General features: G+C 48.4%; 48 protein-coding genes (2 of these 48 cut by a window edge). 23 read left to right on the top strand and 25 right to left on the bottom strand.

Features of this window, described 5'->3' with window-relative positions:
* Both ACFOET_RS04205 and ACFOET_RS04200 read right to left on the bottom strand, forming a co-directional pair.
* A protein-coding gene (locus tag ACFOET_RS04205; RefSeq protein WP_379019892.1) for a TonB-dependent receptor plug domain-containing protein crosses the window boundary here: on the bottom strand, positions 1–172 show its 5' portion. 1,439 nt of this gene lie to the left of the window's left edge; 172 of the gene's 1,611 nt are visible here — the first part of the coding sequence; its start codon is at positions 170–172; its stop codon lies off the left edge, out of view.
* 2 nt (positions 173–174) lie between these two features.
* Positions 175–540, bottom strand: a complete 366-nt coding sequence (locus ACFOET_RS04200; RefSeq protein ID WP_379019890.1) for a BlaI/MecI/CopY family transcriptional regulator — start codon at positions 538–540, stop codon at positions 175–177.
* A 212-nt stretch (positions 541–752) separates the two neighbouring features.
* On the opposite strand from ACFOET_RS04200, the gene ACFOET_RS04195 reads away from it, so the two are divergent.
* The gene (locus ACFOET_RS04195) at positions 753–2,039 is read left to right on the top strand and encodes a citrate synthase (protein ID WP_379019888.1); all 1,287 of its coding nucleotides are present in this window, start codon (positions 753–755) and stop codon (positions 2,037–2,039) included.
* A gap of 206 nt (positions 2,040–2,245) precedes the next feature.
* On the opposite strand, the gene ACFOET_RS04190 is transcribed toward ACFOET_RS04195, so the two are convergent.
* The 13 genes from ACFOET_RS04190 to ACFOET_RS04130 all read right to left on the bottom strand — a co-directional run bounded on the left by ACFOET_RS04190 (position 2,246) and on the right by ACFOET_RS04130 (position 20,139).
* Positions 2,246–3,697, bottom strand: coding sequence for a sodium:solute symporter family transporter (locus ACFOET_RS04190; RefSeq protein ID WP_379019886.1), 1,452 nt, complete (start codon positions 3,695–3,697; stop codon positions 2,246–2,248).
* An 18-nt stretch (positions 3,698–3,715) separates the two neighbouring features.
* Positions 3,716–5,416 carry a GMC oxidoreductase gene (locus ACFOET_RS04185; RefSeq protein WP_379019884.1) on the bottom strand — a complete coding sequence of 567 codons (1,701 nt, stop codon included), beginning with the start codon at positions 5,414–5,416 and terminating at the stop codon, positions 3,716–3,718.
* 12 nt (positions 5,417–5,428) lie between these two features.
* Positions 5,429–5,998 carry a gluconate 2-dehydrogenase subunit 3 family protein gene (locus ACFOET_RS04180; protein ID WP_379019882.1) on the bottom strand — a complete coding sequence of 190 codons (570 nt, stop codon included), beginning with the start codon at positions 5,996–5,998 and terminating at the stop codon, positions 5,429–5,431.
* Between the two features lie 43 nt (positions 5,999–6,041).
* Positions 6,042–6,377, bottom strand: coding sequence for a hypothetical protein (locus ACFOET_RS04175; protein ID WP_379019880.1), 336 nt, complete (start codon positions 6,375–6,377; stop codon positions 6,042–6,044).
* A gap of 9 nt (positions 6,378–6,386) precedes the next feature.
* Positions 6,387–7,319, bottom strand: a complete 933-nt coding sequence (locus ACFOET_RS04170) for a DUF6772 family protein (RefSeq protein ID WP_379019878.1) — start codon at positions 7,317–7,319, stop codon at positions 6,387–6,389.
* A 313-nt stretch (positions 7,320–7,632) separates the two neighbouring features.
* Entirely contained in the window at positions 7,633–8,766 is a 1,134-nt protein-coding gene (locus ACFOET_RS04165) for a sialidase family protein (RefSeq protein WP_379019877.1), read from the bottom strand.
* 27 nt (positions 8,767–8,793) lie between these two features.
* Complete coding sequence (locus ACFOET_RS04160; RefSeq protein ID WP_379019875.1) at positions 8,794–10,308, bottom strand: RagB/SusD family nutrient uptake outer membrane protein; 1,515 nt, start codon at positions 10,306–10,308, stop codon at positions 8,794–8,796.
* Between the two features lie 18 nt (positions 10,309–10,326).
* Positions 10,327–13,308, bottom strand: coding sequence for a SusC/RagA family TonB-linked outer membrane protein (locus tag ACFOET_RS04155; RefSeq protein WP_379019873.1), 2,982 nt, complete (start codon positions 13,306–13,308; stop codon positions 10,327–10,329).
* A 52-nt stretch (positions 13,309–13,360) separates the two neighbouring features.
* On the bottom strand, positions 13,361–14,500 hold the full coding sequence (locus ACFOET_RS04150) for a sialidase family protein (RefSeq protein WP_379019871.1): 1,140 nt from the start codon (positions 14,498–14,500) through the stop codon (positions 13,361–13,363).
* Between the two features lie 195 nt (positions 14,501–14,695).
* Positions 14,696–15,385 (bottom strand): FadR/GntR family transcriptional regulator, encoded by a 690-nt coding sequence (locus ACFOET_RS04145; protein ID WP_379019869.1) that lies wholly within the window; start codon positions 15,383–15,385, stop codon positions 14,696–14,698.
* Positions 15,386–15,436: 51 nt separating this feature from the next.
* Positions 15,437–16,405, bottom strand: a complete 969-nt coding sequence (locus tag ACFOET_RS04140; protein ID WP_379019867.1) for a sialidase family protein — start codon at positions 16,403–16,405, stop codon at positions 15,437–15,439.
* A 220-nt stretch (positions 16,406–16,625) separates the two neighbouring features.
* Positions 16,626–19,190, bottom strand: coding sequence for a sodium:solute symporter family transporter (locus ACFOET_RS04135; protein ID WP_379019865.1), 2,565 nt, complete (start codon positions 19,188–19,190; stop codon positions 16,626–16,628).
* Positions 19,191–19,209: 19 nt separating this feature from the next.
* Positions 19,210–20,139 carry a dihydrodipicolinate synthase family protein gene (locus ACFOET_RS04130; protein ID WP_379019863.1) on the bottom strand — a complete coding sequence of 310 codons (930 nt, stop codon included), beginning with the start codon at positions 20,137–20,139 and terminating at the stop codon, positions 19,210–19,212.
* A 363-nt stretch (positions 20,140–20,502) separates the two neighbouring features.
* On the opposite strand from ACFOET_RS04130, the gene nuoH reads away from it, so the two are divergent.
* The 7 genes from nuoH to ACFOET_RS04095 all read left to right on the top strand — a co-directional run bounded on the left by nuoH (position 20,503) and on the right by ACFOET_RS04095 (position 28,208).
* Entirely contained in the window at positions 20,503–21,582 is a 1,080-nt protein-coding gene (gene nuoH / locus ACFOET_RS04125; RefSeq protein ID WP_379019861.1) for an NADH-quinone oxidoreductase subunit NuoH, read from the top strand.
* 71 nt (positions 21,583–21,653) lie between these two features.
* Positions 21,654–22,220: a 4Fe-4S binding protein gene (locus tag ACFOET_RS04120; protein ID WP_379019859.1), complete on the top strand. Its 567-nt coding sequence runs from the start codon at positions 21,654–21,656 to the stop codon at positions 22,218–22,220.
* Positions 22,220–22,753 (top strand): NADH-quinone oxidoreductase subunit J family protein, encoded by a 534-nt coding sequence (locus tag ACFOET_RS04115; protein WP_379019857.1) that lies wholly within the window; start codon positions 22,220–22,222, stop codon positions 22,751–22,753. Before ACFOET_RS04120 ends, ACFOET_RS04115 begins: the two co-directional genes overlap by 1 nt.
* Positions 22,750–23,055: an NADH-quinone oxidoreductase subunit NuoK gene (gene nuoK / locus ACFOET_RS04110; RefSeq protein ID WP_379019855.1), complete on the top strand. Its 306-nt coding sequence runs from the start codon at positions 22,750–22,752 to the stop codon at positions 23,053–23,055. The genes ACFOET_RS04115 and nuoK overlap by 4 nt, the downstream gene beginning before the upstream one ends.
* A 24-nt stretch (positions 23,056–23,079) precedes the next feature.
* Complete coding sequence (gene nuoL, locus ACFOET_RS04105; protein ID WP_379019853.1) at positions 23,080–25,104, top strand: NADH-quinone oxidoreductase subunit L; 2,025 nt, start codon at positions 23,080–23,082, stop codon at positions 25,102–25,104.
* Complete coding sequence (locus tag ACFOET_RS04100) at positions 25,101–26,705, top strand: complex I subunit 4 family protein (protein ID WP_379019851.1); 1,605 nt, start codon at positions 25,101–25,103, stop codon at positions 26,703–26,705. The genes nuoL and ACFOET_RS04100 overlap by 4 nt, the downstream gene beginning before the upstream one ends.
* A gap of 12 nt (positions 26,706–26,717) precedes the next feature.
* A complete protein-coding gene (locus tag ACFOET_RS04095; RefSeq protein WP_379019849.1) occupies positions 26,718–28,208 on the top strand; it encodes an NADH-quinone oxidoreductase subunit N in 1,491 nt (496 codons plus the stop codon).
* A 53-nt stretch (positions 28,209–28,261) separates the two neighbouring features.
* On the opposite strand, the gene ACFOET_RS04090 is transcribed toward ACFOET_RS04095, so the two are convergent.
* The 3 genes from ACFOET_RS04090 to ACFOET_RS04080 form a co-directional block, all read right to left on the bottom strand.
* Complete coding sequence (locus ACFOET_RS04090; RefSeq protein WP_379019847.1) at positions 28,262–29,506, bottom strand: PQQ-dependent sugar dehydrogenase; 1,245 nt, start codon at positions 29,504–29,506, stop codon at positions 28,262–28,264.
* 136 nt (positions 29,507–29,642) lie between these two features.
* Positions 29,643–30,428 carry a GLPGLI family protein gene (locus ACFOET_RS04085; RefSeq protein ID WP_379019845.1) on the bottom strand — a complete coding sequence of 262 codons (786 nt, stop codon included), beginning with the start codon at positions 30,426–30,428 and terminating at the stop codon, positions 29,643–29,645.
* A gap of 9 nt (positions 30,429–30,437) precedes the next feature.
* Complete coding sequence (locus tag ACFOET_RS04080; RefSeq protein WP_379019843.1) at positions 30,438–33,239, bottom strand: outer membrane beta-barrel protein; 2,802 nt, start codon at positions 33,237–33,239, stop codon at positions 30,438–30,440.
* A 590-nt stretch (positions 33,240–33,829) separates the two neighbouring features.
* Here ACFOET_RS04080 and ACFOET_RS04075 point away from each other — a divergent pair.
* The 4 genes from ACFOET_RS04075 to ACFOET_RS04060 all read left to right on the top strand — a co-directional run bounded on the left by ACFOET_RS04075 (position 33,830) and on the right by ACFOET_RS04060 (position 37,200).
* Entirely contained in the window at positions 33,830–35,197 is a 1,368-nt protein-coding gene (locus ACFOET_RS04075; protein ID WP_379019842.1) for a dipeptidase, read from the top strand.
* A gap of 59 nt (positions 35,198–35,256) precedes the next feature.
* Complete coding sequence (locus tag ACFOET_RS04070) at positions 35,257–35,961, top strand: lysophospholipid acyltransferase family protein (RefSeq protein WP_379019840.1); 705 nt, start codon at positions 35,257–35,259, stop codon at positions 35,959–35,961.
* Positions 35,962–36,000: 39 nt separating this feature from the next.
* Positions 36,001–36,759 (top strand): ABC transporter ATP-binding protein, encoded by a 759-nt coding sequence (locus ACFOET_RS04065; RefSeq protein WP_379019838.1) that lies wholly within the window; start codon positions 36,001–36,003, stop codon positions 36,757–36,759.
* A 219-nt stretch (positions 36,760–36,978) separates the two neighbouring features.
* Positions 36,979–37,200, top strand: a complete 222-nt coding sequence (locus ACFOET_RS04060; protein ID WP_002996718.1) for a DUF2795 domain-containing protein — start codon at positions 36,979–36,981, stop codon at positions 37,198–37,200.
* Between the two features lie 41 nt (positions 37,201–37,241).
* On the opposite strand, the gene ACFOET_RS04055 is transcribed toward ACFOET_RS04060, so the two are convergent.
* Complete coding sequence (locus ACFOET_RS04055) at positions 37,242–38,048, bottom strand: tRNA threonylcarbamoyladenosine dehydratase (RefSeq protein ID WP_379019836.1); 807 nt, start codon at positions 38,046–38,048, stop codon at positions 37,242–37,244.
* Positions 38,049–38,639 (bottom strand): TatD family hydrolase, encoded by a 591-nt coding sequence (locus tag ACFOET_RS04050; protein WP_379019834.1) that lies wholly within the window; start codon positions 38,637–38,639, stop codon positions 38,049–38,051.
* 322 nt (positions 38,640–38,961) lie between these two features.
* On the opposite strand from ACFOET_RS04050, the gene trpD reads away from it, so the two are divergent.
* The 4 genes from trpD to trpA are packed head-to-tail and all read left to right on the top strand — an operon-like array spanning position 38,962 to position 42,570.
* Positions 38,962–39,951 (top strand): anthranilate phosphoribosyltransferase, encoded by a 990-nt coding sequence (gene trpD, locus ACFOET_RS04045; RefSeq protein ID WP_379019832.1) that lies wholly within the window; start codon positions 38,962–38,964, stop codon positions 39,949–39,951.
* A gap of 39 nt (positions 39,952–39,990) precedes the next feature.
* Positions 39,991–40,629, top strand: coding sequence for a phosphoribosylanthranilate isomerase (locus ACFOET_RS04040; protein WP_379019830.1), 639 nt, complete (start codon positions 39,991–39,993; stop codon positions 40,627–40,629).
* Positions 40,610–41,794: a tryptophan synthase subunit beta gene (trpB, locus tag ACFOET_RS04035; RefSeq protein WP_379019828.1), complete on the top strand. Its 1,185-nt coding sequence runs from the start codon at positions 40,610–40,612 to the stop codon at positions 41,792–41,794. The genes ACFOET_RS04040 and trpB overlap by 20 nt, the downstream gene beginning before the upstream one ends.
* Positions 41,795–41,796: 2 nt before the next feature.
* The gene (gene trpA, locus ACFOET_RS04030) at positions 41,797–42,570 is read left to right on the top strand and encodes a tryptophan synthase subunit alpha (RefSeq protein ID WP_379019826.1); all 774 of its coding nucleotides are present in this window, start codon (positions 41,797–41,799) and stop codon (positions 42,568–42,570) included.
* A gap of 11 nt (positions 42,571–42,581) precedes the next feature.
* Here the strand turns inward: trpA and ACFOET_RS04025 are convergent, their stop codons facing one another.
* Entirely contained in the window at positions 42,582–42,989 is a 408-nt protein-coding gene (locus ACFOET_RS04025; RefSeq protein WP_379019824.1) for a PepSY-like domain-containing protein, read from the bottom strand.
* Between the two features lie 195 nt (positions 42,990–43,184).
* On the opposite strand from ACFOET_RS04025, the gene ACFOET_RS04020 reads away from it, so the two are divergent.
* Both ACFOET_RS04020 and ACFOET_RS04015 read left to right on the top strand, forming a co-directional pair.
* Positions 43,185–43,640 (top strand): hypothetical protein, encoded by a 456-nt coding sequence (locus ACFOET_RS04020; protein WP_379019822.1) that lies wholly within the window; start codon positions 43,185–43,187, stop codon positions 43,638–43,640.
* A gap of 109 nt (positions 43,641–43,749) precedes the next feature.
* On the top strand, positions 43,750–46,614 hold the full coding sequence (locus ACFOET_RS04015; protein WP_379019820.1) for a TonB-dependent receptor domain-containing protein: 2,865 nt from the start codon (positions 43,750–43,752) through the stop codon (positions 46,612–46,614).
* 40 nt (positions 46,615–46,654) lie between these two features.
* Here ACFOET_RS04015 and ACFOET_RS04010 read toward each other — a convergent pair whose 3' ends face one another.
* From ACFOET_RS04010 to ACFOET_RS03995, 4 genes are all read right to left on the bottom strand, one after another.
* Complete coding sequence (locus ACFOET_RS04010) at positions 46,655–47,230, bottom strand: Maf family protein (RefSeq protein ID WP_379019818.1); 576 nt, start codon at positions 47,228–47,230, stop codon at positions 46,655–46,657.
* 12 nt (positions 47,231–47,242) lie between these two features.
* A complete protein-coding gene (locus ACFOET_RS04005) occupies positions 47,243–47,746 on the bottom strand; it encodes a KdsC family phosphatase (RefSeq protein ID WP_379019816.1) in 504 nt (167 codons plus the stop codon).
* 428 nt (positions 47,747–48,174) lie between these two features.
* Complete coding sequence (floA, locus tag ACFOET_RS04000) at positions 48,175–49,167, bottom strand: flotillin-like protein FloA (RefSeq protein WP_379019814.1); 993 nt, start codon at positions 49,165–49,167, stop codon at positions 48,175–48,177.
* A 137-nt stretch (positions 49,168–49,304) separates the two neighbouring features.
* Complete coding sequence (locus ACFOET_RS03995) at positions 49,305–50,024, bottom strand: head GIN domain-containing protein (RefSeq protein WP_379019812.1); 720 nt, start codon at positions 50,022–50,024, stop codon at positions 49,305–49,307.
* Between the two features lie 123 nt (positions 50,025–50,147).
* Here ACFOET_RS03995 and ACFOET_RS03990 point away from each other — a divergent pair, with 123 nt between their 5' ends.
* The 5 genes from ACFOET_RS03990 to ACFOET_RS03970 all read left to right on the top strand — a co-directional run.
* Positions 50,148–51,314 (top strand): hypothetical protein, encoded by a 1,167-nt coding sequence (locus ACFOET_RS03990; protein ID WP_379019810.1) that lies wholly within the window; start codon positions 50,148–50,150, stop codon positions 51,312–51,314.
* An 82-nt stretch (positions 51,315–51,396) separates the two neighbouring features.
* Positions 51,397–54,891: a response regulator gene (locus ACFOET_RS03985; protein WP_379019808.1), complete on the top strand. Its 3,495-nt coding sequence runs from the start codon at positions 51,397–51,399 to the stop codon at positions 54,889–54,891.
* A 10-nt stretch (positions 54,892–54,901) separates the two neighbouring features.
* Complete coding sequence (locus ACFOET_RS03980) at positions 54,902–55,714, top strand: CheR family methyltransferase (protein WP_379019806.1); 813 nt, start codon at positions 54,902–54,904, stop codon at positions 55,712–55,714.
* Positions 55,707–56,339, top strand: a complete 633-nt coding sequence (locus ACFOET_RS03975; protein WP_379019804.1) for a chemotaxis protein CheB — start codon at positions 55,707–55,709, stop codon at positions 56,337–56,339. The genes ACFOET_RS03980 and ACFOET_RS03975 overlap by 8 nt, the downstream gene beginning before the upstream one ends.
* Positions 56,327–57,671, top strand: partial view of a response regulator gene (locus ACFOET_RS03970; protein WP_379019802.1) — the 5' portion only. 269 nt of this gene lie beyond the right edge of the window; only the first 1,345 of its 1,614 coding nucleotides appear in the window; the start codon lies at positions 56,327–56,329; its stop codon lies beyond the right edge, outside the window. Before ACFOET_RS03975 ends, ACFOET_RS03970 begins: the two co-directional genes overlap by 13 nt.

The raw sequence follows: 57,671 nt of genomic DNA, 5'->3' as shown, positions 1-57,671 counted from the left end.
ACCAGCCTTTTACATTTATTATCGGATAACTTATGGAAAAAACCAGCGCAAACAGCAGATAGAAGCGATTGAGGTTGTAAAATGTCAGTTTGCGCAGCAGGCAGCGGTACCCAAAATAAAACAACACGATAGATAGATTCGCCTTGAGCAAGTATAGAATAATATCGGGCATAGCTATTCACTTTTTTCTTCCTTGATCATTCTGATAATTTCATCCAAGTCCTCCGCACTGATTTTTTCCTCTTTGGCAAAAAAGCTTACTAGCTCCTTGTAGGAGTTTCTAAAATAATCGCTTACGAAACCGTTCATAAACACCTTCTTATAGTCCTCTTCAGCGACTATCGGCTCATATCGATAAGCGTTCGCATATTTCACGGCTTTGACATAACCTTTGCGTTGCAAATTTTTGATGGTCGACGCCAGCGTTGTATATGGCGTTTTTTCTCCCGGCATTCTATCCAGCAGTTCTTTAACAAACCCACCCTGGTTGCGCCATATGAGTTGCATTGCCTCTTCTTCTTGAATCGTCAATTTTTCCATGCCATCGCGTTATTACGTATAAAGCGTAAAGTTACGGAAATTACGTAGAAAACCTAACAAAAGCTATATGCTTTTTCTAAAAGACTCGATCTGACGGCTAATCAGCAACGTTAATTTAGATATTAAATTAACATTAAAATCGCAATATAATCGGTTTAACGCTTTAATATTTTGCCAATTTCATTACATTTGCAATTCATCCAGTTACAATTATGTCAGAAATAGCTTCTATATCAATAAACGGTAATACGCATGAACTACCGGTAGTTACGGGCACGGAAAACGAGCAAGGTATCGATATTTCAAAGCTTCGCGACCTGTCTGGAGCGATCACCATCGATCCCGGGTTCAAAAACACCGGCGCGACGAAAAGTGCCGTTACGTTTTTGGATGGCGAGAAAGGCGTGTTGCGTTACAGGGGATATCCTATTGAGCAGTTGGCTGAACAGTCGACTTTCTTGGAAGTCGCATATTTGCTGATATATGGTGACCTTCCTTCGGCCGACACATTGTCCGATTTCCGGAAAAAGATCAGCCGACACACCTTGATCCATGAAGACATGAAGAAGTTTTTCGATGGGTTCCCATCGAAATCGCATCCTATGGGCCAGTTGTCTTGTTTAGTCGGCGCATTGTCTGCATTTTATCCGGAATCGCTCAACCCTAATCCCAGCGAAGAAGAGGAAAACCTGACCATCATTAAGCTCTTGGCTAAAATGCCGACTATTGTGTCTTGGATATACAAAAAATCCCTTGGCCACCCCGTCATTTATCCTCGAAACGAGCTTAATTACGTGCACAACTTCCTAAATATGACGTTTGGCCAAATCACGGAAGATATAACTATAGACAAGGTTGTCGTAGACGCGATGCATAAATTACTCATCTTGCACGCCGACCATGAGCAAAACTGCTCTACGTCTACCGTTCGCATCGTAGGATCCTCCAACGCCAACATGTATGCGTCCATATCCGCGGGCATCTCCGCGCTTTGGGGCCCGCTGCACGGCGGTGCAAACCAAGCGGTCATCGAAATGCTTGAAAACATCCGCAATGATGGCGGTGACAGCGCAAAATGGCTAGCGAAAGCGAAGGATAAGAACGATCCATTCCGCTTAATGGGATTCGGACACCGGGTATATAAAAATTTCGATCCGCGTGCTAAAATCATCAAAAAGGCTTGTGACGACGTGCTGGACAAGCTCGGCATCAACGATCCGGTGTTGGATATTGCAAAGGAGCTGGAAGAGGCGGCATTGAAAGACCAGTATTTCGTAGACCGGAAGCTTTACCCAAATGTGGATTTTTACTCCGGCATCATTTATCGGGCGCTGGGTTTCCCCACCGACATGTTCACAGTGTTGTTTGCTCTTGGAAGACTGCCGGGCTGGATTGCCCAATGGAAAGAAATGAAAGGAAACAAAGAACCCATTGGTCGCCCAAGGCAGGTATATATCGGTAGTATCAAACGCGACTACATACCGCTGGACCAACGCTAGGAAGATAGACCGGTCAATGTAGTCCCATCAAATGAAATGAGGGCATCTGAGGGGATGTCTGTAGCATTAATGTTCATTTTTTAGGTTCCGCGTCCCATTCTTCCGTATTCTATGGGCTTACCTTTTCCTGTGAAACACGGAAGCTGCTGTGAAAGCAACTATCGCCGTCAGTACCAATCGTTTTGTACGGTTTTCACCCTTATTCGTTACCGTCGACGCCCAAACACCAACAGCTGTTGGTCTTCACGCAGCGACTCACGAAGCACCACCCCAACCAAAGCGCCGCTGGCAATCGTGACGACACCACCAATAGCGCTGTACCACATATAGGAAACATCCGTAAAACTTGCCACGGCCACCACGGTAAGAAAACCAGTGGTAAAGCCAATCAGTGCGCCGGTCGGCCCAGCACGCCGGCTCAGCATGCCCAGCAGAAATAGGCCGACCAATGCTCCACCAAAAAAATTAATCACGGTCATCGATGCCTCTAGAATATTACCCAGGTATCCGCCAAAACACGCCAACAATGTCGAAAATAACCCGATGCCGAGCGTGAGTTTCCTCGCGAAACTAACCGTTGCCTCCTCTTTCCTAAACCTGTTGTAAAAATCGGAAAGGACAACGGTCGTCAGCGAATTAAGGACTGAACTGATTGTTGACATGGAGGCAGCGAACAATGCGGCAACCAAGAATCCCCGAAATCCGGTAGGCAGTTCGTCAATCACGAAACGAATAAATACCTGGTTGGTATCAATATCAGTTCGGCCTTGTTGCTTATAAAACGCAAATAATACAGCGCCTTCGAAAAAAATCAAAAACCCGATCAGGGATGCAACCAAAACCGATGTAATGAATGCATAGTTCGATTTTTTAAGCGAATCCACTGTTAAGAAACGCTGCATTTCCGCCTGATCCGTACCAAATTGTGAAATGATCAAAAAGCTCCCGCCAATAATTCCTCCCAGCAAAGTATAGGTATCGGTAACATCGGTGGAAAAGTTAAAAAATTGAAATTTATCATTGGCTGCCCCCATCGTTAGCACCTCGGAAAAACCACCGTCTATTTTCGAAACCGCTACAGCGATAATAACGAAGATACCGCCCAACATGATAAACAGCTGCGGCACATCGGTCCAGATAACCGCTTTCATGCCACCAACCATCGTATACAGCGTGGTAAGCACACCGGTAACGAGAATAACCCAAAGCATGTCGATACCGCTAAGCACACTGATAATGATGGCTGGTGCAAAGATGCCAATAGCCAAGAAGCAACTTTTGAATAAGACGAACAGGCCGCTACCAACCAACCTAACGGTAAGGTTGAAACGCCTCTCCAGGTATTCGTAAATTGAATAGAGCCTGAGGTTAAAAAAGAAGGGAAGGACAACAACACAGATAACCAGAATGGCTATCGGAAGTGCTAAACGGTACTGTAAAAATGTAAAATCTGAACTGAATCCCAACCCCACGGCACCGATATAAGAAATCGCACTCGTAACGGTGGCAATCCCTGCAAAAGCGGCTGCCCACCAAGGAATCGTTCCGCCCCCCATGAGAAAATCCTTCAGCGATTTCTGGGATTTACTGAAAACGGTGGCCAAAACCACGATCCCTGTAAAATAGCAAAATAATATGATATAGTCGATAACGTGCATATCGATGTTTTGACAACGTTAAAGATTGTTTTTTTTCATTTCCTTGACCGCATAATCACATGCGCGTGCAGTAAGGGCCATGTAGGTCAGCGACGGGTTCTGGCACGCGCTTGAGGTCATACAGGAACCGTCGGTCACAAACACGTTCCGCACTTCGTGCAGTTGATTCCATTCGTTCAATATCGATGTTTTAGGATCCTTGCCCATCCTGGCTGTTCCCATTTCATGTATGGCCGCCCCCGGATAGGCTTTTTCATCGTAGGTTTTAACGTTTTTGATCCCTGCTACCTCCAGCATCTCGGCAGCATCATTCATCATGTCCTCGCGCATCTTCAGCTCATTGGCCTTGTATTCGCAGTCTATGGCCAATACCGGTTGTCCCCATTTGTCTTGCTTTGTCTTATCAATATAAGCTCGGTTTTCATAATAGGGAAGCGTTTCGCCGAATCCATTGAGCCCGATGGTCCATTTTCCCGGCTTGGCCAACGCTCCTTTCAACTCCCTGCCAAATGCTAGTTCTGCAACCGTATTTTGCCAACCTGATCGGTTGGCTCCCCCTTGGTATCCGAACCCCCTCACGTAATCTCGTTTCTCGCCATGGATATTCCTGAACCTAGGGATATAAATACCCGTTGGACGGCGCCCATAGATAGTCCGATCTTCGAAGCCCTCCGGCTCGCCATTGGCACCACACCTAAAGTGGTGATCCATCAGGTTATGCCCCAAATGACCACTCCCGTTTCCCAAACCATTCGGGTGCGCTTCCGAAATCGAGTTTAGCAGGATAAAAGTGGTAGCCAAGGTTGAGGCATTAAAAAAAAGCACGTTCGCATAATACTCCGTGGTTTCGTGTGTCTCAGCATCGATGACCAACACCCCCTTGGCCCTTTTGGTATCCTTGTCGTACAATACGCTGTTGACGATAGCATATGGCCGCAGCGTGAGTTTACCGGTTGCCATAGCCGCCGGTAACGTGGCAGACTGTGTACTGAAATAAGCACCAAACGGACAACCCCGATTGCAGAGGTAGCGGTACATACATTGCGCCCTGCCGTTGTGTGGAACAGTCAGGTTAGCCACCCTGCCAATCGTTAGGATACGCTTACGGTCATAGTGCTTTTCAATTCTCTCCTTCACGGATTGTTCCACACAGTTTAGTGCCATGGGTGGAAGGAATTCGCCATCTGGCAGAAAAGGCCATCCCTCCTGCTGTCCACTCACCCCCGCGAAACGTTCAACATAGTCGTACCAAGGTGCCATGTCGCGATAGCGAATTGGCCAATCTACCCCATGGCCATCCCGGAGATTCGCTTCGAAGTCCAGGTCGCTGAATCGGTAACACTGCCTACCCCACATCAATGATCTACCCCCCACGTGGTAGCCCCTGAACCAATCGAAGCGTTTTACTTCCGTATAAGGGCACTCTTCGTCGTTGACCCAAAAATGTTCGTTAAATTCATTATACCCCCTCGCACGGCGCTGTACGTAATGCGTTTTTTTCTTTTCTTCCGTAAGCTTTCCCCGGTAGGTAAACTGCCAAGGTGCTTTTAACGCTGTATCATAGTCCTTGATATGTTCAACATTACGTCCACGTTCCAGTAGCAGCACACGTAGCCCCTTTTCGGTAAGTTCCTTAACAGCCCATCCTCCGCTGATACCGGATCCTACAACAATTGCATCGTACGTATTTGATTTATCTGCTTTGACATTCAAATTCATCTGTTCCTACAATTAAGTGATATACCGTTTATCTCCCTGTTTATAAGTCATGCATCCATCGTATCTTCCAGGAACTGGTACATATTCGCACAATTGTGTACATACCACTTCCGCTGTAGTGAAACACAAAATGGTCATATCTCTCACAATGGTAAAGAAAAGGGAGTCCGATTTACCGGCTTTTTTCGTGATAACCCGGTCGCGCCATTCTTCGATCCATTGCTCGCGCTGCGATGCATCCAAATCGACGAAATTCCGCTGAAATCGCTCGTTTACAGCCTGTTCAAAATTCAGGAGTCCCTCTATGAAATTCGCGCGTGTTTTTTCGGGATAACATTCACTGATAATCTTAACCATAACCGGCCCAACGCCTGCCGCCCGCGCACCGGGGATATGCGTTTGTGGTATGATAACTTCTGCTATTTCCGTCAACATATCAACCCGGGCGGCCGTAAAAGGCCCATCCCTAGCCTCACCCGGTACCTGAGTACATCCACTCAACAGCGAACCCGCACCGGAGGAAACCACCACCCCACCGATTAGCGATGTGGCAGCTTTAAGCGCATCTCTCCTATTCATCATTGTTATTTTTAAATCTTATATATCTTACCCGTTCTATTCCGGTTCATTCCTTTAAATGTAAGTGTACAGACAACTTAGCAGAAGCCTTCTTTCCCGACACCATACCGCGCACTCTCAACCAATTGCCGAAATGCGAAACCCGAACGAAATGGCTGCCGGGTGCTGTGATTCTGGGAAACACGGTTCCTTCCGGAATCCAGTTAATCCCATCGGCAGAAATTTCAACTACTGCGTCCAGTGCTATATCCTCGCCTTGCAATTCTTCAACGATTAAAAAAAATATCGCCTCCGATGCCCATCCTGCTTCCATCGGATGCGCCTCAAACTTTTCCTCGACCGTGATACGGCGTTCGACTACTGATGCATGAAAATGTCTCATTTTGATCGGCTACTCTCCTGATATAACAATGGAATCTACATAAAAAAACACCCGTCTGTCCGTGTCGTTCTCTACCCAAATACTCGGATTGAACAATCCCTTGATCCGCGCATACGGTGCTGTCAGCGTGGGTTTCATGCCTTTCAAATCGAAGACCTTATCACCCGACTGCAGCTCGACGTATTCCCTTTTTTCCGTGTCAATCAATAGCCGGAAATAACTCCAGTTAATCTTGTCATCGCTTTCGTTATAACACAGGTCCTGATAGCCGTCGGGCACCCATTCAAATCCGTCTGTTGCACCATCGGGATACCGCTCCCCATACCACATGGCATCTATTCCGTGCTTACACCAATCGTTCTCAACCCCATAGGCCCATTCCAAATCGGAGACATCCTTAGCTTGGAATACCTGCCACCTCCTCACCATTTCACCATCCACCGCATTGAGGTAACGCGCACCGATGAAATATCGGTATTCATCGTCCTGAATGTCAAAGAAAGCCCCAAATGCCCGCATTGCCTGTTCGCTGAGCCCCTGCCGATCCTGCTCCGGCGTATAAGCATACCACATTTCAAATTGCCGAAGTCCCTTAGTCAGGTGAGTGGTAAGCCGCTTGATGCCGTGAGATAGGCTTCCCGGGGCGGGGGCTGCGGTATACGGATTTGCAACGGGGCGGGTGGATAACTTCATGGAGTACGTGCCGTTCATCGATCCATGTGTCCCCACAAATCGAAAACTTGCCGAGCTCAACATGATCGGCCCCCACTGTGTTTTGTCAACATGGCTATATCGGAGTGTATTGAAATTTTTGCCTACGTAATTCGGATGGAGGTCCACCCATCCACGCAGGCCTTTATCGAAATCGTCATAACAAATAATTTTACGAAGCGGCTGATAGTTCGTTAACCCGCTCTCTAAAGCAATCACATAGTCTTTCATATTGTATCCTTTTCACTTGATTTCATGTTCTATTCCTTCTTCCCATTTGGTTATACTGGTGACCTGCACCGTATTCGTTCGGACTCACGGTCTTGCCCGCCGCCGATCACAACTACTTCTTCTCCCCGGCGGTCGATACCGGGCACCCGCCACTCCCAACAGCAGCTTGCCCATTTCTATCCAGCGATCTTAAGTTGTCAGGTCAAAAATCTATATCCTTTGGCATGATAGTCAGCCCCCTGCTCAACCGCTGTGACTTATGACTGTTGCCAACGTCAAGCAAATACCGAGTTCACCTACTACTTCCATATTTCTAATGCGCCTTGGATTCCTCGGTGAGCCAAGCCGTATTGAACCGCGCCAATGATACGGCTGCCGGCATATTTTTCAAATCACCTTGCCCATGCCCGTATAAACACAGCACGGTACCGTCAGGCAACACCGCTAAATCCGAGTAGGTGGAGGGGCCGGTCTGAAGAATTCGTTGAATTGGCCATGAACGGCCATCATCCGCGCTCATCCTAATAATCAGCTCCGCACGTCTTTTGACATCCGACGGCTGAGATACCAGGATAACGTTAGGCTGAAAACTCTTGCGGATCAAGCCAATGTCGCATACTCTTCCGGTCAACCCATGGTCGTATTCCAATTCACTACTCCAAGTTTCCCCGCCGTCTGTACTATATACTTTTGCCTGCCAGGAACTATTTTCCATGGAGTACGTTCGTCCGATTAAAAGCAGCGAGCCATCTTCCCGCTCCACAAGCTGCGATTCATTCAATTCCCCAACCGGGGTGTCTCCACCCACCTTCCACGTTATTCCGCCGTCGTCGCTGAAAATACAGTTTACGCCATACGCCCTTGCTAGCGGCGCATGCGATATACGCTTACGGTGCCATATGGGAACGAGGAGCCTACCGCCGGTGGTTTGGATGCCATGGCCTGGACCAGGGAGGTGAAACGTCCAACCATGTGGGTTATCCGCAAAGAGCTCAGTAACCTCCGTGGGCGGCAACCATGAGGCGCCATCATCATCGCTGCGGATAAAAAACACCCTGGAATGGCTATTATTCGAATTTAACGCATAGAATAAAAAGACGGCGCCTGTATTACGGTCCTGCATTAAGGTAGGATTCGCCCATGATTGTCCCGCCACGCTTTCGACAACGATCTCGGAGTCAGAAAAGCTTTTGGCCATGTCCGTACTCCGCCTGACAACGATATGATGTGCCCCATCGTCGGTTCCGTCGTGGATACGACCTTCCGACGCAACCAAAACGTTTCCCTTTTCGGTGACTAACAATCCGTAAACGAAATAGGCAGCTATGCCATTCTCACCATTTTCCCACAACACCTGTTTCTGCAATATGGGAGCGCTGATATCGCGTTTTTGCGGCATGTCCATTAAGATATGCAGCAACAGCATACTGATACTTATTATTAACATCTTATCGTATATCATAGGGAATAGCGGTTACCAGTCGGGGTTTTGCGTGATCAATTCGTTCAATAATAGTTCATCGGGTGGGATGGGAAACAGCAAGTGCTTTTCGGAAACCGGAAGCGTGGAATCAATTGCCTTTAGCGTCGCCACTAGTCGCTTAGTCCGCACTAGATCGAACCATCGATGCCCTTCAAAACCCAGTTCAACAGCCCGTTCGAGCAATACCGCATCTCTGAACCCATCCTTATCAAGCCCTTCTAGATTCTGCGGAAAATCGGTTGGATTTCCATTTCTGTTCCGTGCACGCTCCCTGATCGTATTAATCATGGAATACGCTTCATCCGTAGGCCCCTCCAATTCGTTCAGCGCTTCGGCGCGCATCAGGTAAACATCAGCCAACCGCAGCACAATGAAATTGCCGCAGAACGCAAAATCGTTCCGGGAGGTCGCTGTACGGTCTACATATTTCCAACAAGGGGCTGGATATGGGGTAGGGAACTGTTCCCAGCTCAGCCACTGTCCGTTGAAGCTTTCGCCCTCGTAGACAAAAGTGGACTCCCGACGGTAATCACGTTCGTCGTACAGATTAAAGTATGCGACTGTACTTACGGTACTACCGCCATCAGATGCGGTTTGTTCAGGAAAAATACGGATCCCTCTTGGCAAGGAAAAGGACCCCAAAATACTGTGCTCGCCCAGAGGGGATAGCTTCCGATCTCCCTGCCATTCAAACAACGATTCACGATTGAACTCGTTTGGGGGACCGAAAATCAATTGATAATCCGGCATTAAACCATGTTCTGGCATATCGAGTACTTGGTTGCAGAGTGTTGCACACAATTGATAATCATCCGGCCCTCCAGCAGCTGAAGAAGCACGGGTGAGGTATACCTTGGCTAATAGCGCTTTTATTGCTCCAAGCGTAGCACGCCCCTCCTGATTTGTTGGCGGCACGGTTTGGATGCCAAATTCAAGATCGGCTATAATTTGTTCGTAAACGGCCTTCAGACTACTCCGCCCGACGTTTACGTCACCTAAGGAGGTTACCTCATTAACAATCAGTGGCAGTTCGCCCCAAAGCCTGAGACCGTAAAAATAAAAAAGTGCCCTGAGAAAACAAGCCTCACCAATATATTGTTGTTTGAGCCCCTCATTCATCGGAACGGATGCGCCCCGATGGATTACACTGTTAGCCCTAACGATGCCGGCGTACATACTGCTCCATACCCTGTTGATATCAGCATGATCATTGGTAAATGTATAATTGGCCAGCAGCCGTTGGTCAGATAGTGTTGGTGTATAAGTTTCTCCGGCCGGAAGCGACGTCAGGTAATGGAGCCTCCTGGCCAAAAATGTTTCGCTATTCGTGCCCAACGCATCGTAAACTCCAACCAACGCAGTAAACAAGTCACGTTCGTTTTCATAAAAATTTTCAGGAGCCAGAAAACCGCGCGGTTCTTCCTCAAGAAACTTTTCGCACGACACGAACCCTACGCTAACCAGCAACATGATTAAGCCGATGAAAGTCTTATTGATGTATTTCATGATTACATTATTATATGGCTACAGGCCAAGGTTAACACCAAAGATAATCGTACGCGCTGTGGGGTAATGCCGTCCACCGTCCGGGTCATACCCCGGATAGTCTCTCGTGAAGGTGAACAGATTTTGTCCGGATGCGTACACATGAAGTTTTCTCGACTGACCGATGAACCGTCCGGGGATATCATACCCCAACTGGATATTTCTTATTTTCACGTAAGAACCATCGACCAGGTTGTATGTGGAAGATCCCATCCAATTCGAAACATTTGCTCTCGGTATGTCGCTATCAGGGTTCTGAGGGGTCCATCTATTCATGAGCGAACGGAGCTTATTACTTCCTCCGGTAGCCGGATTGGTTATCGACATTCCATGCATTTCCTTCCTGCCGATTTCACCTTGCAAAAACACACCCAACGATACGCCTTTGTAGGTAAACCGATTGTTAAAGCCGAAAATGTAGTCGGGAATGGGGCTTCCCAATATAACCAGATCATCGGCATCCAGTTGGCCATCGCCGTTGGTGTCCCGGTACCGCGCATCGCCCGGCTTTACTCCTTGTTGTACGGATTGGGCATCTATTTCTTGTTGAGTATTGAAAACGCCGTCATAGATGTAACCACGGATTACACCCGGTGGATAACCGATAAAAAGAGAGGTGGACGCTGAGCGCCCCAAGGAAACCATCTCACTGTTATTGCGGGAGTAATTGACATTGAGATTCCAACCGAGCGCTCCGAAATTCAGGTCGCCGCCCACGCCGACTTCAAACCCTTTGTTGTTCAGGTTGCCGGTGTTGTACAAGGCGGTACTGTATCCCGAATAGGCAGGTAAATTCACTTCAAACAACAGGTCATTCGTCCGTTTGTTATAATAGTCAAACACCACGTTCAATGCATTGTCAAACAGGGAAACATCCAAACCGAGGTCCCATTGTGCTGCCCGCTCCCACCTAAGTTCGCGGTTAGCTAGACTTGTTTGGCTAGCGCCCGATACCAGCTGACCGTCGATGATGTAGATGTTACTGGTTATCAATCTGGCGAGCGACTGATAGTTGCCGATCTCCTGATTCCCGGTGACACCGTAACTAGCCCTGATTTTCAGGTCGCTAACTATGTTCTGTGCTTTCATAAACTGTTCCTCTGAGATCCTATAGGCTAATGCCATCGATGGGAAATACCCCCACTTGTTACCTCTTCCAAATTTGGTCGACCCATCGGCCCTTAGGGTCACTGTGGCGAGTATCTTATTTCTATAGGCATAATTAGCCCTTCCAATAAAAGACGCCAGCCCCCATTCGTTGACGGAAGAAGAGACGTCCGGTACCCCTGATGCACTGCCAATATTATCAACGCCAAAACGGTCATGCGGGAATCCCGAAGGCTGTGTAGTAGTAGACTTTATTTCCTCCGTTTGCCATGTAAAGCCTCCGAGGACATCCAATTGATGTACATCGCTGAAGTCTGTGCTATAGTGCAAGGTGTTTTCGTTCAGCACATTGGTGAATCTCCGCTCCGATAGAACACCCAATCCACCCAATATACCTCCGATATAGGTTGTTTCCCTGGGATAATATTCCTCATTGCTCCTGCTGATGAGATTGACACCCCACAGGGTCTTGAAGGTAAGGCCTTCGAGAATTTTGTAGCTAAGCGAAAGATTTCCCAATAAGTTATCTCCGGTCAACCGGTTTTTGATCGTGAGCAAGGACGCTATTGGGCTTTCTGTTTTTCCGCCGCCATACCAATCGGTCACATATTCACCGTTTTCGTCAAATACGGGAATTGTTGGAGACGTAGCGAATACCTTATCTGCCACTGACCGGATATTGTCTGACCCCGCGCTATTCGTTGGTACAGCTTGGTTAATAGTTCTATTGTATGCGATTGACTGGCTGAATGTAATTTTTTCGTTGATTTGGTTATCCGCGTTGATCCGAAAGGAATACCGATCCAGTGATGAGTTCAACGCAATTCCATCTTGCGAAAGATAATTACCTGACACAAAATACCTTGTCTTTCCTCCACCGCTCGAAAGCGATAGTTGGTGGTTTTGCATCGGGGCTACCCGGAATACTTCGTCCTGCCAATCCGTACCTTCTCCGATTGCATCCGGATCAGGGAAAGGTATCGGCATGTTTCCTTCTGCCGCCCAGTCGTTCAAAAAGGTGGCATGTTCCCTCCCGTTCATCAGATCCAGCTTTCTGATCAGGCGTTGCGATCCATAGTAGCCACTGTAATCCACCTGCACTTGTTCGCCGCGTCCCCTTTTTGTGGTGATCAGTACAACGCCGTTATTACCCCTCGATCCATAAATAGCCGTAGCAGACGCATCCTTGAGTATCGCCACCGATTCGATGTCTTCAGGGTTAAGGGAGGCCATTGCATTGGTTGGCGTAAAAGTACCATATGAAGTCCCCCCGGGATCCTTGCTATCGTTGTACACAGGTATACCATCGATGACAAACAACGGCTCATTTCCGGCATTTACGGAACTGGCACCCCGTATCCGGATGTTTACCCGGCCACCGGGGGCACCCGACGAGTTGGATATCTGTACACCCGCAGCTTTACCTTGCAATAACTGGTCGATGCTGACCAGCGGTTGGTTTTGGAGCTCCTCGCTGGATACTTCGGCAATCGAACCCGTGATGTCCCGCCGCCTTTGCGTGCCATACCCAACTACAACCACCTGGTCCAAGGCTTCGCTGGTAGACTCAAGCCTGAAGTTGATTTGGGCCCTGCCTCCGAGGGCAATGCGCTCGGTTTTAAATCCAACAAATGAAGCGATCAGCCAACCGTCCAATCGGGAAACACCAAGCGTGTATTTCCCCTCCGCATCGGTCACCGTCCCAACGTCAGAACCTTCCAATTTGATGCTTACGCCCGCCAACGGTTCATCCGAATCCGCAGTTGTCACCCGGCCAGACACCCTGGACTGTTGCGCATGCGCTTCCTGGATCTGCAAAGCCGCTGTGCAAAACAGGAATGATAAAATAACCATTCGAATATTCATAATTTGGCTTTATTGGTTACTAATAAAAATCCACCTCTTGTTACCGATTGAATTCGTCCAATCTAAACCTTGTGCTAATGACGGAATTGCGTTCAGGTCCGGGCCGGTATTTGATATATGTGGTTGCCACAAACGTGCCATCCGGCAGCAGTTCCAGGCCTGGGTATCCGCAGTCGCCTTTCCGGTAGCTATGCAGCAACTTTACCCGATAATCTCCTGATTTTCCAGCTACTATGTCCTCATATTTTCCTACCCAAGCCACGAAATGGTTGCGTGTCGCACTGCCATTTCCGGTATCCCGAAATACCACCACCAATCGACCATCTTTGGTATATTTCGCCTTATGTCGATCACCATGCAATGCAAAAGGCAGTGCCTTGGGTTCAGACCACGATCTCCCCTCATCATGGCTAACCATATACAGGGATACCCGTTTAACGTTTTCCCTTAACAGACAAAGCAGTTCTTTACCATCGGGAGATCGGACAATTTCCGGTTCGCAAGGTTTCAAGCCAGGTATATCCGATACGATTTCCCACGGACTCCATGAGAAACCCCCATCCTGCGAAAAGCTCTGTGCCACCACATTCGACCGGTGTTCCGAGGTTTCGCCAGGCCTTCTAATGTTTGACATAGCGAGCAATCGCTTTCCGTCTTCAATAGATTCGATCGTACAAAAGGGCATCACACATGGCCCCATTCCGTTGCTTTCCATGGGCGACCATCTCTTGCCGTCGTCCGTGGAAAACGACTGATACATACTTCCGTCTGGCCCTGTTCCGGCAAATACAAACAAATGGTGGCCACCGTCGGGGTGCGGTAGGCGGTAAATAGTGGGGCAATTCCTGACGGATGACCAATTCTCGGGAACATCGAGCAACTCGCTCCAGGTAAGTCCCCCGTCTGTACTTCTTTTCAATGGACCGCAGGGTCCCCCGTGGTTATACGTCCATACACAATACATGGTTTTTCCATCGGGTAGCAATACCGTAGTCGGATGTCCCTGATAGGTGATTGAATCCCCTTGTGCCACGACAACCTGCCGTAGGGTGTCTCCCGAAATGTCAAATGTCGTCAAAGAATCGACAGGGCCGATTGTTATCATTTTGCCCTTGGCCGAAACATTAGGCAGAAATAAAACACTCACTGCAATTAAACGAATACAGAACTTTACTTTCATAGCTTTACAAATTGGTTTCAAATACGCCTACTTACTCATATTCTAATGTCCTACATATTAGAATAATGGATTAGTATATTTTTATTCTGCGCAGGAATGCACAGTAAATCATATATGTCTGATGTATTAGTATAAACAAATGTAATAATACGCTTATCACATATGCAAATTTCTGTGCCGACTTTTTATTTACAATCAGCTAACCAACTGAAAATGAAGATTAAAATGTTGTCTCATTGCTTCCCGGAAAGCGGCCGCATCGCCATCTTTCAATATACTGACCAAATTCTGATGGGTTACTTTCGGCGGTTGGCCCGGCTTATGGATCTCGGCACGGTAATCCAAGCCGAACTGGAAGATCGGTTGTAGCATCCTTTGGAACCTGATAATAACTGGATTGCCGGTAATCTCGTAGAGCGTCGAATGAAACTTAATATCCAAGGCAACCAATTCGGCTTTGCTTTGAGCTTCCGACTCTTCACTGAGGATATCCTCCAGCTTTTGAAAATGCCCGTCGGTTATTCGGCTATAGAGAAACTCGCCAAGTCCCATTTCCAACATGAGCCGCACCTCAAAGAGACGCTTTAACGTCTCCTTGCTCAACAGCTTCGGTTCAAGAATACGAGCCATCCCGCTCAATACATCCGGTTCGGTCAGGATGGTGCCACGTCGCTTGCGCACATCAATCATCCCCAGCATACGCAATCTACTGAGCGCCTCCCTCAGAACACTCCGGCTTACGCCTAAAGCCTCCGCCAGCTCCGTCTCTTTAGGTAAAGAATCGCCGATCTTGAATCCCTTATTCACGAAATATTCCCGCAGCCGCTCTTCTGCTTGGTCGGTCATGGTAATGCTGCTGATGGGGTTTAGACCAGTATTAATCATACGCTTCGACAATATATCGGACAAATATAATATAAAACAGCAATAAGTGGTTTAGATCGGCAAGTCAAATTCAGCGACCCAAATGGCGTTGTCCCCTCGTTTAAACCCGTGATAGTAAAACATAAGATAATGTGAACCTTCAAGATGAACGAGCCAGGTGTAACCGTAGTCATCCCTCCCTACTGCCTTAACTTCAGGTATATCCATCAATTTCGAATCCAACTCAAATGTCAATTTATCCACATCCCCTTTCCAAAGCCAGATACTGCCGGGCAAAGGCCTTTCGGTAGTTAGCGCAATTAGCTGTGCTGGATTGGAAGGATTTATCATCGCAAATGGATGAGCCAATCCGAGCGTATGGTTATTTTGCGCATCTATCGATGTTAATTCAAGGCGCCAGGTCTTACCCAAGTCTTCTGAAACCGCCAAATATTGACGCACGGCACCCGCCTCCCTTCCACGGATAAGAACCAACAGCCGATCACCTGATCGCATTAAGACAGGTTCACCGCCGTTAATGTTTGTAATCATTTCCGGCTTTTGCCAGGTTTTGCCGCCATCATCCGATATGGATTGCCAAATACCCGTTTGATAAGGTTCCGACCCGGCCCGGTAATGCCCTGCTACCATCAATTTGTTTCCGGGGATTTGTATGATCGTGCCAGATACCGAGCCGGTTTTATTAGGCCCCAATGCCGACGTATCGACAGGCTCCCAAGTCTCTCCGTCATCTTCAGACCGCCATCCGAAAATATGGTTTGCTTCATTGCCTTTATATGCCATCGCCAAAAGTACGATTGCCCCATCGGCAGCCAGTCCCATAGCCAAATTCCCACTTTCTGGATAATTTATATTTTCAGAAAAATCTTTTAAGATGCGGGGATCGCTGAATGACCGCCCCTTATCCTTTGAAACGGAAACCGCTGGGGAATGTCCGCCTTTTGATCCATGGAACTGGCCAGCTAAGTATGCGAGTACAATAGTACCATTCAGAGTCTTTATTGCTTTTGGCCATGCCAAATGTGTGATTTTAGGGTTCTTTGGCGAAGGAACAGCTACACGAACCTCTCCGGGGATTGCCAAACGGCCAGACCAGATTGTATCTGGCCGATGCATTCCTTGCTGACTAACGTTCCCTGCTGACTGAAATGGCAGTACTAACAACAATCCGATTGTCGTTAGCAGTAGAAAAAAAAAATGTTTCATCATCTTCAACGTATAGCTAGCTTCATCAGGAGGGTTATTTAGTCCTTCTATATATCAGGTGATCGTCCCCTTTAGGGCCGGGGATCAAGTAACTAGCTAATACACTTAGGAAAAAACAAACGAATATACCGATGGCCGCATATAATAGCAGGTGTATGGAAGTGAATTGTTGCACCGCAAACAGCGTGCCTGCCGCGCCGAAGAAACCAACAAGCACCGCACTGAGATGTACACGCCGCACAAATATCCCCACCATAAACATACCCGCCAGAGCACCACCGAATAGCCCTACGATTTTCAGATATTGGTCCCACATAGAAGGACTATTGAGGAATGCAATATAGCTTGCGGTGCCAATACCAATAAGCCCGAGCATGAGGGTGGCCCTGTGAGCCAATTTCATGCACTGCTTGTCCGTAGCTGCGGGTTTTAACCGCTTGTAGAAATCGTTGGTAATTACGGCAGACATCGAATTGACACTGGAATCGACCGAGGACATCGCTGCCGCAAATATGGCGGTGATGACCAATCCTGATACGCCAGCCGGCAACTGTTGCGCGATGAACCAAGGAAAAATATCGTCGGAACGGCTGGCCGGGTTTAGCAACTGGGGATGGGTTTTGTAAAAAGCCCATAATGCCGTACCTACACTGAAGAACAACAGCGTGGCAGGAATTGCCAATATGGCATTAGTCCAAATGGATTTTGCCGATTTCTTTTCATCCTTGGTAGAAAGATAGCGTTGGATCACCGCCTGGTCTGAGGTATAGGAAACAATATTGGCAAAAAAACTACCGATGATTACCACCCAAAGGGCATCGGTGGTCATATCCCACGTCATGTTGGCCAACTTGAATTTACCTTCTTCCATACCCATCGAAATGATCTCGCCCAGCCCTCCGTCAATAGATGAAGTAATCAATATCAGGCTCACAATGGCACATCCAATTAATAGAAATGCTTGAAACATGTCGTTCCAGATATCCGCCTCGATACCACCCAAAAACGTATAAGTAGTAGATAAACCACCGATTAGCGCAATACACAGATAAATATTAACATCCAATACGGCATTCAGCGCCAGCGACGGCAGGAAGATGACAATACCCATTCTACCGAGTTGAAACAGAATAAATGCCACGCCGGCAGTCCACCGGGCGGCAAGGCCAAACCGCTTCTCAAGATATTCATAGGCCGTAATGATATTGAGCCGCCGGAAAAACGGCAGGTATATCGCAATGACAATCGGAGCTACGGCTATAATCGTCATATTGGCTACTACGTAAACCCAGTTGGTGGAAAATGCTTTGGCCGGTATAGCCATAAACGTGATGGCACTAAGCTGCGTAGCAAAAATACTGATGCCAGCCGCCCACCAGGGGATCCGGTTGCCCCCGAGGAAGTAGTCGCGCTGTGTTTTCTCGCTATTGGAATAGTAAATACCAATGCCAATAACCACTAAAAAATAGGTCACGAGAATACCAATATCTACCGTGGCAAACCCTGATTTCTGTTGTGTAGGAGATACCTGTATAACCTGAGGACTTCTTATACCAGGTTTTATTTCCCCTGTGGGAATAATGGATTTTCCCCGCCAGGTTACGAGTGGGGTGGTTACAGCGGGCATTACCTCATTCCCTCCGACGGCGCTGGGCAACGCACCCAGTGCTGCCCACGTATCGGTAACGGCATGGTACCCGAGCACCGTCCTGTTGAACCCGGGGTGCCGTTCGCGTAATTCAGCCTGCCGGAAAAAATGTGAGCCCTCATCGCCTCCCAACACCAACAAGTGGTTTTGCCCTGATGCCATGGCGGGTGAAGGAGCTGCAGCCACTGCGTTTGGCAGGTCGGCGATCTGCTGCCATTCTCCAGATGGGGTATAGCGGTAGGCATCTTTCAAGTAAGATCTCCGGGTTTTACCGGTGCTATCAGCTTCCAAGTCCACTCCGCTTATCAGGTAAAAGGACTGATCTATGGTGCCTGCCACAGCCAACATTCGCGGAGGGCCGGGCCAGGTGTCCAACTGTGTCCAACCCGCGGTTGTATCAGACAAATCCAATTTCAGGAAAACGCTTGCCGGGGTTGCTGAATCGGAAGCTTCCAAGCCTCCGGCCAGATAGACATTTTTACCGATAATTGCTCCTGCTGAATAAGCCAAAGGCACCGGCAGGGAGGGATATTCTTCAACGATAATTTCCTGGCCGTTCCATATAAGCATAAACACATCACTGGAATGCTGGCTCTGGTCGTTACCACCGATACAAAGCAATCCCTGGGTGGTAGTAATGGATGTCCCGTAAGCCAAAGGTCTTTGCAGCTTCGCCGCCCGTATCCATTCGCCCTGTGGAGATCGCAGCACGAAAACCTCATCGTGCCAAACCTTAGCACCTCCCTCCCAGGGCATTCCTGTAGGGAAATTGGCACCTCCGGCCACAATCAAGGCGTCGTTTGAAACGCCCGAAAATGCGCCCGCAAATCCCGTCTGGTCTGGCAAGGGCGGGAGTTGATCCCACCGGAAGCCTGACGAAGCCAAATGCTGCGTGCTACCGGTAAAGGGAAGCGAAGACAATAAGAAGCATAATAAAATAAATATCCTCATGGCGAGTCTGCTTTAATTATTAGGCAGGCTTGGCAGCGTGCACAATGTTCAATGTTTCAAAGAATTTGATGTCGTCCAATCCTGCCTCAAGCAATTTACTATCAAACACAGAAAGTGCTTTTAACGGCAACCGACACGGCCCCAGGTCGATTCCGCGCATAGCCATGATAGCCTTTTGCGCTGGTATCGACGAATGTTGTGTTAAGCGCCTTACCATTTGTACGGAAAGGTGTTGGGCGCGACGCGCTCCCTCCAGATTGCCGGCATTGAATTCCGCCATCAATTGGCGGTATAACGGGGCCGCAAAGGTGTATGTGCTACCCACGGCCCCCTTGGCGCCAACGGTAAGCGCACTTAAGAGCATTTCGTCATAGCCGAACAATATATCAAACTTGCCACCACCATAATTGATACACGCTTGGTACTCGTGCAGCGAAGAAGCAGTGTATTTGATGCCCGCTAAATTGGGTATTTGCTCTTCGGATAGCCTTAGAAAATCGACCATATCCATTCCTACTCCGGTCAATGCCGGTATGTGATAATAATAGAACGGTAAATCCGGGGCTGCGGAAGCGATTTCCGCCATACAATAGACCAGGTTTTCCACGGATGACGGCTTGAAATAAAATCCAGCCACAGCTGAAATGGCATCTGCTCCGATCCGTGACGCATGGGCTGCCATTTTTCGTGACTCGCCGATGGAGTTGTGCCCTACATGAACAAATACAAGCAGCCGCTTCCTTGCCGCCTTTACATATGCTTCAGCTACAGCCATACGCTCCTGCACTGTCATGTTTGGTCCCTCACCATTGGTCCCACAAACAAACACTCCACGCAGTCCGTCTTCTACTAATTTGTCGACCAGCACGGGCACCAAGTCCAAATTCAGCGTCCCATCTTCGTGGAATGTGGAAAATGTAGCCGCAATCAGCCCTTCTATTTTTGTCATTTATATATAATTATTTAAATGTTGTTTCATCTTTTTGATATAGGCGTCTACTCGGCAGCCCGATACTCCCTTACCGATAAATCGAAAGCCTGAAGCACCACAATTTAGATAGACGGCCATTAAGACCGCCTCCTTATATGTAGAACATATAAACAAATAACTGTATAATTATATTATTTTCCAAATATAATTCCAAAAAGGTGGCATCTATTTGAACCCTCAATCATACCATGGTTGATCACTTTATCACTATGACGGATATAAAATTATTGAAAATAACTGCTAAGCAATAATCTATCAACTTACTATATATTATCCCATCAAATCCGTATGTTTGCACGAAATTCAAGCGTGTGAAGTAACGTGATTTTTTACCTTATATATCTCACCGTAGCTATCGGAATGTTTGGGTTTATTGCCCTTTTTACACTATTTGCCGTATATAGCGAACGCAAAATAGCCGGCTTCGTCCAAGACCGTCTCGGTCCGATGGAAACCGGCAAATTTGGTATACTCCAAACGTTGGCGGATATCATAAAGCTGATCCAAAAAGAGTTCATCACGCCTTCGGCAGCGGACAAAATCCTGTTTGCCGTGGCGCCCGTCGTCATCTTCGTGGCAGTATTTCTGGGATTTGCCGTCATGCCTTGGGCACCGGGCATCGCTCCGGCTACCCTTCATCTGGGGCTGTTCTACGTTCTTGCCGTCATTGCCGTAGATGCTATTGGCCTATTGATGGCTGGGTGGGGCTCAAACAATAAATTTTCCCTGCTCGGTTCCATGCGCGCCGTGGCGCAGATCGTATCCTATGAAATCCCCGCCGGGATTGCTCTGATATCGGTCATCATGGTTGCACAGTCACTTAACATGCAGGAAATCACGATCAATCAGGGTATTGTGACGGAAAACACCCTGCTTTTCCTTGGCATCTGGGATGTGAGTTCCATTGGCGGCTTATTGGCTTGGCACGTATTTCAGGCTCCGCATTTATTGCTTGCTTATGTGATTTTCTTCATCGCCTCGTTAGCCGAATGCAACCGCGCACCGTTTGACATTCCTGAAGCGGAGTCCGAATTGGTCGGCGGTTTTCACACGGAATACGGAGGTCTGCGATTTGCCTTCGTATTTCTTGCTGAATACGCCATGATGTTTTTGGTGGCCATGATCGGCGTGGTTGTTTTCCTCGGCGGATGGAATACGCCGTTGCCAAACGTCGGGCAGCTGAAATTGGCCAGTTGGACCACTGGGACTGTTTGGGGGATTTGCTGGACGCTGTCTAAAACGTTGCTGATCGTTGGCATACAGATGTGGATCCGGTGGACACTTCCACGCCTGCGTGCCGACCAGCTTATGGCATTATGTTGGAAAGTGCTTACGCCACTTGCGTTCCTGTGCATGGCCCTGTCAGGAATATGGCGGGTTTGGGTGATGAGCGGTGGGTGACCAAACGAACAAAGAAAGGTGGTCGGTGGTCGAAACACTGACAGCCGGAATGACAAAACAGAAAAACAGGAATGCTTAAAATAGCTATACACGCTTTTGTTACGGCCGCGAAGGGGTTAGCCATCACCCTGACCCACCTCGTAGGTGCCCGCAGGTCGCGCCATGCGCTTGACGTTCGGAAAGCGGATTATTTTGATCATCAGGATGGGGTTACCACTGTCCAGTTTCCTAGGGAAAAAATGCCTATACCCGAAGTAGCCCGCTACCAATTGGACGTGGAAATTGACGACTGCATTGTTTGTGACCTTTGCGCCAAGGCGTGCCCGGTAGATTGCATTGCCATTGAACCTGTCAAAGCCACTGGGGTGATCGGCAAAACGTCTGATGGCAGCGTAAAACGCCTGTATGCCGCCGCGTTTGATATTGACATGGCCAAATGCATGTACTGCGGTCTATGCACGGTGGTATGCCCCACCGAATGTATCACCATGACTGACCAGTACGACCGAAGTATGACCGACCTGTCTGAACTGACGTACTCCTTCGCCGAAATGACGCCCGAAGAAGTCGAAGAAAAGAAACGCGAGTGGACGAAATTCCAAGCCGAAAAGGAGGCGGTAAAGAAAGGTAGCCGATAATGGAGACATTCGTGTTCTACGGTTTCGCGGCAATCACAATCGGCTCGGCCATTCTACTGGTCAGCATGCAGCATATCGCGCGGTCGCTGTTCCTATTTTTCGTGGTGCTGTTTTCTGTTGCAGGATTATATTTATTTGCTTTAGCTGATTTTGTGGCGATCACCCAGATTCTAGTTTATGTAGGCGGTGTGTTGGTGTTGTTGCTGTTTGCTTTCATGCTTTCTAACAGGGAGTTACTTCAAAGCGACAAATCGCGCTTTTTCTCTCTCCCGGTATGGCAGGCACTGCTGATTTCTGCATCTTTCCTTGCCGTATTGGTCTATATCGTCATACAGATAAGCATACAGGAACCCGCCTGGATAGCCGCCTCAAAGGCTGCTGATACAGTTATTAAACCTACGGACAACACGATTCAGCACATCGGTGTGCATCTTATGACCCGGTACCTGTTGCCATTTGAAGTGGTATCGGTTCTTCTTATGATGGCGCTCATCGGCGCCGCCCATCTGACACGGAAGGAGGGTCGCCCGTGATTACCCTTATCCATTTTCTTGTTGTCGGCGCCTGCTTGTTCTCAATCGGACTGTACGCCGTACTTGCGCGTCGCAACGCCATCTTGGTACTGGTGGGCATCGAATTGATGATCAATGCGGCAATACTGAACCTCGTGGCTTTCGGCCGCTATGACAAATCACTCTATGGTGGCCAAGTGTTTGCCCTCTTCGCCATTGTGCTGGCAGCAGCCGCGGTAGCCGTGGCACTGGCCATCATCCTCAACGTGTACAAATTTTACAAATCGGTCAATCCAGAAGATATAAAAAACTTAAAAGATTAATAAAAGACAACATTGCCTGCTCCTATGCTAACATATCCGATCCTGGCTGCCTGTTCGGCAGTGTTGTTGCCCTTCATCGGATTTCTCTTATCCGCCGCACTAGGCAGGAGAGCCGGGAACGGCGCCGCCTCCGTAACGACAATAGCCCTTAGTTTGCTGGCTGCAGGCTACACATTCGCACAGGTATGGAATCATGAACCGATCCAGGTTCAGTGGCATTGGTTTACCGTTGGCCAGCAAGCTTTTCATGTTGGGTTCTTACTCGACAACATCTCGGTATTGATGCTGCTATTGGTGTGCCTTGTCGCCCTGCCTGTGCACATCTATTCTGTGTCTTATATGAAAGACGAGCCAAACATTCATCGTTACTGGATGTACCTCAGTTTATTCTGCGCCGCAATGCTCGGGCTTGTCGTTGCTGATAATCTGCTGTTGATGTACATTTATTGGGAGCTCGTAGGGTTTGCCTCTTACCTCCTGATCGGTTTCTGGCACACCCGGGAGACAGCGGTTCAAGCTAACAAAAAGGCGTTTATTGTCAACCGCATCGGCGATATTGGCCTTCTTATCGGCATCGCAATCCTCTACAGCGGCTTCGGCACGTTGGATATTCAATCGCTTTTCGGGTCACAGGGACTATTTACGATATTGAACGGGGCCGACACCCCTGCTATCGTTGCCAGCAGCAGGGTTCCCGCCGGGTGGCTCACCGTGGCGGGACTGGCAATCTTTCTGGGAGCGATGGCCAAGTCGGCACAGTTTCCGTTACATGTGTGGCTGCCGGACGCCATGGAAGGGCCAACCTCAGTTTCGTCACTCATTCATGCAGCCACGATGGTGGCTGCTGGAGTGTTCCTCCTAGCCCGAGTGTTCCCTGTGTTTGATGCTACCGTGCTACAGGTCATTGCCACTACAGGTACTGTTACAGCGTTTATTGCCGGCTACTTTGCGGTCACCCAGCACGACATCAAAAAAATACTCGCGTTTTCTACCGTCTCACAGCTTGGTTTTATGATGGTGGGAGTCGGTATCGGGATGTACCATGTGGCTCTTTTCCACCTCGTCACCCATGCATTTTTCAAATGCCTGCTTTTCCTTACCGCGGGATCGGTCATTCATGCCATGCAGCACACTAAGGAAAAACATGGACTGGATATCGATCCACAGGACATCCGACAAATGGGCGGATTGCGGAAGCAAATGCCGGTAACCTTTGTAACCATGCTCATCGCGTCGCTTGCACTGGCAGGATTCCCGCTCACAGCAGGTTATCTTTCCAAGGATGCGTTGCTGGTCCATGCGTTTGAATGGTCTTCCCTGCAACACGGAGCGGTCAAAGTGATTCCATTTATTTTGCTCTTTGTGAGTGTTTTGACCAGCTTTTATATCTTCCGTTTGTTGGCAAAGGTGTTTTTCGCTCCGTCGGCCACCGGTGTCAAACCTCACGAAAAGACATCACCTTGGATGTTATTTCCGATGATCTTTCTTGCTGTTTGCTCCCTCTTCCCATTATTCACGCTTCACCCGTTGAATGACGGGCACGTATGGTTGCTCGCGCAGCTTGCGCAGGAAACACCTGCTTTGCCTCCCCTTCGATCGCTTCACATACTTATCCCGACATTGGCCACGGTGGTCACCGTGGCCGTGGCCTCCTTAGTTTGGCGCTGGTACGTGCTCGGAAGATATCCGCTGAAGAGAAAAGGTTTGTTATATCGGTTGTCGGAACGCCAAGGTTACATCAACGAATGTTATGACGCCGTTATCGTGCAGCCGCTGCTAAGGCTGTCGCTTGTGCTGCGCTGGCTGGACCGGCACGTTGTAGACGGCCTCATCAATGGCTTCGCCGCAGCAGGACGATCCCTGGCAGTTGTAGTTGCAAAAATAGACCAGCATCTTGTGGATGGCTTGGTACGCTTAGCCGGTCAGCTCGCTTGGGGGGTTGGCAACGTACTCAGGCGCACACAGACCGGCAGGATACAACACTACCTTGCCTTAGTATTTTTTGTTGTTTTGGTGATTTTGCTTTATCATATATTCGCGCAGGCATGAACCCGCATTTATTGACCATATTGATCTTTTTGCCGCTGGTTGCGGCCGCCTTGATGGTACTCGCCCCCAATGCATTGAAATCCATTTGTAAGTACATTGCGCTCGCTACGGGGCTCTTACAGCTGGTGCTCAGCGGAGCAATGTATTGCCTTTTCCATCCAAAGGGGTCGGGCATCAATGAAGAACGGTTATACCAGTTCGTCGACCGTTCTCCTTGGATTCGGTTGGACATGGGACAAATCGGCAGACTTGAAATCGACTATTTCGTCGGCGTGGACGGGCTTTCGATGCCTTTCTTGTTTCTCACCGCGCTTGTTATCCTCATCGCCATCGGGGCGTCGTGGAACATGCAGAAAAGCGTAAAAGGCTACTTCATTCTGTTGATGATTTTGGACATGGCCGTGATGGGTGTTTTCTCGGCGTTGGACTTCTTCTTGTTTTATATTTTTTATGAGCTGCTGCTGCTGCCGCTGTATTTTCTCATCGGAATCTGGGGCGGCGCAAAAAGGGAGTATGCTGCCATTAAGTTTTTCCTGTATACCTTATTTGGCTCGGTATTCATGTTATTGGTCATTGTGGGACTCTATTTTTCGGTCATCGATCCCACAACGGGTGCCCATACCTTCAATATGCTGCACATGATGGACGCCGCTAACTATGTGCCTAGTTCGATATTTTCATCGGTGGCTCAACGGGAGCTTTTCGGCATCCCGGCGCGATTACTCGGCTTCATCGTCTTGTTTGTTGCCTTCGCGATCAAGGTGCCCATTGTACCACTCCACACATGGCTACCTGACGCGCATGTGGAGGCACCTACCCCTGTGTCTATCATTCTCGCCGGTATTTTACTCAAAATCGGCGGGTACGGCATACTACGGATCTGTTTTAGTATATTTCCCGATGCCGCGCTTCAATCGGCGTGGTGGCTGGGACTTATCGGCGTTGTGTCCATCGTCTACGGGGCATTCGTTGCCTTGACCCAGCGGGACCTGAAACGGATGGTTGCATACTCATCCGTATCACACATGGGCTTTGTGCTGTTAGGAGTGGCATCGCTTACTGTGGAAGGCATGGCCGGTGCGGTATTCCAGATGATCAGTCATGGTTTCCTATCGGCCGCCCTGTTTTTTTTAGTGGGCATGCTGTATGATCGAGTGCAGGACCGTGACATACACCATTTCCGCGGATTAGCGAGCCTGGTCCCTCGATTCACCGTCTTTATCGGCATAACCTTTTTTGCATCGCTAGGACTGCCCGGTTTTTCGGCTTTCATTGGTGAGGCGTTTGTCATTATCGGGGCATTTAACTCGGAAACTGTTAATGGTCTCCTGCCGCGGTGGATGGCCATCGCAGGATCATTAGGCATCTTGCTTAGTGCTGCGTATTTCCTGTGGACACTCCAGCGGATGTTTTTCGGGGGGCTCCGCCTAAAAGGCGGTGAGGCTTGGACCAATGCCCTCACAGATGCAACGCCCCGCGAAACGCTTGTCATGATCCCGATGCTTACACTCGCCTTGGTGTTGGGCATCTATCCATCATTGGCACTTGGCCATATCAACGCCTCGGTATTGGCATTGGTGGAATTAGTCACAGGGAAGTAAAACGTATGAGTCATGATTGAACTACTACCCGATATAAGTATTAAACTCGACCACATTCTCTCGGGACTTCCCCAGCTGATGCCAGAGTTGGTGCTGGCCGCTACCTTCCTTTCGAGTATCGGCTCGGGCTTATTCGTCGACCACCGTTGGCGGCACGGCACATTCACCATCACCTTAGCCGGCATCATACTGGCTGGGACGTTTAGCGTACTGCAACTGGTAGCACCCACCGCTAGCGGGGCGCTGTTCGGCACCATGTCAATCGATGACTTTGGCCGATATATACGTATCCTTACAGGCGCAATCAGTCTTCTGTTTGTCCTGTTTGTGCACGGCAACTCCGAATTCAAAGCCCACCCCAAAAAAACAGCAGACTTATACAGTATTCTGATCGCGGTACAGATCGGTCTTAACCTTATGGGTATGGCCACTAGCTGGCTGATGGTATTCGTGGCCGTCGAAATGGTATCCATCGGCTCTTACCTCATGGTCGGTTACCTTGCAAGGGAACCCCTGCAGGCGGAAGCCTCGATGAAGTACGTACTGTTTGGCTCGGTATGCTCTGCCGTGATGCTATACGGATTGTCATTCCTGTACGGCTTTACCGGCAACCTGGATTTCACTTCCCCTGAACATATTCAGGGGCTCATCGATACTGGGCCGTTGCTGGTTGGCGCGGTATTGCTGTTTGTTTTTGCAGGCCTTGGCTTCAAGTTATCCTTCGTGCCATTCCATTTCTGGACACCTGATGTTTATCAGGGAGCACCAACGCCGGTGACGGCTTTTCTTTCCACCGTCCCGAAAATCGCTGGCATAGCTTTACTTGCCCGGATTTTGTACGCCTGGCCTGCCGATAGCTATGCCTACCAACACTTGCATACCCTCATATTACTATCGGCCGTTGCAACTATGCTGCTGGGCAACCTTGCCGCATTGGCACAAACCAATATCAAGCGGATGATGGCTTATTCTTCTATCGGGCATACGGGCTTTCTCATGATGGCAGTACTCGCGTATTCGACCGGAGAATACACCATCCTCTTATTTTACCTCACCGTATACGGGTTGATGAACATGGGTGTATTTATGCTGGCCGATTACATCGAAGCACGCACGGGTGCTGTCGATGTTGAGGGATACCGCGGATTAGGAAAAGTACTTCCGCTTGCATGTATTTGCTTTGTGGTCTTACTCGTGTCACTTACCGGTCTTCCACCAACTGCCGGATTCGTAGCTAAGATACTGGTGTTCAGCGCGGTATTCAATCAGTGGCAACATACAGGTGAGATTGGCATGATCGTTTTGCTTATCGTTGGTGCGCTAACAACCGTCGTTTCCCTGTTCTACTACTTTAAGGTGCCACTGAATGCTTTTTTGCGCAAACGGGAGAGGGCCTCAGAGATTGCGGCGCTGCCGTCGTCGATTGTCGGAGTAGCGCTGTTGATCACAACTGCCGTTTTATTGCTGGGTATCTTCCCAGGATGGCTGATCGGGCTATTTTGATTACAAGGCTCTGCGCGCGCCCACAATTGAACATCACCCCGTTCGGATAGCTATCATTCCGGCACCACTGCCCAGATTGAATTGCCGGCGTCATCGGATACCAGCATATACCCGTTTTTCGCAAAAGCTACTCCTACCGGCCGTCCATAGACCTCGCCACTTTCCGCATCGGCAACGAATCCGGTCAGAAAATCTTCAGGCATGCCTTTGGGTTTGCCATTTTCAAAAGGCACGTACATTACTTTATACCCGACAAGCTCCGATCGATTCCATGAACCATGCTGGCCGATATAAGCGCCGGGCTCAAAACGCTCGTTCGTCCTGAACGCTAAGCCCAGCGACGCCGTATGCGACCCCAACGCATAATCCGGAACAATGCTCTTGTCAATCAATTCCTGGTGTTTCCCTTCCCAGTTTGGATCGGGATGTTTTCCCCAATAGGCATACGGCCACCCATAAAACCCGTGCTCTTGCACCGCTGTAATGTAATCCGGCACTAACGCGTCCCCAAGCTCATCCCGCTCATTAACTGCAGTCCAAAGCTTACCGGTCACTGGTTCCCAATCCATCCCCACCGGATTACGCAGACCAGATGCGAAAATGCGCTCGTTGGTACCGTCTGGGTTGACTTCAAGGATGCAGGCGCGGCGGACTTCATGCTCCATACCGTTTTCGCCCACATTACTTCCTGAACCAACGGAAATATAAATTTTGCTACCATCGGCATTAGCAATAATATTGCGTGTCCAATGGTTGTTATACCCGCCGGCAGGCAGGTCTACGAGCTTCTCCCCGTCCGCAACAATGCTGTGAGCCTCCGGATCATAAGGAAACCGCCACAACGCATCGGTGTTCGCGACATAGAAGTGGTTACCCAGCACGAGCATGCCGAAGGGCTGGTTCAAGCCATCCAGGTAAACCCGTTGGAATTCCGGTTGTCCGTCGCCATCCGTGTCGCGAAAAAGGATGATCTGATGTGAGCTTACTTCGAGGTTCTCGTTTCGGGAGCGCGCCTTGCCGCTTACCAGTTCTTTGATCCGCGCCGCGCCGCGTTTAACGGTGCGCGCCTCGGAGACAAAGATATCTCCGTTTGGTGCAACATAAACCCACCTCGGGCTGTTCATCCCATCAGCGAACTTCACTACCCGGTAGCCTTGAGGCGCCACCGGCTTTCTGTCCTCGGGCCACCCAATGACTTTAGCTAGTTTCGTGGCCGACGGCGTTGCCATTGGAGCAGGCAACCGGACATCCAGGCCGTATTCGACGATCTCCTGGGCTTGGGTCGGCGTGCACAACATGCTCAAAACTATCAATGCAGCTGATAACCTGCAAAAAAGCAAACAATTGATTGATTCCATAGCTAATATCTGGACTAGTATATTCATCCGATCTTAGGGTAGTCAACAACCAATGGCGAGCAATGTTTTTTATCAACTAAAGCAACATGGCCTTCAGTATAGATTGGGCGAACTCGCCCCAATTTTTTAAGCTGGCCTCCAATTGGGTCCGCAACTGATGATAATTGAGTGGTTTCCCTCTTTTAGGAGGATCCAGCTCTTTTGCTGACACGGGGCGATCTTCCACCTTAGTGGCAAAATACGTAATATTTTCATAGGGTAGTGCGACACCGAGAATCATGCCAGGGAGTCCGGCGAATGACTCAGGGCCGCCAGACAAAGGTATCTGGTCTGTGTAAAATGCTACGACATAGACAGAGTCAAGAATTAACGCGTTGGCCCGCCGGCACAAGTAGCCAGCGATTTCGCGCGTCTCGTTGGTGAACCTCCATTGGATGTGCCGGATGCTATCGGTAATAAGGTAGGTTTCTTCATAAACACTTTTCTGGCTAACCTGCTGCCCTGCGGCGAAATCAGTGAAAATAATGCTCCCGATGTCAATAGAAGGGTCGTTGCCGAAAAAGCCAGCCGAGGAATTCTCGCGGTCTCCATGTGGCCAAAACCGAGTCCTATCACGATCGAAGACGAGGTTGTATTTGAATGATTTAAACTGGGGATTAGTCTTTTTGTATTGCTCATAAGCCTGCTCCATAAACGAGCTATTGCCTAACCTACTCTTGATCTTTGCGTACATGTTTACCCGTTTTTCGAACTCGATGGCGCCGCTTTCAACAAAACGCGCATACTGTGCTTTCAGCGGTTGCGCGGCAAGTACTGAGACGAGTAGCAAGGCCGACAAGCGTTGGAAAATCTTTATCTTCATTTTGCTCATTTAATTATTTATGGAGGCGCCCCCCATCTTGTTGAAATCCCATGTCAACGAGAACATTAGGAAACGTGCGATTGTCGTATAGCTGTTTTGCGTAAAAAAGTTATTATTCGCACTTCGGTTAAAGCCCCTATTTTGATTGAAGATGTCATTTACCCCAACTCCAAACCGGAGCGTTTCGTCGGGAAGGAATTTTTTGCTCACTGATGCATCAACGATAAATTGTTCAAAAGCTTCGTCAAACAACGCTGTAGGAGCGGTATACGTATACCGGCCCTGTGAGTTGATCTGGAATTTGAGTGGCAAATAGATATTGAATGAATAATTACCGTTAAGTCCCCATCCATTATTGTCTTGTTGCCGTTGCAGAGACGCTTTTCCAAGCATGTACGAAGGTCCAACGTCCATATTAAAATCATATTTTTTCTGAATATGCTGTCTAATATTGATGCTTGCGGAATAAGTCGAATTTTGCGTCCTATTCAATTCCCCGTTTGTAAGGTTATAATACACATTTCCGTTGGTATTCAATCCAGCGCCTACGTTGAGATTCCATTTTTTTAAATTTTTGCTGAAGTTGGAATAAAAGTAGTAATTCATCGGAGACTGGTCGTCCAGGTTGGCATATTGGAAAGTGCTGCGGCCCACGGAGTCTGTGTGGGTGTTGCTCACGATGGGATTGTGGGTATTTGAGAAGCCGCCTGAAAAATAGATGTATTGGTTGCCGAGCACCTTAAATGAGTTGTATGACACATTGAAGCGATTGGTGTATGAGGGTTTGAGACCAGGATTGCCCAACACAATGTTCATGGGGTCATCATTTACACGGACCGGCTGTATTTGGTTAATGGCAGGTTGCGTGTTGTTTCCGTTGTAGGAAAGGCGAAGTGATTTCTGCTGAGAAAAGCGATATTGCCAAATCAATTGCGGATTATGATTGGTGAAACTTCGTTCGAACCTGCTGTCTGCATACCGATCGGTCTGATCAAATCGCACACGGCTTACCCTTGAACCGAAATTGAGCGTGGATTTACCCTTCCTGAAGTTGAGCATAGCACCGAGTTGATTAGCCAGCTGGTTCAGCGTGAAATCGTTACTAAACAGGGAATCCAGCTCCGCGTGCGCTCCATTCGCGCCGACGGGATTGAAAGATTGCCTGAGCGAGGCACCATTGTTTGCCGTAAGCCGGTAGTTCAACACTAGGGAAAGGGTGTTGGTCAATGGCTCGGAATAAGTAATGTTCGAATTGAATACCGAGTTTCGGGCATCGTTTATCTTTAGTTGATCAACCAGCAAGACGCTGTCCACAGTGCCGTCTACATAAAGGGAATTTTCTGAAAACAGAAATCCGTGGGATTTACTTTGGTTAATGGTTTCATTGAGCTCCAAAGAGATAGTCCTTCCCTGCTTGCGCAGCTTCTTTGTCCAAAATGCGGTAATGTAAGCACTTAACCCTTCGGAATCATTCCAGGTTCGCCGCATCGACTGATTGAGCATACCACCATTGGCATCTGTGCCGACCGACTGGCTGGACTCGGAGGTTTCACCATTTCTAAGCGTTCCATCCACCGTCACTTTCAACGTGGAAGTCGAGTCGAACTGCGTCTCAACGATTGCACCTCCCCGCTGGCGGAAAATCCGGCGGTCAAACGCCTGGTCGGACACCGTGTTGATCCGTCCGGTCGGAAGCGTATTCTGGGTGATCGAGTTGCTGGTTCCATTCACGCTCAACTCACCGATTTTATAATTCCCGTTGATCGACTGTCTGCCTTCATTCCATTTGTTGCTATAATAAGCGCCGCCATTTAATGCGGAAGGGATACCCCTGCCGTCGTAACGCCCGCCCCATGATTCGATATCGTCCTGCCCCCCTCCTACCGTAATAATTATGCTACCGTCTTCCGTAAACGAGGTGGTCCCCGAAGGAGCAAAGCGGTCGGCGTCCTGCCAATTCAGTCCTGTGCGACCGGTATTTCCGATGGTTCCAAACGCTGAAAACCGTTGCTTGTCGTTGAAACGGTTAAACATTGCCTGTCCCTCGTACATATCATTGCTGCCAATACCAGCATCCACTTTGCCGAAGTACCCCTTTTTCTTATCTTCTTTTAGTTTGATATTGAGCGTCTTCATACGCTCGCCGTCATCAACCCCGGTGAACTCTGCCTGGTCGCTCCGCTTATCGTAAAGCTGTACCTTATCCACCATATCGCCCCGCAGGTTGCGCGTGACCAACGTAGGGTCATCGCCGAAGAATTCCTCTCCGTCTACCAACACCTTATTTACGGTCTGTCCTTGGGCTGTGATCTTGCCATCCTGGTCTACCTGAATACCAGGCAGCTGCTTCAGAAGATCTTCTACTTTGGAGTTAGGCTGAATAACGTAGCTTCCCGCATCGTACTCCGTTGTATCACCTTTAATGGTGATTGCCTGTCGACGATTCACCAGCACCTCTTCAAGCAAGCGCGTCCGGAGTACCAACCCCAGGTTGCCGAAATCTACCACCTTAGTCGCACTATCCAGTGTAAAGTGCTCCACATAATCGGCATATTCCGGAAAGGTGGCAAAAAGAATATACTGTCCAGCCTCCAAGTCATCAAGTCGAAAATTCCCAGATTCGTCTGTCCGGGTAAACCGATACAGCATGGAATCCTTTGCATGCACCAGCACTATGGACGATTTAGCGAGCTGAATGCTCGAAGCGGTGTCAACTACGGCACCTTTAATTGCGTAGCCGTTGCCTTGGCCTACAGCAAAAAGCCAACATGAACACACCATGACAAGCGTAACTAGGTTTTTTATTATCATAATTGGTTATGCTATATGTTGACACATGGCAAAGGCCGAAGTGCATTTTTCATGTTGTTACTTAATTGACAGTCAAATATAAAACTAAAAAAATAGTTTTATAATTATGTTTGATAATTTAACATTTCTTTGCAAATGACTTTACATCGAACGCTTGATATACCCGCCAGTATTGCCCTTCCACTTCCAGACCTCCGTGCCCCCTCCTGGCTTAAGATGCCCATTAACATGATCTGTTGCAAGGCAGGTGAATAGCATGGCTGGTGCCCATAGGGCGCAGGTCCCATATAGAGGCGGTGGAGGGGCAGCGTAGGGACAACAGCGTCAGAACGGAGTTTAACGGATTTCAACGGAGTAGCAACGGACTTACGGCTTTTCCAGCCGCGATTATGAGTATCATTTATCCGGGGAGGACGCTTATGCAAAAATACCAAATTCTGGACAATATCTTAACATCAGCTTGACGGTTAAGATTTTAATCCAAGAAACATCTTTCCGGGAAACATGTTGATGCATTCGGCCATATTTCCAGTCCCGGCTAACTTGCCTATCTTTGGTAAATTAACTAAGTTTGCGGCAAAGCCTTTCGTATGCAAAAAATCAAGGAATATGTGGGAGCTCATCAACAACGCTTCCTGGATGAGTTATTTGAGTTGCTCCGTTACCCTTCCGTAAGTGCCGACCCAGCCTACGCAGCTGATGTTCGCGCCACCGCTGAGTTTATAGCCCAAAAACTGCGGGACGCCGGAGCAGATCGGGTTGAAGTATGTGCTACCGCTGGCCATCCCATTGTTTATGGCGAAAAAATCATTGGCAGCGACAAACCCACTGTACTGGTATACGGCCACTACGACGTGCAGCCGCCCGATCCCTTGGAACTGTGGGAAACGCCTCCCTTTGAGCCGACGGTACGGGACGGCAAGGTATTCGCCCGTGGCGCCTGTGATGATAAGGGGCAATTTTACATGCACATTAAAGCCTTTGAATTGATGCAAGCTACCGGCACGTTGGCTTGTAATATCAAATTCATGATAGAAGGCGAGGAAGAGGTGGGCTCAGACAATCTCGGCACTTTCGTGAAAGCCAATAAGGACCGATTGGCCGCCGATGTGGTGCTGATATCTGATACCGCTATGATCAGCTTGGAGACGCCCTCGCTCGAAACGGGGTTGCGTGGCCTCTCATACCTGGAAGTGGAAGTAACGGGGCCTAACCGCGACCTGCATTCAGGCGTATATGGCGGCGCGGTAGCCAATCCGATTACCACGCTGGCTAAGATGATCGCGTCGCTGCATGACGAACACAACCGCATAACCATACCGGGATTCTATGATGATGTGGCCGAGCTCAGCGATGCAGAACGCCAAGCATTGAATCAAGCACCGTTTGTCGAAGCTGAATACAAAGCTGATCTGGGCATCAGAGCCCTTTGGGGCGAAAAAGGCTTCACCACCGTCGAACGAACGGGTATCCGGCCCACTTTAGAGTTAAACGGCATCTGGGGAGGATATATCGGAAAGGGTGCCAAAACTGTACTCCCGTCCAAAGCTTACGCCAAGATTTCCATGCGGTTGGTTCCCAATCAGGATTCAAACAAAATCACTGCGCTTTTCGCCCGCCATTTCGAAGCCATAGCGCCCGACTACGTATCTGTAAAAATAACCCCACACCATGGTGGACAGCCCGCTGTCACACCCACAGACAGTGCGGCCTACCGTGCTGCCGAAAAGGCAATTGAAGAAGCCTTCGGCAAGAAGCCAATCCCGACTCGTGGGGGAGGCAGTATCCCAATTGTCTCGCTATTCGAAAAAGAATTAGGACTGAAGACCGTTTTGATGGGCTTCGGGTTAGACAGCGACAACCTGCATTCGCCCAATGAAAAATACGACATTGCTAATTATTTCAAAGGCATCGAAACGATCCCGCTGTTCCACAAATACTTTGCGGAACTAAGCTAACGCCTCAAGTCGTGAGTGCGATAACACGGATGTTAAGAAAGCTACACAGATGTCTTTATTTGGCATCTGTTTTATTTTTCTTTGCGCTCTTGTTCCCGTTATTAGCTATCCTGGCGAAAAACCCGGAGCGACATTTCCACCGGATTGTAAAGGCTCGCTTCATCATCGGTTTCTTAAGTTCGGCACTGGTCGGCATCTTTTATCGTTTTAGGTTTGAAACACCTGTTGACTGGTCGAAACCCTACGTGATGTGCGCCAATCATACATCTAATCTGGACATCACAGCCATGGTTCTGCTGTGTCCGTCTGACTTCTCTTTCATGGGAAAGATTGAACTGCTTGACAATCCAGTTACGGGAATGTTCTTCAAAACCATAGATATCCCGTTAAACCGACAAAGCAAGATATCCGCTTTCAAGGCGTTTAAACGCGCCAACGAATACATTGGAAAAGGACAAAGCGTGGTTATATTCCCGGAAGGCCGTATTGGCGATGACTTTCCCCCGCGTCTACACGATTTCAAAAACGGCCCATTCAAATTAGCTATTGAATCCCAGACGAGCATTCTCCCCGTAGTTATTCAGAATGCATGGCAGATTTTCTGGGACGATGCTAAACGATTCGGAAGCAGACCAGGGGTTGTACGCGTCGAAGTACTAGCGCCTGTTGAGACCACAGGGCTCCAGCAGGAGCACGCGGACCGGCTGCGCGATGAAGTGCGCGACGCGATAAAAAAACGTTGGAACAAAACGGACGGCACGTAACTTTTCCTATATTCGTGCGTCTTACACAAAAAAGTAAATATGTCTCAGCAGTCACTCATTCAAATTACGGATATTGGACGCAAATACGTCATCGGTTCGGAAACCATCCATGCCTTGAAATCAGTGACCTTGACCATCAACAAAGGTGAATTTGTCGCATTAATGGGGCCGTCTGGCTCGGGAAAATCCACGTTGATGAATATCCTTGGCTGCTTGGATACCCCAACCCGCGGTGAATATATACTTAATGGCATCAATGTGAGTGATATGACCGATGACGAGCTGGCTGAAGTGCGCAATAAAGAAATCGGATTCGTTTTCCAGACATTTAACCTGCTTCCCCGTTCGACATCGCTGGACAATGTAGCGTTACCGTTGGTCTACGCTGGTTACAGCAAAAGTAAGCGAGATGAAATGGCCCAACGCGCACTGGAAAGTGTTGGGCTGGGCAACCGTGTGGATCACAAACCAAATGAGCTCTCTGGCGGCCAGCGACAACGGGTAGCGGTGGCACGTGCGCTCATCAATAATCCATCGATCATATTGGCAGACGAACCCACAGGTAACCTGGATACGAAAACCTCCGTAGAGATCATGGAACTGCTCGAAGAAATACACTCCCGTGGCAACACTATCATCTTGGTGACCCACGAGGAAGACATCGCTCAGCACGCCCACCGCATTGTCCGCATGCGAGACGGCCTGATCGAAGATGACTATCCCAATAAGGACATCAAGAATGTCTCCCCGAGACTTGCAGCACTCCGTGCAAAGGGTTCGGATTTTGAAAATATTTGACGATTTTCGCTGACACCCAATCCGCGTATTTTCTACAAGGCGAATCGCACTTCGGCAAGCGGAATCCCTGCTTTTTTGTAAAAAAAAGGTAAAAATTGTACGTCAAGTGATTGACTTTCAAAAACTTATATTAGGGCTAAAAAATACTGGTAAAAAATTCAAAAATCATAATAGAAATATTATATTTTTGCGCAAAAATGAAACTTAAATTGATAGGTTATGTATTGGACATTAGAGTTAGCCTCACATTTGGAAGATGCACCTTGGCCGGCAACAAAGGACGAGCTTATAGATTATGCCATCCGTTCTGGAGCCCCCGTGGAAGTTATTGAAAATCTGCAGGCCTTGGAAGACGACGGTGAGCCCTATGAAAATATAGAGGAAATTTGGCCCGATTATCCCACTAAGGACGACTTCTTCTTCAACGAGGATGAATACTGACGGTTAGCCGCCCCGCATGAAGATGTCGGGGCGGTCTCATGTCATGACAATCTGTAACCTATTTTATCGTTTTTCGTTCTCCATTTCTTGCGTTGGATTTCTTTCGGGCGGTGGGCTATTTCAACGGGTATTTCCAGCAGATCGCGTATAACCACCGACGCACACACACCTCCGAAAGCTGCCGGCAAATAAGAAATCGTACCATAAGCCGACCGTTTAAAGTTACTTCCGTCCGTCATCACCAATGAATCCCTCATCACTTCTTCTGTAGAAAACACGGCTTTGACCTTACTAGCGTTGGCCAGTTTTTTCAGACGTTTTCGCACGTATTGGGCAAATACACACTGATAGGTTTCCGGCAGCCATGTAACGCGGACTTTTGTCGGGTCGAGTTTGCCACCGGCTCCCATTGAACTGACAATGGGCACTCCCGATTGCAGCGCAGTGGATAGCAGGGTTACTTTCGGCGTGATGCTGTCAATACAATCCATGATATAATCATACCGTTCAGCCAGTATTTCCCTGCACTTCTGCGGAGTGAGGAATTCCTGCACTACGTGCAGTATAAGATCGGGGTTGATGGCCAATAAGCGTTCCCTCATAATGCCCGCTTTGCTTTCGCCATGGTTGGTAGCCAACGCGGGCAATTGGCGGTTGCGGTTCGTCGGATCTACTACGTCTCCATCCACGATAGTCATTTCTCCCACGCCTGCACGGCAAATAAACTCTGCAGCGAACGACCCGACGCCTCCGAGCCCGACCACCAATACGTGCTTTTGTTGCAACAACGCAACCCCTTCGTCGCCTACCAGCAGGGCCGAGCGCGAAAGCCAGTTAACATCCGTCATTTAAATCAGCGCTATCTCTTTCCAGCCGGCAAAAATAACATCTTTCAGTTCATGTACAGTCATATGACGTAAAAAAGCGGCTTGCTCATAAATGGTCTCGATCGTTGTATGATGATCATCGGTTTCAAGAAAAAAGGGCTGCTCGATTTGCCGGAGAGTCTTCGCTGCATTGCTGGTTTCATCCAGTATGGCGACGCCAAACGAAAGGAAAAAACCCTGACGGATTAATTGGTTGGCTAGTTGCGGCGACTTATTGAATCCGTGTATCACCATGGGCACTCTGTCCGCGAAGCGTTTGCCGTAGGCCTGCAGCTCATCGAACGCCCGCACACAATGAATGATCATTGGCTTACGATGCTCAACCGCCAACTCAGCCTGGCGTTGAAAAACGGCACGCTGTACCGATAGATCGGGACCGCGCAGCCGGTCAAAGCCGCATTCACCGAGGAGCTTGACGTTACGGTCATTTATATGGTTTTCCAGAACAGCCAACTGCGCATCAACATTGTCGGTGGTCAGGTACCACGGGTGCAGGCCAAGCGAAATCCAGTACTTTTCTGCATGCTCGGCGTTGGCCAGGTCTTTGATCAATACATTGTAAATACACCTAATTTCTGCGCAGTGCCGGTTATCATGGGTGTGAATATCAAAGTAAAGTTGCATACGATATAAAAATGAATACAATAAACCGAAAAACATGAAAATTTCACTATTTCTTTTGTTTGCTTGCATTTTTCAAAACAAAAAGCCATATTTGCCCGACAACATCAGATGATTTTTTGCACAGAACATATTACTTGGTGGTGGCATAGCAATTGACGCTGTGGCAACCTTCTATTGTAAGTAATAGTTACTGATACGTATAGCGGCTTGCCCATCACCGGCAGGCTTTTTTTATGGATATTTAATTACTATGAAGGAGATTTTAGCACACCTTTTTGAATTCAAGACCTTTACCAAGGGTGAAGCCTACGAGATATTGACTAACATTGCGTCGGGCAGGTACAATAATTCTCAGATAGCGGCATTCATGACCGCGTATGGCATGCGCAGCATCCGCGTGGAGGAATTGGAGGGCTTTCGCGATGCGATGTACGACCTGTGTCTCCAACTGGAGTTTCCTGGTTATAAGCTCATCGACCTATGCGGTACGGGCGGCGATGGTAAAAATACGTTCAACATTTCGACGCTGGCCTCTTTCGTGGTGGCTGGGGCTGGCTATGCTGTAGCCAAGCATGGCAACTATGGCGTATCTTCCGGCTGCGGGTCGTCCAATGTGATGGAATATCTGGGATATCGATTTACCAATGACCGCGATACGATAAGCCGGCAGTTGGATGAGGCAAACATCTGCTTTCTCCATGCGCCGCTGTTCCATCCGGCCATGAAAACGGTCGCACCTATCCGTCGTGAACTGGGTATAAAAACCTTTTTCAACATGATCGGCCCGTTGGTCAACCCAGCCAATCCGTGTTATCAATCCGTGGGCGTATTTAGCTTAGAACTGGCCCGTTTGTATGGTTACCTCTATCAGCAGACCGATAAACGATACACGATCGTGCATGCATTGGATGGCTATGACGAAATATCACTGACTGGCGACTTCAAGACCATCAGCAACCAGGGCGAACGATTTTACATGCTTGAGCAGCTTGGTTTTGCCCCACAGCCGGCATGCAGTATAGCCGGGGGCAACACCGTTGCGGAAGCCGCTAACATCTTTACGATACTTATCAACGGTGAGGGTAGTCCCGAACAAAATAAAGTGGTCTTGGCTAATGCTGCCATAGCCATACAGACCATCCACCCCGAACGGAGTTTCGCAGATTGCTACTACGAGGCAGAAGCTTCGCTGCTAGGCAAGAAAGCGATGCAATGCTTCAGGAAATTAGTGAATGGTTGATATGTAATCAGTGCTCGACTAGTGACTAGTGAATAATTAATGACTAAAATTAAAATATGTGGCTTGAAATATCCTGACAATATCAGGGAGGTGCTGGCATTGCGACCGGATTATCTCGGTTTTATATTCCATCCCGGCTCCAAACGCTATGTAGGCTCGCTGGACGCCGCATGGATAGCAGGGCTACAAGGCCCGGCAAAAAAAACAGGCGTATTTGTCAATGCCGACGTGAGCGTTGTGCGGGCAGCCGTCAATCAGTATCGCTTTGAAGCGGTACAGCTGCATGGAAACGAATCCGCGGCATATTGCAGCAAACTGACGGACCTTGGCGTGGAAATCATCAAAGCTTTCGGCATTGGCGAAGCATTTGACTGGTCTGCATTGGCAGCTTACGAACAGGTAGCAGACTATTATTTGTTTGACACGAAAAGCGCCCAACATGGCGGCACGGGGGTACGTTTCAACTGGGATTTGCTTGGCAAATACCGATCCGGCAAGCCCTTTTTCCTGAGCGGCGGCCTAAGTGCGGAAAACGTACAGGATGCCCTTCGGCTAGGCGACAGCCGCCTATATGCACTGGACCTGAATTCGAAATTTGAGGTCGGACCAGGCAACAAAAATATTGAGCTGCTAAAACGAACATTACAAACCATCAGTGATGAGCGAATATCAAGTTAACGACAAGGGTTACTATGGCAACTTCGGCGGTGCATACATCCCCGAGATGCTCTATCCAAATGTGGAGGAACTGCGTCAGCAGTACTTGCGGATTATCCAAAGTGAAGATTTCAAGCGAGAGTTTGATGTGCTACTGCGTGACTATGTAGGACGCCCTTCTCCCCTCTACCCCGCTGCACGGCTTTCCGAACGTTACGGCACCAACATCTTTCTAAAACGGGAAGACCTCAACCACACCGGCGCGCACAAGATCAACAATACCATTGGACAGATTTTACTCGCAGAGCGGCTCGGCAAAAAGCGTATTATTGCGGAGACAGGCGCCGGACAGCATGGGGTGGCCACGGCTACAGTTTGTGCGCTTAAAGGGCTGCAGTGCGTAGTGTACATGGGCGCTATTGATATTGAAAGGCAAGCGCCCAATGTGGCTCGCATGAAGATGATGGGCGCCGACGTGGTAGCGGCTACTTCGGGCAGTCAGACCCTGAAGGACGCCACCAATGAAGCCCTCCGCGATTGGATAAACAATCCAGTGGATACGCATTATATTATCGGTTCGGTGGTGGGACCTCACCCTTACCCAGACATGGTGGCGCGATTCCAGTCCGTTATCTCTGCTGAAACCCGGACGCAACTTATGGAAAAGACCGGCAGGGCAACGCCGGACTATGCCATCGCGTGCGTGGGCGGCGGCAGTAATGCTGTCGGCATGTTCTATCACTTCCTTGATGAACCTACCGTGAAACTGGTGGCCGTGGAAGCGGCAGGAAAAGGGATAAACTCCGGCGAGTCGGCAGCAACAACCGCACTGGGACGCGAAGGGGTACTGCATGGCAGCCGTTCCCTGCTCATGCAGACTGCGGATGGGCAGGTCATTGAGCCGTATTCCATCTCCGCGGGATTAGATTACCCTGGCATAGGCCCGCAGCATGCATGGCTGTATAAAACCGGACGTGCCGCATACGCCGCCATTACGGATGAAGAAGCGATGGAAGCCGGTCTACGGCTTACGCGACTGGAAGGTATTATCCCCGCTATCGAAAGTGCCCATGCACTGGCGCAACTGGAAAAAATGACCTTTCAGGGCGATGAGACCGTTGTAGTATGTCTTTCGGGCCGCGGCGACAAGGACTTGGACAATTACATGAAATACTTTGGGTTTTAACCATGAACAGAATCAATAAACTATTTGCCGATAAAGGCAGCAAACGTTTACTCTCGATTTATTATACAGCAGGGTATCCAACCTTAAAAAGCACGCTTGAGATTGCTGAAGCGCTACAGCAGGCTGGCGCCGACTTCCTCGAAATCGGCTTCCCGTATTCGGACCCCGTTGCCGACGGCCCGGTCATTCAGCACAGCTCAGAGGTGGCTCTGCGCAACGGAATGACGTTGTCGCTACTTTTTGAGCAACTCAGCGACCTACGTAAAAGCGTGTCAATACCTGTATTGTTAATGGGTTATCTCAATCCTGTGCTGCAATACGGGATAGAACGGTTCTGCCAGGCATGCAAAGATGTGGGTGTAGACGGAGTGATCGTGCCTGACCTGCCTTTGTATGAATATGAAGAGTTTTACCTTCCGCTTTTTGAGGCAAACGAGCTTATTAATATTTTCTTAGTGACGCCGCAGACGTCAGAAGCCCGCATTCGTAAAATTGAAGAGCTATCCACCGGGTTTGTCTACCTGCTTTCTTCCTCTGCGACTACAGGCAAGAACCTGTCGGTTACTGAAAATACCGAATCATACTTTTCGCGCATCCGCGCCATGAGACTGAAAAGACCGGTGGTGATCGGTTTCGGTATTTCCAATCACGATACATTTATACAAGCGACGGATTATGCCGATGGCGCCATTGTCGGCACCGCGTTCGTAAGGCTATTGGGCGAATCGGATTACATGAAGCGCATTCCGCAGTTCATTCAACAGTTGACGGGCTAGGCAGGTGTATATCATTCTACCTGTTTTTTCAGAACCTGTCCCGCCGCATTGAAATAAATCTCCAGATCTCCATGGCGGCTATCCAGCTCGACTTCGTACAACCGGTTTCCTCCTTGCTCGATCTTCTTTGCGCCTCCTATACGGTACCCGCCAAAGGCCGCCATGATGTGTTGCTTGATGGCATCCGGCAGTGAGTAATAAGCGATTTCCTCCTCATGGATCAGCATTTTCCCTTCATGGTTTATCGCAACCTTGTGATGGCGGCCGGTCAAACCGACCGTAAACTCCACCTCATAGTTCCCGTCTCCATGCCGCTCCCATTCCACTCGGCCCGCCTTTGGAAACTGTTGCTGAAATGTGTTCAGCACTACGGCCGGCACACTTCGCGTTTGGATGGGCTGCGCTATTGAGAGATTCATTGCAAAAAGCGTGGTTAGACAAACGAATAAATTTTTCATGGTTTGCATTTGATAACTTCAAAATAACCAGCTAATATGGGAAAAACTTGGTAAATAGGTCGGGTTGCCATGGGAGCTGCCAAGTTCCTTTGGTTAAAACTCGGAGTTTTATGCATAATCTTGAAAACTTGTGCGATTTTCCATACCTTTGTGTTCGTGGCAAAAGTGTTTTCCATATTGCTGATCCTTCTCTACAGTGTCTCTTCCACTGGGGCGACGATATATTTGCACTATTGCTGCGGTACGCCGCAGAAAATTGTCCTGAAAGACGAGGCTATGATATCAAACCATGACGAATGTCCGTTGTGCGAACATCACCTGACCGAAAATGAACAAGGACATTGCTGCGACGATGACGGTAGTGATACGGATGGCACACCATCACACTCACACTGTCAAAACGCCAAAATAGAAGCAAAAAAAATTACCGAGGAGCACCTGCTCGGTACAGATAAGAAACTCCCGAAAGTTTACCCGCTGGAGTTATTCGTATTCACGCTAGTTCATGTGATAGACTTGCCATCGGGCACTCAGCCCTCCATGGCAATAGGCAACGGTCCGCCAGATACCAGCATTCCGTTGTTTATACAATTCTCTACATATCGTATCTGATTAATCCCTTAATCGAAGCAGTCGAGTATGCAAGATGCATCGCTCGAGTTGGAACCGTGGTGATATTGCACCCGCTAAAATCGATAATAACGGATTAAACTAGTTACACATGACTTATTTCAAAAAACTGACTTATACGCTGGTAGCGGTATTTTGCTTGACAGCATCAAATGTCGCGGTCGCCCAAAACCACAACTATAGCCTGACCGTGGCTGGCAACTGCAGTATGTGCAAGGCACGTATCGAAAAGGCATCTAAAGCCGCCGGGGCTGCCTCTGCCACATGGGATGCCAAAACCCAACAACTTAACCTGACACTTGACGATCCGGATACTGACATAAATGCCATCCGGAGAAGCATAGCCGCTTCAGGGCACGACGTCGATGACCTCAAAGCGGATGATGAGGTGTACCGGAATCTGCCTGAATGCTGTCTATACGCCCGTATCGAACAATCCGATGATATAGCCGACGTTTCCAGCGTTGACACGGCGACATTCCAAGTTTCTGGCGTATGCGGTATGTGCAAATCGCGCATTGAAAAAGCCGCAAACGGTGATGGATTAAAAAAGGCGAGCTGGGATGCCGGCGCACAGCTACTCACCCTTACTTTCGATCCAGCTTTGTTTAATGTCACAGCTGCCCAGGAACGCATCCTCGCCGCTGGCCACGACACGGAGGGCCGAGCCGCCGACACGGACATTTATAATAAACTACCCAAGTGCTGCCATTACCGGGACGAGAACAATGTGCATCGGCTTACGGGCATTGACAATCATGATCATGACCATATCGTCACTGGGGTTGTCATGCAGGAAAACAACCGAGGCGAACTCAGCCCTATCGAATCTGCCAACGTGCACTGGCTAGAGGACGCGTCCGTGAACACGCGCTCTGATGCATCAGGCGTTTTTCGAATCGAACATCAGGAGAACTTCAAGCAGCTCGTTATCTCCTACGCCGGGCACCAGTCCGACACAGTGGAGATCACTGACCCACATGAAGTATTAGTAGTTACCGCGAAAGGCAATGTGCTGTCTGAGGTGACGGTCTCGGCCCGACGCAAGTCAAACTACATTTCGGCCCTCAGTCCCAGCCGGCTGGAGGTGCTGACTGGACAAGAACTTTTTAAAGCCGCTTGCTGTGACCTGAGTGAGAGTTTTGAAACCAACGCTTCTGTGGACGTGGTCAGCAGCGATGCCGTAACAGGCAGCAAACAGATCCAGATGCTTGGACTCAGTGGCGTCTATACCCAGCTTACTGTGGAGAATCTCCCGGGGCCACGCGGTCTGGCCACACCATTGGGCCTCAACAGCATTTCAGGCACGTGGATCGAATCCATCCAGATCGGCAAGGGTATCGGATCCGTAGTAAATGGCTTTGAAAATATTGCGGGACAAATCAACGTAGAGCTGAAGAAACCCGAAACGTCCGAAAAACTCTTTTTCAATGCGTATGGCAACAGTATGGGCCGTACAGACATTAACCTCAACTTATCTCACCGATTTAACGAGCGATGGACCGGTGGTCTGTTACTGCACGACAATTTCATGTATAATAAATATATGAATTTCAGCAAGAATGGATTTAGGGACGTCCCGGTAGGCAACCTCTTTTCTGGTGTAAGCCGATGGAAGTATGAAAACGGCAAAGGCTTTATACTTCAATTCGGTGCTAAAGTACTCAGGGACGTCCGAACGGGTGGTGAAATTGATTTTAACCCAGCAGCAGACAAACTCACCGAACACCGCTATGGTTTGGGGTTTGACATTGACCGCTACGAAGTCTTCGCAAAAATAGGCTATGTGTTCCCACAGAATACGCATCGCAGTATCGGGCTACAGCTATCTGGGTCGGCGTACGACCAGACTTCTTATTTCGGTTTGCGCACCTATGATGCCGACCAACGCAACGGATATGCCAACTTGATCTACCAGGATATTATCGGCACTGTAGTACACAGGTACCGTACAGGCATCAGTTTTTTACATGATCGTTATAATGAGCATTACATCGACCAGCGGTTCGCGCGCACTGAAACCGTACCGGGGGGATTCTTTGAATATACCTACAGCCCATCCGACAAGATTGATGCTGTTGCTGGTATCCGTGGCGATTACAACAGCCTGTATGGCTGGTTTTTCACGCCGCGCATACACCTGCGGTACCAACCTGTGCCAGGAACCACTTTCCGGCTCAGCGGGGGCAGAGGGCAACGCACAGCAAATATCTTCGCTGAAAACACGGCGGCACTTGCCAGTTCCCGGACGGTTCGGATTATGACAGCCAATGCCGGTGAAAATGCTTACGGTCTCAAACCGGAAGTAGCATGGAACACCGGCGTGAGCGTTGATCAATCCTTCCGCCTCTTCCACCGTGAGGCCTCCTTCAGCACCGAGTTTTTCCGAAATGATTTTACCAACCAAGTTGTGGTAGACTATGAGAACCCAAGGGAACTTTCATTTTACAACCTGGATGGAATGTCGTACGCTAACAGCTTGCAGGCCGAATTTCGGTTCATGCCGCTACCTCACCTCGAGACACGTATGGCCTACCGGTTTTTTGATGTCAAAACCACCTATGAAGGTGAGCTGCAGCAGCGGCCGTTAGTGGCGCGCCACCGCGGTTTTTTAAATCTGGGTTACAACACTCATCGCGGTGGTTGGCATTTTGATTATACCATGAACATTACCGGCCAGAAACGACTTCCTTCCACTGCAGCAAATCCGACAGCATACCGTTTGCCTAATTTTTCAAGATCTTACGTAACGATGAACGCCCAGGTAAGTAAAACATTCGGAAAGGCACGCTTGATCGATGTGTATCTTGGTGGGGAGAATCTGACCAATTTCTTTCAACAAAACCCGATTTTGGCGGCTGACCGGCCGTTCAGCGAGTTTTTCGACACGTCAATGTTGTGGGGTCCGATTTCTGGGAGGGTTTTCTATGCAGGCGTACGGCTTAGCATCAGGTGAGAAAAGGCGGCAAATGACAGCATTTTAACTGCCAGCCGGATCAGGGGATGGCGAGCATGGGATAGCGTGTCTTCAGCTCCTGGTACAACCGTTGTGTCGGTAGGCCGACCACGTTTGTATAGGAACCGATGATTTTCTCAATGGCTACCATCCCTATCCACTCCTGAATACCATAAGCGCCCGCCTTATCGAAAGGCTGGTATTGGTGGATATAATGGTTAATTTCAGCTGCATCAAGCGGGCGGAAAGTCACAGCGGTTACCTCATGGAACACGTAGGTACTTCCATGGTGGAGCAGTGCAACGGCGGTGATCACCTCATGCGTTCTACCCGACAGCTTTAACAACATATCGACCGCTTGTAAATGGCTTTCAGGTTTGCCGAGAACCAAGCCGTCGATGGTTACAATAGTATCTGCAGCGATCACCAATTCATCTGTTACATCTACCGCAAACGCGTCTGCCTTTTTCTCTGCAATATGGCGAACCGCCATCACCGGTTCTAACTGCTCCGGAAAAGACTCATCCACTTCCTTCGAAGCAACCTCCACAGGGACACCGATAAGTGCTATCAACTCTTTACGACGGGGTGATTTAGAGGCAAGTATTATGCGCATAAATATTTCGACTTAATTGTTATGTACCCATGCACCGTGCAGTTTCATGACTTTTTCGATAACGTCCCGGGCAGCTCCCATCCCACCATTAAACGAGGAAATATAATGGGCTACAGCTTTGATTTCGGGCACCGCGTCTGCCGGGCAGGCCGCTAAACCAGCCGTCTTCATATTAGCGAAATCTGGCATATCATCCCCCATATACAAGATATCGCAAGGAGACAATCCCCGTAGCGAAAGCCACGCTGAGAAAACCGCCGTTTTGTCATCAACACCGGTAAATACGTCGCTGATCCCTAGTCCCTCCATCCTTCTCCTTATTCCAATCGAACTTCCTCCGGTAATAATGGCCATTGGATAATCTTTTTTCACAGCCAGTTGCATGGCATACCCATCCTTTATATTGAATGACCGTAGCTGCTCGCCTTTTTCGGTCAATAGGATCTCACCATTTGACAAAACACCATCTACATCGAATACAAATGCTTTTACTTGCTTGAATTTATCAAATAACATGACACTGCAATTAATTCCTGCCAAACATAACATTAAAACTTAAATAGAAGGTGCTCCTTTTTAAAAAACAACTTGTCGGTTTGGATTACAAACCGTCTTGTTTTACAGGCAAGCAAGGCATTTCCATTACACAAAATAGCCTCATTCAACGGATTTGATAGAGGTCTAGGCAAAAGAAATTTGGCACGGCGTTTGGTCGCTATCAAGACGAAAGTTTTTCAAGCTATTACGACGCGAGCTTTTGACAATTTGTTAACAATAGCTTCATTCGAAAATAAAAAAGTAGCGGTATATTTGCACTACGAAAACAATCCGGATTACACCGGACGTTAAGTTGTCTTTTCATAATTTAGGTTTATAATTGGTTAGTAACAAACCCCGGTGCCCATCACCGGGGTTTTGTTTTTGTGTTTTAGTCTCGGGGGGTTTTAGTTTTTCTTATCACCTTTACTGGTTCCGGTTCCCGGCTTAGCTATAGAGCCGCGCATATCCGTATCAGCTTGGATATTCTGCATCCGGTAATAGTCCATTACACCGAGGTTTCCTGTCCGGAACGCCTCTGCCATGGCTAGCGGCACCTGCGCCTCTGCTTCGATCACCTTGGCGCGCGCTTCCTGCGCCTTTGCGCGCATTTCCTGCTCCTCCGCTACAGCCATTGCCCGTCGTTCTTCAGCACGGGCGTTCGCTACCTTAAGATCCGCCTCTGCTTGGTCCTCTTGTAGTTTAGCACCGACATTTTCTCCGATATTAACGTCGGCGATATCAATAGAGAGGATTTCAAACGCCGTACCGCTATCCAGCCCTTTCGAGAGCACGGTTTTGGATATCCGGTCTGGGCTTTCCAGCACTTCTTTATGGTTGGATGAAGAACCAATAGTCGAAACGATTCCTTCTCCAACCCGGGCCAGAATAGTTTCTTCACCAGCCCCGCCCACCAGTTGGTTGATATTGGCCCGCACCGTTACCCTTGCACTCGCAATGAGCTGAATGCCGTCTTTCGCAACAGCCGCTACCGGTGGTGTGTTGATCACCCGTGGGTTTACAGATAACTGTACGGCATCAAACACATCGCGTCCTGCCAAATCAATTGCTGTAGCCAGTTTAAAATCCAACGGGATATTCGCCTTATCGGCGGAGATTAATGCCTTGATTACATTGTTAACATTGCCTCCGGCCAAGAAATGAGTTTCGATTTCATTTGACGTGATATTCAACCCTGCTTTCGTGGATGTAATCATTGCATTAGTCACTAAAGCGGGGGACACCTTGCGCAGGCGCATCAGCAGAAGGTTCAGCAGGTTGACACGTACGCCCGACAACTGCGCGGTAAACCAAAGATTTACAGGAAGCAGATAGAGTAAGAAAAAGAAAGCTACAATAGCTCCGATAACAATAAAAATAGGGGTGAAATTAGGATCCATAAGGCTCAAATAAGTTTAACGTGCATTTAAAAGCTCTTAAAGATACAACTTTTTTTTGAGCTAGATGCCCGGAAGCAGATAATTCTTACGCATTAAGCATTGATTTGACATCTTTTCACCCCGTTAGGCACAGGAAATCAACTTTTGCGTACTCGTCCCGAACCTGACGTCCGCACATTAGTCTGCGCATTGCCGCTGTAACTGACATTGCCGGATCCACTAATCACAGCATCCAGTTGCTCGTCTACATGTATAGAAATATTTCCAGAACCAGATATTTTGAGGTTGGCAGATCTGCTGCGAAGGTTTCCGCCATCGAGTCTTCCCGACCCGCTGATGGAAACATTGCTGTTCCTCACGTCTCCGCTAGCGACTATCCGTCCAGAACCACTGATAGACGCATTAAATACCTGGACTTCCGAGGACACGGTGATACGCCCCGAACCGCTTAAAGCAGCATTCAGCGCGTCTCCGGAAACCTTTCCGCTCACCACGATGTGACCTGATCCGGACTGTGACAGCGCATCGATTTTTCTAGCCGTCACATAAGCCGTCACCTTTCCCCAATTTGCATTCCTTGTCCATGCTTGTTTCTTAAATCCGATTTTCAAGGTCCCTTGTTCGACAACGGTTTCGATCTCGCGTATCGCCGCCTCATCGCCCTCCAACCGCACGGATTCGCGGTTACCGAAACGCACTTCAACATGGATACTTCCGTTGCTGGCCAGCGCATGGAAACCACTGACATCCCGCGTTTCGCCGCGGACCGGCAAACCGGAAGCTGCCTGCACCAGCCCTGAATAAAAGAAAAGCAGGGTGAGTGCTGACCAACCTAACGATGACAATTTTAAGCTCATATTTTTTCTTTTTTCAATAAGACGCCGTAACAGTCAATACGTTGCAGCATCAGCCAACTTTTATCCTTGCATAACCCGAATCAATCCTATATTTTTAGCACGTCAGGTATGTTATTCCCCGTTATGAAGATTCTGCCCGTAAAAGACCCGTCTACAGAAGAGCTGTTTATTGCCATGCCTCTACCTTTGTATAGGGACGACCCCAATTATATTCGGCCGCTTGATCAGGATGTAAAAGCCGTATTTGACCATACCAAAAACCCACGCTTCCAAAACGGAGAATGTAGCCGCTGGTTGCTGCTGAATAGTCACGGCGATCCTATCGGTCGCATCGCAGCATTCTATGATTATGAGTCCAACGACAATGCACTGCTTGTAGGTGGCTGCGGATTCTTTGAATGCATTGATGATCAACATGCGGCTAATCTATTATTTGACACCGCTAAGGAGTGGCTTTGCCAACGTGGTATCGAGGCCATGGATGGCCCTATCAATTTCGGCAACCGGGAACGCTGGTGGGGATTGCTGGTCGATGGATTCCATCCCCCCTGCTACTGCTGCAATTACAATCCTCCATACTACCAGCGGTTATTTGAAAACTACGGTTTCCAGGTATATTTCAAACAGTATACTTACCGCCGTGATATCGCCACCAGACTGTCCAGCAAAGTGGGTGAAAAGGCCATGCATGCACTGCGGGATTCGGGCTATACCTTTGCCCACGTCAACCGAAGGCAACTGGACAAGGCTGCCGAGGACTTTCGCATGGTGTATAATGAAGGGTGGGCGAAGATCGAGGGCGTGAGCCCGATGAGCTCCGAAGGCGCCCGCAAACTCATGCAAAGTTTAAAGCCTATCATCGACCCTAAAATCATCTGGTTTGCATACCATGAAGGCAAACCCGTGGGTTTTTTTGTGAGCATTCCTGATGTCAATCAGCTGATTGTCAAACACGTAAACGGAAAACTCACGTTGGGGGGCAAGCTGCTTTTCCTTTGGAACCGCTGGCGGAAGCGTTGCAAAACAATGTTCGGCATTGTCTTTGGCATTGCGCCCGGTCATCAGCGGAAGGGTGTAGAGGCGGCGATGGTGATGGCGGCTTCCACCGTAATTCAAGACCGCTCGCAAACGCAATATGAGGAGCTGCAGATGAATTGGATAGGCGATTTCAATCCGAAAATGATGAATGTAGCTCGATATATAGGTGGCAAAATTTATAAAACCCATTATACCTACCGCTATCTTTTTGACCGCACTAGGCCATTCGAAAGGTACCCGATCATACAGTGAGGGAAAAGCAGTTTTTTTTTGAACGAGCATTCCATGTTACTTTTGTAATTTTACAGCCAACAACGCGACACATTACGTTTGTATGAAAAAATTACGGTTCAAAGGACAAATATATGCGGGGTTTGTCATCGCCATTGCCATCGTCTCTACTACCGCTTTTTTGTTCTACAAGAAAATCAACGGCGTTGTCGGCGATAACAGGCTATTAATGCAGGTGAGCGTAGCGACCGCCTCGCTCATAGACACCATCAACCGCCAAAACAACTGCATGAGCCTCGAGATGCTAAGCTACTTTTCTGACGGTGATGAAACACATCTGAAAAATATTAAAAACGAGCAGTTGGCTGTTTCCGCAAACCTTGCCCTCCTTGCTGAAGGCCTTCAAAAAATGGAGATGGGGACACTGGCCATACATTACTTACACTCGCTATTTGAACGACACGCTAATGACCTTCTCCACGAATTGACCAATTTGGACGTCTCAAAGCGAACAAAAACAGCGGAGGTTCAGGCATCAGCAGACCGAATCGACCAGCGCCTATCGCTTTTGAAACAGGCTGTCATCTCGAAGCGGAAAAGCGAAATGGAACGGCTAAACGGTGTCATTATCGAAACCAAGTACATCGCCGTCCTTGGACTCACCTTGGCTGTACTCGTTTTGTTTGGCTTGATTGGATATATAATTAAAACATTTGACTTCCAAAAGAAGGCCGAACGTGTTATCCGGAAAGTAAACGCCGACCTGAAGAAGCTGTCCAAAGAAAAGGAAATCGACAATTGGTTGCTGAATGGGTTGGCCGCACTTGACGATAGAACCCGCGGAGGACTAGGTGAGGAAGAAATCGCTGGCAACGCCATACAAACGGTTTGCCAGCATCTCAATGCCGATGTCGGAGTCATTTACCTGCAGAGTACCAGCGACGAAACCGTCTTTATACATACCGGATCATACGCAACAACGCCGCAAGACATACAGCCAAAAATCGCAAAGGGGGAAGGACTGATTGGTGAGAGCATTGTATCCAAAAAGCAACTCGTTCTTTCCAATATCACCGAGCACTATCTTACAGCGGCATCATCACTCGGCAACGCAAAGATTGGAAATATCGTCATTCAGCCTTGTATTTACGAAGGCGAGGTACTCGGAGTCATGGAAATTGGCTTCTTCCGCGAGATCGATGATACGGTAATCCGTTTTCTAAATCGGGCCAGCACTAACCTTGCCGTAGCATGCAAAGTATCCAGAGCACTAAGCACGCTATCCCACCTTTACGAGGAAACGCAGCAGCAGGCAGAGGAATTGGAAGCTCAGCATGAGGAGCTTCGCACGACCAACGATGAATTGACGCATAAGACCCACCTTTTAGAGGCTTCGGAAGAAGAGCTGCGCGTACAGCAGGAAGAACTCAAACATGCCAACCTCGAACTCGAAGAGAAAGCCAGATTACTGGAAGAGCGCAATTTCTCAATTGAACAGGCGAGGCAGTCGATCGCAATCAAAGCAAACGAGCTCGAACGATCTGGCCGATATAAATCGGAGTTTTTGGCCAATATGAGCCATGAACTACGCACGCCGCTCAATAGCATCCTTATACTGGCCAAACTCTTAAACGACAACAAGTCAGGCCGTTTATCAGCAGAAGAGGTAAAGTACGCTTCGGTTATCCATCATGCTGGCACAGATTTGCTTAACTTGATCAATAATATCCTTGACCTATCGAAAATAGAGTCTGGAAACGTGGAACTGATCATCGAGGACATTCCGCTATCCAACATTGCCCAGGACTTACTTGAACTGTTTAGCAGCGTTGCGGACAGCAGAGCCATCGGATTCCGCGTCACGATTCATGAAGACCTTCCGCCTATTATCAGTACCGACGAGCAACGCCTGCGGCAGGTACTGAAAAACCTACTTTCAAACGCTTTCAAGTTTACTAAAGAACAGGGGCACGTAGAGCTACTGCTCACGTCGGCCGGTCGGTCGCCCTCATGGAAAAAAGGCATGCTTGGTGGCATGCCAGCATCTGAAGTCATCGCCTTTGTGGTGACTGATACCGGCATCGGCATCCCAATAGACAAACAAAAATTAATTTTCGATGCATTCAAACAAGCGGATGGCTCTACCAGCCGGAAATTCGGAGGGACTGGGCTGGGGCTGTCCATTTGCCGAGAACTAGCTACCGTACTTGGCGGTGAAATCCATCTGACGAGCACAGAAGGGAAAGGCAGCGTATTCACCCTCTTCCTTCCATTAAAACATAAGGACAAGGTCCCAAAACCCGCAGCGAATAAGGAATCCCTGTCTAACCGATCCGTTGGTAAAATTGTCGATGAAAAACAGCAATCCGATCCGGAGGGTCCAAAAACCTTTCAAGCGAACGCACCGCGAAAGCGGCTCCTGATCATCGAAGACGATCGAAATTTTGCGGAAATATTAGCCATGTATGCGAAAGAACGCGGATTTGAGCCACTTGTTGCCTACCAAGGCGATACGGGACTCGAAATGGCGCTTGACCAAATACCGGATGCCATCATCCTAGACATCATGCTGCCAGTAATGGACGGGTGGACGGTACTGAGGAAACTTAAAGACAACCCCGGAACAAAAAGCATCCCGGTACACCTAATGTCTGCCGATCGACCGAACAAACGGAAAATCGAAGAAGCGGCTGTGGGCTTTTTGAAAAAACCCATCGATCAGAAATCGCTCGAAGATGTATTTGGACTTTTGTATAGGCTTATTGAATCTCCCCTTAAACGAGTATTGGTTGTTGAGGACCACAGGGTCCAAAGCGACAACCTTAAGTCCGGCCTTACAGACCGCGGCGTAGAGGTTACACAGGCTTATACGGCTGCCGAAGCCCTGAATTTTCTTCGGTCGGACAATCATTATGATTGTGTTATCCTCGACATTAATCTGCCAGATAAGTCGGGTATGGATTTACTGGATGAAGTCAAGGGTATTCCAAAACATTCAGAGACCCCGGTCATCATCAACACCGCCATGGATTTCAATGCCGAAATGACGGGGCGGATTCTTCGCCATACCAAAGCCATGGTGGTCAAATCCGGCAAGTCCAACAACCGCATCCTTGACGAAGTCAACCTGTTCATTAACAAAGTTAAAAACGACCCTCCTGCTTCCACAGGCGTATTTGAGGTTAATAGTAACGCCGAGCCGGCAACAATACAGCGTGATAAAGTACTGCAAGGTAAGCGCGTCTTACTTGCGGATGATGATATGCGCAATATCTTCGCATTAAGCACCGTATTTGCGTCGTATAATATCGATGTGGATACAGCGAACAACGGACAGGAGGCGTTGGCGGCACTCGATAAAAATCCTCGCATTGACCTTGTCCTAATGGACATCATGATGCCCGAAATGGATGGTTACGAAGCTATCGCAAAAATTCGAGCGATCAAGAAATTTGCCAAATTACCGATAATTGCAATAACAGCAAAAGCGATGCTGAGCGACCGACAACTCGCGCTTGAAGCCGGCGCTAACGATTACATCACCAAACCGGTAGATGTAAGCAAGTTGCTTTCGCTGATAAGGGTGTGGTTAAGTTAATAAAAAAACGATGAGTATTTCATTTGAAGACCTCGAAGAACTAATTGAATTGGTCAAAAACGTTCATGGTTTTGATTTAAACGGCTATTCCCGAGCATCACTAAAAAGGCGTGTATCCCGTATCATGGACTTATATCGCCTTGATGTTTGTACGTTAAAAGACAACCTAGTTAATGTTTCCGGATTTTTCAATAGGTTCCTTACCGAGATTACGGTTAATGTCACGGAAATGTTCCGCGATCCTGTATTTTATATCGCATTACGGGAAGAGGTTTTCCCTTACCTTGCCACATTTCCGCACATCAAAATCTGGAGTGCCGGGTGTTCAACAGGAGAAGAAGTATATTCCTTAGCAATCATGCTGAAAAAACAAGGACTGTATGATCGGTCCTTTATTTACGGAACAGACATCAATTCCTTAGTCCTCGAACGGGCTAAACAAGGGATAATAGACCTCAAAAAGATGCGGGAATACTCTGACAACTATTTGCAGACCAAATCAGGCGATTCGCTTTCCGAATATTATACTGCAAGATACGATGCCGCCGCCATTTATCATGACTTACAGAAAAACGTGCTATTCTCCATTCACAACCTCGTCTCAGATGGAGTATTCAACGAATTCCAGCTTATTACCTGCCGCAATGTGCTCATTTATTTTAATTTAAAATTACAGGAGCATGTATTTCAGCTCCTGTACGATAGTCTTGCGTTGTTTGGCTTCCTTTGCCTGGGCTCGAAAGAAGCTTTACGATCCAACCAACTGGCGAGCAAATTTAGATTGGTAAATAAAAAACAAAACATTTATCAAAAAATTGCTTAAATTAAACCCATATATCATTAACAAACTTCGCGGAGCAGAGGTACTGGTACTGGCATGTTCAGCGGGTGGGTTTAAGGTTATGTTTAATATGCTCAAAGTATTACCGGATAATCTTTCAGTCGGGGTGTTGGTCATTATCCACCGGAATGCTAAGTATGAAACGAATATCGAAGAAAGTATCACCACCAAATGCGGCATTGCCATTAAAGTAGCGGAAGACAAGGAACCTATAGTTCCGGGCACTGTATATTTCGCACCTGCAGGATACCATCTATTGCTCGAGCCCGACCGCAGCCTGTCCCTGGACATTTCCGAGCCTGTGAATTACTGTAGGCCTTCTATCGACGTGACGTTGCAAAGCATTGCCGATGTATATGGACCATCGGCTATAGCCGTGCTGCTTTCGGGTGCCAATCAAGATGGTGCACACGGCATGAAAGCAATTCACGATGCAGGTGGGCTTTGTATCGTGCAGCATCCAGATTATGCCGAAATCGATACCATGCCTGAAGCCGCTATTGCCTTAAAAGCTGCAAACCTTATTCTTAATGATGACGAGCTAGTGGCATTCAGCCAAGAATTGAACAACCTTATTTTGAGAAGAAATCTGCCATGGAGAAACTGAAACTTGTTGTCGTAGACGACAAAGAGGAAAATGTACTAAGCTTGAAAGCGCTTTTAGGCGATATTGACAACCTGGATATATGGGGCAGCACTTCGCCTAACGAAGCACTGCGTTACTGCTGGAATCAAGATGTTGCCATCGCGCTTGTGGATGTGCAAATGCCAGAAATTAACGGATTTGAATTCGTTTCCCTATTGCAAAGCAACCCGAAAACATGGCAGATCATGGTTATCATGGTGACGGCCATATCCAAAGAAGATAAATTCCTACTCAAAGGCTTGCATAGCGGAGCCGTAGATTACCTATACAAACCCCTTAATCCGGATATCACCGTTGCAAAGGTGAAGTCATTCATGCAACAAGTGTATATCCAACGGGAGCTGAAACGTAAAAATGAAGAGTTGGAGCGATCACACATTGAATTGGTCAAAGCTAAGAAGGAGGCCGATCTTGCGCGAAAATCGAAAGAAAACTTCCTCGCTAACATGAGCCACGAAATCCGCACCCCCATTAACGGTATCATGGGCATTACTACAATGCTAAGAAATTCGCCACTCAATGAGGAGCAGTCCGAATGGCTAAATTATCTTGAAAATGCCTCTCAACAACTACTGTTGATTATCAATGACATTCTAGACCTTTCGAAAATTGACTCGGGAAAAATGCGGTTAGACTTCACAAAAACTTCGCTTCCCAATATCATCAAGGAACTTGACAAGTTATTTGCTTATAAAGCTGAACAGAAGGGCATCGCTTTTCATGTGGTCACCGACGACAAGCTGCCAAAGTACATCCTTGCCGATTCCCTGCGGTTGACCCAAATCCTAAGCAACCTTATTTCAAACGGCATCAAATTTACGGAAAAAGGGAGTGTAACCTTATCGACGGCATTACTTGAACGATTGGATCGTCGGGTGCACATCCAATTTTCGATAAAGGATACGGGTATCGGCATTAACAACAACGCTATTGATAAAATTTTCCAGTCTTTCGAACAGGGCGAAGAAGGCATTACCAAGCGCTTTGGCGGTACCGGATTAGGATTGGCTATCGTCAAACGGTTGGTGAATCTGCATCAAGGGCAAATTCATGCATCCAGTGAATTAGGCAAGGGCAGTGAATTTGTATTCGAATGTTGGTTTGATGAAGAATCATCCGAGGCTACGCCCAAATCAGACAAAAAACAATACACGGATATGCCGCCACTCAAGAACGTGCATATTTTGCTTGCCGAAGACAATGAACTGAATAGCTTCATGGTATTGCACATGCTCAACACCTGGGGAATCACTGTAGATACCGTGAAAAATGGGAAAGAAGCTTTAGAAAAAG

The organism is Parapedobacter deserti, from assembly GCF_042646065.1.
GTDB lineage: Bacteria > Bacteroidota > Bacteroidia > Sphingobacteriales > Sphingobacteriaceae > Parapedobacter > Parapedobacter deserti.
The sequence above is the reverse complement of the archived record's forward strand: the minus strand, read 5'-3'. Positions and strand labels throughout refer to the sequence as shown.

Excerpts from the sequence above, each read along its gene's own strand:
- ACFOET_RS04200 (WP_379019890.1), bottom strand. The coding sequence starts at position 540 with ATGGAAAAATTGACGATTCAAGAAGAAGAGGCAATGCAACTCATATGG.
- ACFOET_RS04195 (WP_379019888.1), top strand. The coding sequence starts at position 753 with ATGTCAGAAATAGCTTCTATATCAATAAACGGTAATACGCATGAACTA.
- ACFOET_RS04190 (WP_379019886.1), bottom strand. The coding sequence starts at position 3,697 with ATGCACGTTATCGACTATATCATATTATTTTGCTATTTTACAGGGATC.
- ACFOET_RS04185 (WP_379019884.1), bottom strand. The coding sequence starts at position 5,416 with ATGAATTTGAATGTCAAAGCAGATAAATCAAATACGTACGATGCAATT.
- ACFOET_RS04180 (WP_379019882.1), bottom strand. The coding sequence starts at position 5,998 with ATGATGAATAGGAGAGATGCGCTTAAAGCTGCCACATCGCTAATCGGT.
- ACFOET_RS04175 (WP_379019880.1), bottom strand. The coding sequence starts at position 6,377 with ATGAGACATTTTCATGCATCAGTAGTCGAACGCCGTATCACGGTCGAG.
- ACFOET_RS04170 (WP_379019878.1), bottom strand. The coding sequence starts at position 7,319 with ATGAAAGACTATGTGATTGCTTTAGAGAGCGGGTTAACGAACTATCAG.
- ACFOET_RS04165 (WP_379019877.1), bottom strand. The coding sequence starts at position 8,766 with ATGTTAATAATAAGTATCAGTATGCTGTTGCTGCATATCTTAATGGAC.
- ACFOET_RS04160 (WP_379019875.1), bottom strand. The coding sequence starts at position 10,308 with ATGAAATACATCAATAAGACTTTCATCGGCTTAATCATGTTGCTGGTT.
- ACFOET_RS04155 (WP_379019873.1), bottom strand. The coding sequence starts at position 13,308 with ATGGTTATTTTATCATTCCTGTTTTGCACAGCGGCTTTGCAGATCCAG.
- ACFOET_RS04150 (WP_379019871.1), bottom strand. The coding sequence starts at position 14,500 with ATGAAAGTAAAGTTCTGTATTCGTTTAATTGCAGTGAGTGTTTTATTT.
- ACFOET_RS04145 (WP_379019869.1), bottom strand. The coding sequence starts at position 15,385 with ATGATTAATACTGGTCTAAACCCCATCAGCAGCATTACCATGACCGAC.
- ACFOET_RS04135 (WP_379019865.1), bottom strand. The coding sequence starts at position 19,190 with ATGAGGATATTTATTTTATTATGCTTCTTATTGTCTTCGCTTCCCTTT.
- ACFOET_RS04130 (WP_379019863.1), bottom strand. The coding sequence starts at position 20,139 with ATGACAAAAATAGAAGGGCTGATTGCGGCTACATTTTCCACATTCCAC.
- ACFOET_RS04120 (WP_379019859.1), top strand. The coding sequence starts at position 21,654 with ATGCTTAAAATAGCTATACACGCTTTTGTTACGGCCGCGAAGGGGTTA.
- ACFOET_RS04115 (WP_379019857.1), top strand. The coding sequence starts at position 22,220 with ATGGAGACATTCGTGTTCTACGGTTTCGCGGCAATCACAATCGGCTCG.
- nuoL (WP_379019853.1), top strand. The coding sequence starts at position 23,080 with ATGCTAACATATCCGATCCTGGCTGCCTGTTCGGCAGTGTTGTTGCCC.
- ACFOET_RS04100 (WP_379019851.1), top strand. The coding sequence starts at position 25,101 with ATGAACCCGCATTTATTGACCATATTGATCTTTTTGCCGCTGGTTGCG.
- ACFOET_RS04095 (WP_379019849.1), top strand. The coding sequence starts at position 26,718 with ATGATTGAACTACTACCCGATATAAGTATTAAACTCGACCACATTCTC.
- ACFOET_RS04090 (WP_379019847.1), bottom strand. The coding sequence starts at position 29,506 with ATGTTGTGCACGCCGACCCAAGCCCAGGAGATCGTCGAATACGGCCTG.
- ACFOET_RS04085 (WP_379019845.1), bottom strand. The coding sequence starts at position 30,428 with ATGAAGATAAAGATTTTCCAACGCTTGTCGGCCTTGCTACTCGTCTCA.
- ACFOET_RS04080 (WP_379019843.1), bottom strand. The coding sequence starts at position 33,239 with ATGATAATAAAAAACCTAGTTACGCTTGTCATGGTGTGTTCATGTTGG.
- ACFOET_RS04075 (WP_379019842.1), top strand. The coding sequence starts at position 33,830 with ATGCAAAAAATCAAGGAATATGTGGGAGCTCATCAACAACGCTTCCTG.
- ACFOET_RS04065 (WP_379019838.1), top strand. The coding sequence starts at position 36,001 with ATGTCTCAGCAGTCACTCATTCAAATTACGGATATTGGACGCAAATAC.
- ACFOET_RS04060 (WP_002996718.1), top strand. The coding sequence starts at position 36,979 with ATGTATTGGACATTAGAGTTAGCCTCACATTTGGAAGATGCACCTTGG.
- ACFOET_RS04055 (WP_379019836.1), bottom strand. The coding sequence starts at position 38,048 with ATGACGGATGTTAACTGGCTTTCGCGCTCGGCCCTGCTGGTAGGCGAC.
- trpD (WP_379019832.1), top strand. The coding sequence starts at position 38,962 with ATGAAGGAGATTTTAGCACACCTTTTTGAATTCAAGACCTTTACCAAG.
- ACFOET_RS04040 (WP_379019830.1), top strand. The coding sequence starts at position 39,991 with ATGACTAAAATTAAAATATGTGGCTTGAAATATCCTGACAATATCAGG.
- trpB (WP_379019828.1), top strand. The coding sequence starts at position 40,610 with ATGAGCGAATATCAAGTTAACGACAAGGGTTACTATGGCAACTTCGGC.
- trpA (WP_379019826.1), top strand. The coding sequence starts at position 41,797 with ATGAACAGAATCAATAAACTATTTGCCGATAAAGGCAGCAAACGTTTA.
- ACFOET_RS04025 (WP_379019824.1), bottom strand. The coding sequence starts at position 42,989 with ATGAATCTCTCAATAGCGCAGCCCATCCAAACGCGAAGTGTGCCGGCC.
- ACFOET_RS04015 (WP_379019820.1), top strand. The coding sequence starts at position 43,750 with ATGACTTATTTCAAAAAACTGACTTATACGCTGGTAGCGGTATTTTGC.
- ACFOET_RS04010 (WP_379019818.1), bottom strand. The coding sequence starts at position 47,230 with ATGCGCATAATACTTGCCTCTAAATCACCCCGTCGTAAAGAGTTGATA.
- ACFOET_RS04005 (WP_379019816.1), bottom strand. The coding sequence starts at position 47,746 with ATGTTATTTGATAAATTCAAGCAAGTAAAAGCATTTGTATTCGATGTA.
- floA (WP_379019814.1), bottom strand. The coding sequence starts at position 49,167 with ATGGATCCTAATTTCACCCCTATTTTTATTGTTATCGGAGCTATTGTA.
- ACFOET_RS03995 (WP_379019812.1), bottom strand. The coding sequence starts at position 50,024 with ATGAGCTTAAAATTGTCATCGTTAGGTTGGTCAGCACTCACCCTGCTT.
- ACFOET_RS03990 (WP_379019810.1), top strand. The coding sequence starts at position 50,148 with ATGAAGATTCTGCCCGTAAAAGACCCGTCTACAGAAGAGCTGTTTATT.
- ACFOET_RS03985 (WP_379019808.1), top strand. The coding sequence starts at position 51,397 with ATGAAAAAATTACGGTTCAAAGGACAAATATATGCGGGGTTTGTCATC.
- ACFOET_RS03980 (WP_379019806.1), top strand. The coding sequence starts at position 54,902 with ATGAGTATTTCATTTGAAGACCTCGAAGAACTAATTGAATTGGTCAAA.